Origin of the sequence: Bacillus sp. MHSD_36, assembly GCF_030757775.1 — a bacterium.
Classification (GTDB): Bacteria; Bacillota; Bacilli; order Bacillales; family Bacillaceae_G; genus Bacillus_A.
In genome coordinates this window covers 1-57,671 of record NZ_JAVBIS010000009.1, presented here as the reverse complement: position 1 = coordinate 57,671, position 57,671 = coordinate 1, and the positions used below count along the sequence as shown (strand labels likewise).

Annotated in this window: 45 protein-coding genes, 4 pseudogenes and 1 riboswitch (1 of these 50 running past the window's edge); of the genes and pseudogenes, 8 read left to right on the top strand and 41 right to left on the bottom strand. The window is 35.2% G+C overall.

Annotated features, from left to right (window positions below):
• The 3 genes from Q9B79_RS23845 to Q9B79_RS23835 form a co-directional block, all read left to right on the top strand.
• A protein-coding gene (locus Q9B79_RS23845) for a bifunctional diguanylate cyclase/phosphodiesterase (RefSeq protein WP_306188222.1) crosses the window boundary here: on the top strand, window positions 1–77 show its final stretch. Its footprint begins 2,647 nt before the window's first position; the window shows 77 of its 2,724 coding nt (coding positions 2,648–2,724); its start codon lies beyond the left edge, outside the window; its stop codon occupies window positions 75–77.
• 145 nt (window positions 78–222) lie between these two features.
• A complete protein-coding gene (locus Q9B79_RS23840) occupies window positions 223–1,389 on the top strand; it encodes a DUF2515 domain-containing protein (RefSeq protein WP_306188220.1) in 1,167 nt (388 codons plus the stop codon).
• Complete coding sequence (locus tag Q9B79_RS23835; RefSeq protein WP_306188217.1) at window positions 1,295–1,777, top strand: CBO0543 family protein; 483 nt, start codon at window positions 1,295–1,297, stop codon at window positions 1,775–1,777. The genes Q9B79_RS23840 and Q9B79_RS23835 overlap by 95 nt, the downstream gene beginning before the upstream one ends.
• Window positions 1,778–1,830: 53 nt before the next feature.
• On the opposite strand, the gene Q9B79_RS23830 is transcribed toward Q9B79_RS23835, so the two are convergent.
• Entirely contained in the window at window positions 1,831–2,586 is a 756-nt protein-coding gene (locus Q9B79_RS23830; protein WP_306188215.1) for an HAD-IIB family hydrolase, read from the bottom strand.
• Window positions 2,587–2,664: 78 nt separating this feature from the next.
• Here Q9B79_RS23830 and Q9B79_RS23825 point away from each other — a divergent pair, with 78 nt between their 5' ends.
• Complete coding sequence (locus Q9B79_RS23825) at window positions 2,665–3,354, top strand: Crp/Fnr family transcriptional regulator (protein WP_306188213.1); 690 nt, start codon at window positions 2,665–2,667, stop codon at window positions 3,352–3,354.
• A gap of 62 nt (window positions 3,355–3,416) precedes the next feature.
• Here the strand turns inward: Q9B79_RS23825 and Q9B79_RS23820 are convergent.
• The 4 genes and pseudogenes from Q9B79_RS23820 to Q9B79_RS23805 all read right to left on the bottom strand — a co-directional run.
• Window positions 3,417–3,797, bottom strand: a pseudogene (locus Q9B79_RS23820) (YfmQ family protein); the annotation flags it as partial.
• Window positions 3,798–3,965: 168 nt separating this feature from the next.
• Window positions 3,966–4,136: a YqaE/Pmp3 family membrane protein gene (locus Q9B79_RS23815; RefSeq protein WP_306188211.1), complete on the bottom strand. Its 171-nt coding sequence runs from the start codon at window positions 4,134–4,136 to the stop codon at window positions 3,966–3,968.
• 166 nt (window positions 4,137–4,302) lie between these two features.
• On the bottom strand, window positions 4,303–5,289 hold the full coding sequence (locus Q9B79_RS23810; protein WP_306188209.1) for a phosphatidylinositol-specific phospholipase C: 987 nt from the start codon (window positions 5,287–5,289) through the stop codon (window positions 4,303–4,305).
• Window positions 5,290–5,465: 176 nt separating this feature from the next.
• Window positions 5,466–7,307: a S8 family peptidase gene (locus Q9B79_RS23805; RefSeq protein WP_306188207.1), complete on the bottom strand. Its 1,842-nt coding sequence runs from the start codon at window positions 7,305–7,307 to the stop codon at window positions 5,466–5,468.
• 290 nt (window positions 7,308–7,597) lie between these two features.
• On the opposite strand from Q9B79_RS23805, the gene Q9B79_RS23800 reads away from it, so the two are divergent.
• The 3 genes from Q9B79_RS23800 to Q9B79_RS23790 all read left to right on the top strand — a co-directional run bounded on the left by Q9B79_RS23800 (window position 7,598) and on the right by Q9B79_RS23790 (window position 12,313).
• Window positions 7,598–8,395 (top strand): cell wall hydrolase, encoded by a 798-nt coding sequence (locus Q9B79_RS23800; RefSeq protein ID WP_306188205.1) that lies wholly within the window; start codon window positions 7,598–7,600, stop codon window positions 8,393–8,395.
• 260 nt (window positions 8,396–8,655) lie between these two features.
• Complete coding sequence (locus tag Q9B79_RS23795; protein ID WP_306188203.1) at window positions 8,656–9,993, top strand: NAD(P)/FAD-dependent oxidoreductase; 1,338 nt, start codon at window positions 8,656–8,658, stop codon at window positions 9,991–9,993.
• Between the two features lie 400 nt (window positions 9,994–10,393).
• Window positions 10,394–12,313 carry an LTA synthase family protein gene (locus Q9B79_RS23790; RefSeq protein WP_306188201.1) on the top strand — a complete coding sequence of 640 codons (1,920 nt, stop codon included), beginning with the start codon at window positions 10,394–10,396 and terminating at the stop codon, window positions 12,311–12,313.
• Between the two features lie 251 nt (window positions 12,314–12,564).
• Here the strand turns inward: Q9B79_RS23790 and Q9B79_RS23785 are convergent, their stop codons facing one another.
• Window positions 12,565–15,348, bottom strand: coding sequence for a dynamin family protein (locus tag Q9B79_RS23785; RefSeq protein ID WP_306188199.1), 2,784 nt, complete (start codon window positions 15,346–15,348; stop codon window positions 12,565–12,567).
• Between the two features lie 585 nt (window positions 15,349–15,933).
• Here Q9B79_RS23785 and Q9B79_RS23780 point away from each other — a divergent pair.
• Complete coding sequence (locus Q9B79_RS23780) at window positions 15,934–16,119, top strand: hypothetical protein (RefSeq protein ID WP_000461128.1); 186 nt, start codon at window positions 15,934–15,936, stop codon at window positions 16,117–16,119.
• Between the two features lie 433 nt (window positions 16,120–16,552).
• On the opposite strand, the gene Q9B79_RS23775 is transcribed toward Q9B79_RS23780, so the two are convergent.
• The 35 genes and pseudogenes from Q9B79_RS23775 to spoVFB form a co-directional block, all read right to left on the bottom strand.
• Complete coding sequence (locus Q9B79_RS23775; protein WP_306188197.1) at window positions 16,553–17,539, bottom strand: choloylglycine hydrolase family protein; 987 nt, start codon at window positions 17,537–17,539, stop codon at window positions 16,553–16,555.
• 210 nt (window positions 17,540–17,749) lie between these two features.
• Window positions 17,750–19,693, bottom strand: coding sequence for a DNA mismatch repair endonuclease MutL (mutL, locus tag Q9B79_RS23770; RefSeq protein ID WP_306188195.1), 1,944 nt, complete (start codon window positions 19,691–19,693; stop codon window positions 17,750–17,752).
• 8 nt (window positions 19,694–19,701) lie between these two features.
• Entirely contained in the window at window positions 19,702–22,374 is a 2,673-nt protein-coding gene (gene mutS / locus Q9B79_RS23765; RefSeq protein ID WP_306188194.1) for a DNA mismatch repair protein MutS, read from the bottom strand.
• Window positions 22,375–22,555: 181 nt separating this feature from the next.
• Window positions 22,556–23,098, bottom strand: coding sequence for an outer spore coat protein CotE (cotE, locus tag Q9B79_RS23760; RefSeq protein ID WP_098670298.1), 543 nt, complete (start codon window positions 23,096–23,098; stop codon window positions 22,556–22,558).
• A 125-nt stretch (window positions 23,099–23,223) separates the two neighbouring features.
• Entirely contained in the window at window positions 23,224–23,655 is a 432-nt protein-coding gene (locus tag Q9B79_RS23755) for a YlbF/YmcA family competence regulator (protein ID WP_060631942.1), read from the bottom strand.
• 3 nt (window positions 23,656–23,658) lie between these two features.
• Window positions 23,659–25,188 carry a tRNA (N6-isopentenyl adenosine(37)-C2)-methylthiotransferase MiaB gene (gene miaB / locus Q9B79_RS23750; protein WP_306188193.1) on the bottom strand — a complete coding sequence of 510 codons (1,530 nt, stop codon included), beginning with the start codon at window positions 25,186–25,188 and terminating at the stop codon, window positions 23,659–23,661.
• Between the two features lie 425 nt (window positions 25,189–25,613).
• Window positions 25,614–26,480, bottom strand: a complete 867-nt coding sequence (locus Q9B79_RS23745) for a 2-oxoacid:ferredoxin oxidoreductase subunit beta (RefSeq protein WP_306188192.1) — start codon at window positions 26,478–26,480, stop codon at window positions 25,614–25,616.
• Window positions 26,467–28,224: a 2-oxoacid:acceptor oxidoreductase subunit alpha gene (locus tag Q9B79_RS23740; RefSeq protein ID WP_306188191.1), complete on the bottom strand. Its 1,758-nt coding sequence runs from the start codon at window positions 28,222–28,224 to the stop codon at window positions 26,467–26,469. Before Q9B79_RS23740 ends, Q9B79_RS23745 begins: the two co-directional genes overlap by 14 nt.
• A gap of 227 nt (window positions 28,225–28,451) precedes the next feature.
• Entirely contained in the window at window positions 28,452–29,375 is a 924-nt protein-coding gene (locus Q9B79_RS23735; RefSeq protein WP_306188190.1) for a dipeptidase, read from the bottom strand.
• A gap of 58 nt (window positions 29,376–29,433) precedes the next feature.
• Window positions 29,434–29,694, bottom strand: a complete 261-nt coding sequence (spoVS, locus tag Q9B79_RS23730; RefSeq protein ID WP_000404341.1) for a stage V sporulation protein SpoVS — start codon at window positions 29,692–29,694, stop codon at window positions 29,434–29,436.
• Window positions 29,695–29,842: 148 nt separating this feature from the next.
• Entirely contained in the window at window positions 29,843–30,637 is a 795-nt protein-coding gene (locus Q9B79_RS23725) for a TIGR00282 family metallophosphoesterase (protein WP_001221095.1), read from the bottom strand.
• A gap of 162 nt (window positions 30,638–30,799) precedes the next feature.
• Window positions 30,800–32,365 (bottom strand): ribonuclease Y, encoded by a 1,566-nt coding sequence (gene rny / locus Q9B79_RS23720; RefSeq protein WP_046198515.1) that lies wholly within the window; start codon window positions 32,363–32,365, stop codon window positions 30,800–30,802.
• A gap of 481 nt (window positions 32,366–32,846) precedes the next feature.
• Window positions 32,847–33,269, bottom strand: a pseudogene (locus Q9B79_RS23715) (recombinase RecA family protein); the annotation flags it as partial.
• 327 nt (window positions 33,270–33,596) lie between these two features.
• Window positions 33,597–34,205, bottom strand: a pseudogene (gene recA, locus Q9B79_RS23710) (recombinase RecA); the annotation flags it as partial.
• 143 nt (window positions 34,206–34,348) lie between these two features.
• Entirely contained in the window at window positions 34,349–35,587 is a 1,239-nt protein-coding gene (cinA, locus tag Q9B79_RS23705) for a competence/damage-inducible protein CinA (RefSeq protein WP_306188187.1), read from the bottom strand.
• A 20-nt stretch (window positions 35,588–35,607) separates the two neighbouring features.
• Window positions 35,608–36,186, bottom strand: a complete 579-nt coding sequence (gene pgsA / locus Q9B79_RS23700) for a CDP-diacylglycerol--glycerol-3-phosphate 3-phosphatidyltransferase (protein ID WP_001052973.1) — start codon at window positions 36,184–36,186, stop codon at window positions 35,608–35,610.
• 63 nt (window positions 36,187–36,249) lie between these two features.
• Window positions 36,250–37,161: a helix-turn-helix domain-containing protein gene (locus Q9B79_RS23695; RefSeq protein ID WP_306188184.1), complete on the bottom strand. Its 912-nt coding sequence runs from the start codon at window positions 37,159–37,161 to the stop codon at window positions 36,250–36,252.
• A 21-nt stretch (window positions 37,162–37,182) separates the two neighbouring features.
• Complete coding sequence (locus Q9B79_RS23690; RefSeq protein WP_000574107.1) at window positions 37,183–37,968, bottom strand: DUF3388 domain-containing protein; 786 nt, start codon at window positions 37,966–37,968, stop codon at window positions 37,183–37,185.
• Window positions 37,969–38,107: 139 nt separating this feature from the next.
• Complete coding sequence (locus tag Q9B79_RS23685) at window positions 38,108–38,356, bottom strand: DUF3243 domain-containing protein (protein ID WP_042979322.1); 249 nt, start codon at window positions 38,354–38,356, stop codon at window positions 38,108–38,110.
• Between the two features lie 75 nt (window positions 38,357–38,431).
• Window positions 38,432–39,145 carry an elongation factor P 5-aminopentanone reductase gene (gene ymfI, locus Q9B79_RS23680; protein WP_306188178.1) on the bottom strand — a complete coding sequence of 238 codons (714 nt, stop codon included), beginning with the start codon at window positions 39,143–39,145 and terminating at the stop codon, window positions 38,432–38,434.
• Window positions 39,146–39,248: 103 nt separating this feature from the next.
• Window positions 39,249–40,535 (bottom strand): EF-P 5-aminopentanol modification-associated protein YfmH, encoded by a 1,287-nt coding sequence (gene yfmH, locus Q9B79_RS23675; protein ID WP_306188176.1) that lies wholly within the window; start codon window positions 40,533–40,535, stop codon window positions 39,249–39,251.
• A complete protein-coding gene (gene yfmF / locus Q9B79_RS23670; RefSeq protein ID WP_306188174.1) occupies window positions 40,536–41,810 on the bottom strand; it encodes an EF-P 5-aminopentanol modification-associated protein YfmF in 1,275 nt (424 codons plus the stop codon).
• Between the two features lie 199 nt (window positions 41,811–42,009).
• On the bottom strand, window positions 42,010–42,969 hold the full coding sequence (locus tag Q9B79_RS23665) for an ABC transporter permease (RefSeq protein ID WP_000008843.1): 960 nt from the start codon (window positions 42,967–42,969) through the stop codon (window positions 42,010–42,012).
• Window positions 42,970–44,028 carry an ABC transporter permease gene (locus Q9B79_RS23660; RefSeq protein WP_306188170.1) on the bottom strand — a complete coding sequence of 353 codons (1,059 nt, stop codon included), beginning with the start codon at window positions 44,026–44,028 and terminating at the stop codon, window positions 42,970–42,972.
• A complete protein-coding gene (locus tag Q9B79_RS23655) occupies window positions 44,021–45,553 on the bottom strand; it encodes an ABC transporter ATP-binding protein (RefSeq protein WP_306188168.1) in 1,533 nt (510 codons plus the stop codon). Before Q9B79_RS23655 ends, Q9B79_RS23660 begins: the two co-directional genes overlap by 8 nt.
• 108 nt (window positions 45,554–45,661) lie before the next feature.
• Window positions 45,662–46,729 (bottom strand): BMP family lipoprotein, encoded by a 1,068-nt coding sequence (locus Q9B79_RS23650; RefSeq protein WP_306188165.1) that lies wholly within the window; start codon window positions 46,727–46,729, stop codon window positions 45,662–45,664.
• Window positions 46,730–46,819: 90 nt separating this feature from the next.
• Window positions 46,820–47,545 carry a GntR family transcriptional regulator gene (locus Q9B79_RS23645; RefSeq protein ID WP_000114176.1) on the bottom strand — a complete coding sequence of 242 codons (726 nt, stop codon included), beginning with the start codon at window positions 47,543–47,545 and terminating at the stop codon, window positions 46,820–46,822.
• Window positions 47,546–47,778: 233 nt separating this feature from the next.
• Window positions 47,779–47,880: riboswitch (purine riboswitch) on the bottom strand.
• Window positions 47,881–48,083: 203 nt separating this feature from the next.
• Complete coding sequence (locus Q9B79_RS23640) at window positions 48,084–50,465, bottom strand: DNA translocase FtsK (protein ID WP_306188162.1); 2,382 nt, start codon at window positions 50,463–50,465, stop codon at window positions 48,084–48,086.
• Window positions 50,466–50,674: 209 nt separating this feature from the next.
• On the bottom strand, window positions 50,675–50,878 hold the full coding sequence (locus Q9B79_RS23635) for a YlzJ-like family protein (RefSeq protein ID WP_000605026.1): 204 nt from the start codon (window positions 50,876–50,878) through the stop codon (window positions 50,675–50,677).
• Complete coding sequence (gene tepA / locus Q9B79_RS23630) at window positions 50,875–51,624, bottom strand: translocation-enhancing protein TepA (RefSeq protein ID WP_306188159.1); 750 nt, start codon at window positions 51,622–51,624, stop codon at window positions 50,875–50,877. Before tepA ends, Q9B79_RS23635 begins: the two co-directional genes overlap by 4 nt.
• Window positions 51,625–51,727: 103 nt before the next feature.
• On the bottom strand, window positions 51,728–53,398 hold the full coding sequence (locus Q9B79_RS23625; RefSeq protein WP_306188157.1) for a ribonuclease J: 1,671 nt from the start codon (window positions 53,396–53,398) through the stop codon (window positions 51,728–51,730).
• A 752-nt stretch (window positions 53,399–54,150) separates the two neighbouring features.
• A complete protein-coding gene (dapA, locus tag Q9B79_RS23620) occupies window positions 54,151–55,029 on the bottom strand; it encodes a 4-hydroxy-tetrahydrodipicolinate synthase (RefSeq protein ID WP_048530473.1) in 879 nt (292 codons plus the stop codon).
• Between the two features lie 11 nt (window positions 55,030–55,040).
• Window positions 55,041–56,273, bottom strand: coding sequence for an aspartate kinase (dapG, locus tag Q9B79_RS23615; protein ID WP_306188154.1), 1,233 nt, complete (start codon window positions 56,271–56,273; stop codon window positions 55,041–55,043).
• Window positions 56,274–56,296: 23 nt separating this feature from the next.
• Window positions 56,297–57,343 (bottom strand): aspartate-semialdehyde dehydrogenase, encoded by a 1,047-nt coding sequence (gene asd, locus Q9B79_RS23610; protein WP_000414848.1) that lies wholly within the window; start codon window positions 57,341–57,343, stop codon window positions 56,297–56,299.
• Window positions 57,344–57,493: 150 nt separating this feature from the next.
• Window positions 57,494–57,671: pseudogene (gene spoVFB / locus Q9B79_RS23605) on the bottom strand (dipicolinate synthase subunit B); the annotation flags it as partial.

Genomic DNA, 57,671 nt, shown 5'->3' with positions numbered 1-57,671 from the left:
AAGGTTACTATTATAGTAAACCTATCCATGCTGACTCATTTTCTACTCTTCTCAAAAAAGGGTTTCATTCTCTATAACGCAAATATATACAAAAAAAAGGAAAGAAGAGCCCGTGTCTTCTTTCCTTTTTTTACTTTGCAACTTTTCCTTTCCTTCACATATCATTTATGTACGTAGTTACTAATACATTTATGGTAACAGACTTAAATAGGAGGGATTTATATGCACCATGATAATCCAAATAATAAACTTTACAAAAACATTCCTCTATCCCTCGTCTCAATAAAAAATGACCTAAAACAAAAATGTACCAGCACAAATGGCTTTCTTTACCCCCTTTCGAAAGAAGAAGAAATATTCATACATACAATTAAAGAAAGAACAAAATTATTAAATCAAAATAATGTGACAAGAACTCGTGCTTACTATCAATTTTACAAAAGATATCCTGAAATACATTGGGCATTACTTGGACATATGGTATCACGTAACGGTGGTTGGAACATGACAGATTTAAAGGGGGATTTATATACGAAGTTGTTATCTGAAAAAGATCAATTTACTTTCTTTTCTTTTTTGGAACGAGGAAATTGGCTTATCTTTCAAGATGTGTATCCACAATTTTTGTTATATGAACAGAGTATAAAAAACTCCAAAAATCTTTTTCATCTCCTCCCTCATCTCAATGTGTCAACTTTTATGGAAACGATGTGGAACTTTTTTTGGAGAACTGGAAACAAACAAATATTAGCGATTGCGACTATTATTAATGAACAAAACTACTTAGAAAAAAGAGTAATTCAAAATAAATACTTCAAAAAAAATGTACTAAATAGTATTGGATTTAAACTTTTTGATTTCTTTCAATTTAATCACATTCTCTTCCCTTTCTCTGAAGAAAATGCTATGCAAAAAACTATATTAATTGGTGATACAATGAAACACTTCACTTCTTTACACGAACGAATTTTACTTGGAAAACGATTATATGCATTATTATTTCATGATGAACGCGTTTTAGCTCGTATACTACAATGGGCTGATACACATCCACATACCGGATCACGAAAAGATTATTGGCCACATTTATTTTCAAGCGTAAATGAATCCTTTTCAAGAGAGTTTTATAAACGAAGAATAAAGAAATGCCAGTTAAAAAGTGATGCCTACCGTATATATAGCCCTGCACTTATGTATGCATGGAAAAATATGAAACATGAAGAAACAGAATATAAAGATTGGTTTAACGACTGGAAAATCATACATTATTTAACCGATAAGGAGGAAAGGATACATGGACAAATTACAGAAGACTACTGTAAAACACTCGAAAAAATTGAACTTGCCATTCTTGCAAAGAAAAACGTCCTCCTTCGAGAAGAAGAATAATTTTCTAGCATTAGCAGTTACAATCTTACTCTCTTCTATTATCGGAACTTGCTTAGATGCTTTCTTTGTTGCGAACCAACTCTATTCCTTTCCCGTTAGACCATTCTCATCCATATTTTCAGTTAACATTGGCTTTACTTTGTTTATACTACCGATTTTAACAACTGTTTTTATACAAATTTCCAAAACACTATCTACAATTTCTAGAAGTCTACTTATTATTTCAATAGGTATTTGTGCTAGCATTTTTGAACAGATTGCCGAAAGATTCGGTTTCTTTATTCATAGTGTGGATTGGAATCATACATATTCTTTATTCGGCTATATGATTTTCTTTTCTTTTATTTGGAAAGTATATCATTTAATGATTAATAAAAAAGAGTACTGAAAGGCTGGCAAACCTTTTAGTACCCTTTTTTATTATGCTTCACATACATATTATTACGCATATAATTCTGATACCTCAATTATTTTATTAACAATACTTTGTTCATCTGTTTTTAAGCATGTGGACGCATGGCCCACTAATATTTCATGACTCCCAACACAAATACTTTCCTTAGCGTGTATAAACATTGATAAATCGTTTAAATCATTACCAAATACTACGAATTCCCTCTCTTTAATACCTAATCGTTGTAATCCCATCCATTTATCAATATTTTCAGGGCTTATATCCACGATTCCCTCATTATCATGTTCATAAATACGTATAGGAAGTTCTTTCAACATATTCATAATATATTCTTTTTGAACATTATCAGGAAATACTACCACCTTTACTACTTCCTTAATTTCATCAATATGTACATTATTAGCCAATTGATTAGGATCTATATTTTTGTAAATAGGGTGATTTTCGCTTCCTGTATAAGAATAATCCCAATGACTATCTATCAAGTATGAAAGGCTATATTTCTCTATTATTGAACGTATAGCAATAACCGTTCCAGGATCAAAAGTGATAACTTCAATCATCTCCTTTCCCTTTGCAATAAATGCACCATTCCCACCAATCATTGAATAATGATGCATATGATTTGGCAGCACCGGTAATAGGTCCCTAATCGGTCTAGCTGATGCAAATATAATCTCATGCCCTCTACTTTGACATACGTCTAGTGCATGAATTATCCCTTTAGTTACTGCGTTCCCTTTAAAACAAATAGTACCATCAATATCAAAAATAAATTTCATATACATCTCTCCTTTCTTTTTAATGTATATGAATTATTTTATAATTGACAGGACAGATGTCCCAAAAGGAGAAACATTATGCAAAATATTGTAGATAATACCTTATTATTAAGCTACTTAAATAACGAGTACATAAAAAAGCTATTCCAACAATTCAATCATCCATTTGAGATTCGTAGATATGAAGCAAAAGAAACTGTATTACAAGAGGGCGAAACGATTGATGGCCTATATATTCAAATGTCAGGGCGTACAAAAATAACTTCAAGTGTAATTACAGGTAAAGCATTATTGCTACGGTTTTGTTCTGCCGTTTCTATCATGGGAGATATTGAATTAATTCAGTCCGTAGACATACAATCTCATGTAACCTCCGAACAACAGACTGATTTTCTTTTTATCGATAAAAATTATGTAACAAGTTACTTATTACAGGATGTAGTCTTTCTTCAAGAGCTCATTCATCATGTCACTTATAAACTACAGACCTGCACAACTGCTTCACGTATCAATTTATTAGCTTCTGTAGAGACACGCTTTGCTAGTTATTTATGTACAGCACAAAATCCATCTAATTTATTTGGGCGCGAAATTCATACTAAAGATCATCATGAAATCGCCTCATTAATCGGGACAACTACTCGTCATCTTAATCGAGTCATTGAAAAACTAATAACTAACAATATAATTCATAAAAATAATAAACAGATTGTTGTTGACGATTGGAAAGCTATTGATACCCTTTCAAATGGACTACGGTATGAATAAAAATTTAATAATTATATAGATCCCCCCTATAATAAAGAGACCGTTTTTACAACGGTCTCTCTTTAAGCATACTCTTCATTTATTGCTAATGGTGCAAGAGTTTGAAGACTTTTTGAACGTAAACGATAAGCAACGATTTTCTTCTTATATTGCTTGATTACATCAACATGTTCCTCATGGCGATATAAAGAAAATCTAATCTCTTTATTCCCTTTCTTCGTATCAATAACAAGTGGTATTCCTTCCCCATGTGGCGGGAAATAATGTTTATCTAAAAATAAAGCTTCATTAAATTCATGAATAACTTGTAGTTTCATTTCCCCCTCTATATTTTTTCCATCTATCGATATAGAGGTATTCTCCTCATCAAGTTTTTGATGTAATTCAAATCTACTAATAATAGATTCTACAACTGAAGTTGGCATACTAGAAACGAGTGTCTTATTTACTTTAAGCTAAACAAAAATAGCCATGTAACGACTCAAACTGTTACTTACGTTTCATAAATACAACTAAAAAACATAAAAAATATCCTTCCCTACATGAAAAGGATGTTTTTTATGTTTTTTATGTTTTTTATTTTGATTATGAATTCTTTCATACGCATCGATTTATTTATCTAAACGCTTGTCTGCTTTACGCTCATTTACAACAAAAAATGCATGAATTAATCCTGGTAAATAGAAACACAACGTTAATACAAAATTAATAAGAGCTTGAACAGGTTTACCGCTAAATAAAACTGCTAACGGCGGACAGATAATCGCTAATGAGTACATCATGATAAAATTTATTCCTTCTGAAATAACCAAATACACCTATATATTACATAATAAGTAAATTTAATCCACAATTTATTTTTTCTATCATGAAAGTATGATATCCAATGTTGGTTTTTGGAAAACAAAAAGAAGCGACATATTTTATCGCTTCTTACTCTCATCATCTTTATTCTTTTATTAATGACTTATTCGCTCTTATAACTTCTTGATACAATAATGGTGACCACTTTTCATTTATGTAGTCTTGCATTACCCAGCCCACTCTCGCAGGATTCTTTTGTTTTATATAGTTTGCAATTTCAGGATTTATATAAGAGGCGTAGTAATATGGACTATTCCATGCTGTACCACCAGAAGACAAGCTTGTAAAATTAATATATAGATGATTTAAATCCTCACTATTGTTCATCGTGTCATTGATCGTATCTTTAATAGATTTTACTTTCTCATCATAACTCACTTTATATTTATCTTGCACTGTTACATTTACATTTTGATTTACAGTTGTCGTAAATGTCTCATTATCTGGCCAATAAAAATTATTATATCCTCCTGTTTCATTACTACTATACCTTTTTAACAACACAATTTTCCCACGAGCATCTCCAAGTTTTATATTTCCTTCTGTTTTTAAAAAGATAGAATCAACAAAATAATTTTTTTCAAACGTATTACTAAAGGAACCTTCTGCTCCTTTCATATCCTCATACTCTTTTTTTAAAGACATAATAATCGTTTCACTTGGGTTATCTTTTAAAAATTGTTTCGCTTCGTTTATGAATTCATGCAGTGTTACATAAAGATATAAAGGCCCATGATGAAGAACTATCGTATTATCATCTGTTAAACGTCCTCTTATATCAAATATACGAGCTCCATGATCCATTTGGTAACGAAAATCATATTCTTGCGTCATTCCCCATACTTGCTTAATTGGATTTTGTAATTTGAACGTACCACTATCATGTGTTCCCGGAATTGAAATTCGTGCCAATGGGATGTTATCAGGTATAGGTTGCATCCATTTTGACCAATTTTCAAGCTCATTAACAGAGCTAGCTGCAACGACCCGCTTATCATGTGAAGCAAATAAAGATGTGCTAAATATCATAATGCATATGAATAATTTCAAAATAAAATTATTATTGCTCACTACTATTCCTCCTTTTTCTATTTTATATCAAACTTATTGAATATAATATAAGCTAGTTCATAAAAAATAAATAACATTTTATCAATATGAAATATTGCATAGAAGTAAAGTTAAAAAATCATTCCCCTATACTAAATTAGAACATTTAAAGGAACTTCATCTGAAGTTCCTTTCGTTTATTTTATGTTCAATACATATGAACCATCTTTATTCTCATACTTATAGACATATAAATAATATTTACCTGGCTTTGCATTATAAGTTCCTTTAACTACCCCCCCTTCATTTTCACCATATGCTACATAATTGTTTAAGTCGGATTCATGATGAAGTACCCATGTCATTCCAATGTTTTGTTCATTTAGTAGAGAAATATTAATATTTTCTGGTGAGTCAATTTGGAAAGTAAATACATCTACCTTATCACGAATACCTAGTTTTCCTTTCATTGGTGTATGAAAGGAGACTTTATTTGCCTGTCTAGGTTCATTATTGGGTTCATTTTCTGTTACTTGTAACTCATTCCCACCGTTCGGTTCTCTTCGTTCATATCCTAAATCTACTAGTATAGACTTCAAATCTGGTAAAACACCAATTTTATCTGAAGATGGATCTTTAGATTTCGTTCCAGTGTTACGGTTACTTAATATCGTTCTTAATTCACTTGGTCTATATGGTTGTCCTAAATTTTCTTTAGCAATGCTTTGTACTAAAGTCGCTGCTCCTGCGATAATGGGTGAAGCACTAGATGTTCCACTAAAGCTTGAAGTATAAAGATTTACAGCACTTCGACTTTGCTCAGCTGTAGTTGTATCTACATTTTCTCCCCACCCGTACACATCAATCCGACTTCCATAATTTGAAAACCACATACGCTCATGAGGGAAAGATGAAGAGCCCGCGCCTACCATAATTGCACCTGAATCTTTAAAATCTTTACTATTTCGATTTAAGACTTGTTTACCATTTCTATCTTTAAATTGATCTAAATCATTCCACCCATTTGCTCCAGCCTCTATAATGACAACACCTTTATCTGTACCAGCACGAATCGCATCAAAGATATCTGGTTGTATTTCAACAGGTAAATATTTATCACCATATCCATCAAAGGAAGCTTGTGCCTCTAATAATAAAACATCCCCAACTTCTAACTGATTTACAGCACTTAATATTGCATCAGCTGTATTATACTGTCCGTTATCTCTTATTTGAGAAATCACTTTCGCTTTCGCTTTTGGCGCAATCCCAATATTCCCAACCTCATTATCCTCAGAGGATACAATCCCTAGTACAGACGTTCCATGTCCAACATGCTGATCTATATTTCTTCCAGACATTAATTCAATATTTTGATGTACTAAATCCTCATGATTTAATAGCCATCCATATTCCATATCAACAAAGGTTATATCACTTCCATTACCACCTTGGACTCCCCAGGCAAAAGGCGCATTAATACCGTATGGTGCCGCATCAAGGTAACCTTGTTTTTTATATCTAGGATTGTTATTAGGATTAAAAGATACACTTAATGGTTGTACTTCCGGTGGCGTTATTTTTTCTTGTTTCTTCACATACACATCTTCTATTAAAGAAGACGTCTTTAACTTATTTACTAGTTCCTCTTCCTGCTCACCATTTTGAGTTTGAAGAATATAGTAGTTTGATAAACTTGTAGATACCTTATTAGGTGCTTTCACTTCAAGGTTTTGTATTTGTTCCGGGCTTACAGATGTGAATAAACGATTAAATGTTACGTCTGGATATTCTGCAAAAAAATCTTCTAGTACTTTATCGTTCATTTGAGATTGTATTTGTTTTTCAATACCATCTTCATATGGCAATTTCAAATCCGCTCTGAATTTTACAATGATTTGCTTATCTGTTTCTTGTTCTATCCCTAATTTACTCTGTTGTTCTATAGAATCAGCATTTACAATATTGACAGTTTCCCCTATTCCTAAAAATGTTGAAATGATTACAGCTGAAACAGATATTCTTTTAAATATACTCATTACATCACTCCTCTTATTAATAATATAAAATCCTTATATCATTCTATAACGATTTTGTTTATATAACATATTCCCTTTCTACTAAATAGATTATAGTAATCAGCAATATGAACTTCAATGTATTTTCATATGCAATATTTCATATTCGGACTCTACACTGCATAAATAAGAAACTTATAATGATTATTTATTTCAAATGTGCTAATATACTTACATTATAATATTATGTATAGACATTCTGAACTACATTACTTAACAGTTTGACCTTATTTTCCCTAGGAGGATTTACAATGAAATTATCAAAAATAAAACATATAATCCCTATATCTGCAGCAGCAATTACATTCCTATGTCATCAAAGTACAGCTGAAGCATCTACCATTCATACAGTAAAAAAGAATGATACACTTTGGGACATTAGTAAACAATACGGGGTTTCAGTACAATCCATTAAACAGGCTAACAATAAAGGAAACGATCAAACTTTTATTGGTGAACAGTTACATATTCCAGGGTCCACAAATTCAAAGGAAATCATCGTTCGTCAAAACGCCAAACCTGCGAACATTTCTGGACAAATTATTTATCAAGTTCAACAGGGAGATTCATTAGAAACGATAGCAAAGCGTTACAACGTTACCGTTCAATCTATAAAACAAATTAACAATACAATCGGAAACAAACTTTATACAGGACAACATTTAAAAATTAACTCAAGCATTTCAGAAAAAGAAAAAGACTTAATGGCACGCTTAGTTACCGCTGAAGCAGGTGGCGAATCCTATAAAGGTAAAGTAGCTGTAGCAAAGGTTATACTAAATCGTGTAAACGCAAAAGGTTTTCCAAATACAATAACAGGAGTTATTTATGAACCTATTAAACACGGCTATGCATTTACTCCTGTTACAGATGGAAGAATTAATCATCCTGCAAGCCCAGAAGCAAAAATGGCAGTAGAAGAGGCTATCTCCACAAATGGAATACATTCTAACTGGCTTTACTTCTATAATCCGAAAACATCAACAGACAAATGGATTACGACACGTCAAACAGTAGCAGTAATCGGTAACCACGTCTTCGCTAAATAACATATAAAAAACAGGCCTTCTCACTTAAAAGGTCTGTTTTTTTATATGTCAGAATTTATTTATCATATGACATAGTGACCTTTGAAAACTATTTCTTCTTTTAAATAAAGACATTTGTATTTACTTCATCACTCCGAAAAATTAAAGAAGCATCAAGTTCAAAAACTCCCTCTTTATTAATAAAAGCTATTTCTTAACTTCATAAAATTGTTATACACTAAAGAAATAAAAACAAACTATTCGTTAGCAGGTGAAAGAATATGTATGATGTTACAATTATCGGCGCTGGAGTAAGTAGCATTTTTATGGCTTATTCACTAGCTAAAAGTAACAAAAAGGTTTTACTTCTTGATAAAGGTAAAGCGCTAGAAGATCGTCATTGTCCTTTAGACGAAGGAAAAGTGTGTACTTGTACTACATGTGATAAATATTTTGGGTTTGGCGGTTTAGGAAAATCTGAAGGGAAATTTAATTATACAAACGGATTTGGCGGAGAACTTGAGCAAAAAGTCGGTAAAGAGGGCTTTATACAACTCATGACTGAAGTAGATGAAATTCTATGTCAGTTCGGAGGAAGCTCTGTTTCAAAATACTCAACAGAAAGTCCAACTCTCAATAAGAGAGCTAAAGCGTGTGGTTTACAAATGCTCACAACAGAAGTAAGGCACCTTGGTACTACCCTTTCAAGTGACATTTTTCAGCAGCTCTACGAATTTTTACTTACGAAAATGGATATACAATTTCATATAGATGTACATCGTATTATGAAACAGAAAGATCATTTTACAATAGAGACAAATGAAGGAACAGTTCAATCTAAGCAACTAGTATTTGCAACTGGACGTTCCGGAGCGGATTGGCTAAAAGAAATGTGCACTTCTCTCAATATTTCTCAGGAACAAACTCGAGTAGATTTAGGTATTCGAGTAGAGATGAACGAACACCAATTACGTTCTATATTAAAAGATACATTTGAGACTAAACTTTCTTATGAGCATAAACACTTCACAGCAACTACGTACTGTATGAATCCGAAAGGACGCATTATTAGAAAGTACGAAGAAGGTTTAGTTATGCCTGACGGTCAAAATTTTCGAGAGAAAGGAACTGGCACACCTAACTTAAATTTCACTTTATTTATCCCGCGCTATTTTTCCACTCTCAAAGAAGCAAATGTATACGCAAGTTCAATTATTAAAAACATTAACCAAGGACGAGATCGGATTGTTATTCAGCGCTTAGAGGACTTACTAAATAAACAACCTACAACAGAGAACAACATGAAATATAACCGTATACGTCCTACACTACAAGGAGATTATGGAAATTTGCATACAGAAATTCCTCCATTATATATTGAAGGACTTAAAGAGTTTTTATTACGCTTAGAACAATTTATCCAAGAACCGATCGATAAAGATACTTTATTATATGGAATTGATGGAAAGTTCTATGCTCCTACGATAAAAATCAATAACCACTTTGAAACAAGTGTGCATGGGCTATTTTTAGTTGGAGATTGTTCCGGTGTCACTCATTCATTATCGCAAGCTGCTGCAAGTGGCTTGTACGTTGGAAAATATTTATCTCATATTTAATTTCTTTCATTAAGATTGCAATTAAATATTTTAGCTTCCATAGTAATAACTTACTAACGATCCCCTACCAGGAATCGGGATTTTACGAGATACATATTTCATCTAGCTGTGTATTCAAAACTGTTGACGTTCAATTCCAACAAATTGAATGTCAACAGTTTTAAAAGCCTCTATTTATTTCCCCTTTCATTTGTTCGATATTTTGTAACATCATCATAGTATTTAATATGTTAGGATGTCTATAAGTATTTTTTACTACAACTATGACTTTTTCTGTTCTGTTTCTAAAAATAGATTTACGCTTTAGAAAACATAAGCTAAATGGTTCATTACACTCCGATAGTTATAAAAACATAATATATAACACAGGTTAAATAAAATGTATAAAGAAGGTGTAAAAATGAAAAATAAAATCAATTTACAAATACAAAATATAAGCTTTGTTTTAATAATTGCTTTAGCAGTATGGTTAAAAACATATCTTATTACAAGATTCAGTTTTGATTTAAAAATTGAGTCTTCTACACAAGAGCTTATTTTATTTATTAGCCCACTCGCTGCATCATTAGCTTTTGTCGGATTAGCATTATTTGCAACCGGTAAAAAGAGAAATTATATCGCACTATGTATAAATTTCTTATTAACAATCGTACTCGTTGGGAATGTCATGTTCTATGATTTTTATAGCGATTTCGTTACGTTACCAGTACTTGGACAAACATCAAACTTTGGCCAATTAGGCGGCAGTATTATAGAAATATTAAACTACAAAATTATTCTCGCATTCGTAGACATTATTTTCTTCTTTATTTTGTTAAAGAAGAAGGCACTAGCCTTCCAAACAGGACGTGTAACTCATCCGGCACGCTTGTTATATTTCCTCTTAACAATTGGTGTATTTTTTGCGAATCTACACCTTGCAGAAAAAGAACGACCTGAACTATTAACGAGATCATTCGACCGAGTCATGCTTGTTAAAAATTTAGGACTTTACACTCATCAAGTATATGATTTAACACTGCAAGTAAAAGCAGGATCACAAAAAGCACTTGCTGATAGTAGTAAATTGCAAGAAACTGAAAACTACGTAAAGGCAAACCAAAGTGAGCCGAATCCTAATATGTTTGGTGCAGCGAAAGGGAAAAACGTAATTGTCGTTACTCTTGAATCCCTACAAACCTTCTTAATAGGCGCATCAGTTAACGGGCAAGAAGTTACACCATTCTTGAATGAATTCATAAATGAAAGCTATTACTTCGATAACTTTTTCCACCAAACTGGCCAAGGAAAAACGTCCGATTCTGAATTTCTAATCGATACGTCGTTATATCCATTAAATCGAGGAGCTGTATTTTTCACACACGGTAACAATGATTATACTGCGACTCCAGAAATTTTACGTCAGCAAGGTTATTTCACTTCTGTATTCCATGCGAATAACGCAACATTTTGGAATCGCAACATTATGTACTCTGCTCTCGGTTATAATCGTTACTATAACGAACTTGATTACAAAATTACGCCCGAAACAAATTTAAATTGGGGATTAAAAGATATCGAATACTTTGATCAATCAGTAGATATATTAAAAACTATTGATCAACCATTTTACGCTCGTTTCCTTACGTTAACGAACCATTATCCATTTACGTATGATGAAGATACAAAATTCATTGAACCATACAACTCTGGTAATGGTGTATTTGATCGTTATATCGTAACGGCACGTTACTTAGACGAATCAATTAAAAAGTTTATTGAGCGTTTAAAAGCCGAGGGAATGTATGATGATTCTATTATTGTATTGTATGGTGATCATTATGGCATTTCTGAAAAACATAATCGCGCAATGGCACAGTTTTTAGAAAAAGATGAAATAACAGAATTTGATACTTTAAATTTACAACGAACCCCTTTATATATTCATATGCCTGGCCAAACAGAAGGTCAAACGATTTCAAAACCTACGGGACAAATCGATATGAAACCTACTATTCTAAATTTATTAGGAATTGATACTACGAACGATATCCGTTTTGGTCATGATATGTTTTCAGATGAATATACCGGTTTTGTCGTTTTACGTGACGGTAGCTTTATTACAGATAAGTATGCATACAAAAACAATACTTTCTATGACCGTATAACAGGTGAAATTGTAGATTTACCAAAAAAAGAAGCACAAGCACTCATTAACCGTGCACAAAATGAATTACGAATGTCTGATAAAATCATTGAAGGCGATTTATTACGATTCTCAGAAAGTAATAAAATAAAAACTGGTGAAGTACAAACTAAAATTAAAGAGACTGAAAAATAATGTAAATATAAAAAGGGAGCAACTTATTACAGTTGCTCCCTTTTACTCGCTTATAACATATGATGCAATGTCATATAAAGTGAAACTTTAATCAGTGGGGGTTTTCTTCATCCCCCACTGATTATCAGCCCTCACCAATCGGACTTTTATGGGCAGCCCGCCCCCCACCTAAATTCTTTGCTTTCGTTGAATTTTGAGGTGGGGGTCTTACTGCCCATTAAAACGGGATAAAAAACTCGTATATTTTACTTTTATTCTACGCTTGTTTCTAAAGTTGCATCTGTATAGGTATGATCATCACCTATATTTAAAATTACTTCACATTGACGTAATCTCAATTCAAAGAGCATGATAGAATCATGGTAGACTTCAGGGTTTGATTTCATTTTATGTAACATCTCTTGTTTTTCTTGTATTTCTAAATGAGCGTTTTCTACAGCTTGTTTCAAAGAATTAAATGGATTCCTAAAGAATATATGAATATCCCTCTCTTGCGTGTTTTCAAATAGCTCAAATTGCAAGAAAAACTTCCTCATAATAGAAGCCGTTACCTCAGTATAATCTTCATTTTCTACATACTGTTTGTATTTGTTATATAGCATACCTTTGTTTTTAGGTAGAACTCCAAATAATTTACCGGCACTTTTCAGTAAAAATTGCGCTGGTGTAAATCGACGTAAAATATTTATTTCATCCATTTGTATTCTAGTCGTCATTCTGTCAGTATCTCTGCGCCAGTCATCGAGCACTTTAAAATCACAGGCTAACTGTATTCGATTTTCTCCAAATAAAGAATTAAGTCCTTCACTAAGTTCTTCTAGATATGATTGACTTTGAAGAAGCTCATTATTAGAAGTTTCAATCCAATTTTGCATAGAAAGAGCTAGATTAGGTAATACCGTTTGTTCTAAATATTTATGCACTCTCTCATTCATTGCTTTATTTAGTTCCGTATCAATGTGCCCGAAATCACTTTCTTCATTAATTAAATCAGAACAACTCTGTAATATCTTCGGAATATTTTCAGTAAGATCATTCGTAATTTCCGTTTTCATTGTACGATATGACTGTGTAATGAAATGAATTTTTTCCTTCTCAAAAGCAGTAAGATTATTAATGCTACCATTTAGTTTCACTAGCATATCTTCATTCCAATTAATCGTATCCACTAGATTATTTTCCTTCTCAACACGTTTATCTAAAAGATATGTAATTGTTTTTCGAATGAAAAACAATAGCTTTTCAGTACGTTCTACATCAATATTTTTATGATTACAATTAAAATGAATAAACTCAGTTAACTCATTTAATTGTTGACTACTTGTATATAACGAAGAGTAAGGGAAAATTCTCGCTTGCGGGAAATATGTATTTATTCTCGCTTGCGTATCATATAATACTCTTTTCACTTCTGCTTCACTATATATGTTATCGATTTTATTTAATAAGAAATGAATTTTTAAATTTGGTGTATGTTCTTGAATGCTTAATAGACTGTCACGTTCTTTGTCAGTAAAAGGTGAATCCGCATTCAATACGAATAGTAATTCATCTACAGAGTTTAAATATTCGAATATCTCATCTCTAGTGTCGTTATTCCTATTAAAGCCAGGTGTAACTACAAATGTAAGTTTATTTTCACTTAAAAATCTACATGGTAATTTAAATTCAACACATGCTCTATCTCTATATGTTTGATGTTGTTGAGACATCATATTATGGTAATCAAAGATATCTTCCGTTGTTGTAATTGCAGAGTCTGTTATGGCGTTAATTTCTGTATGAGTATCATTTTTTAAAACTACTACATTTGAAATTGATTTTTCTAGTATATTTTCTCCTAATATAGAGTTAATAAATGTAGTTTTTCCGTTCCCTGAGGTTCCCGTTACTAAAATACGATTTTTGCTTAAATCTGCGAGCTCACCAACTAACCATCTAAATCGGTGACCCATTTCTATATTATGATTTTGCGCCCACTCTGTAATAGATTCAAAAAGATTCAAACTATACTCTAAACCATTTACATGATTAATAGAATATAACAACAGGTTTTCCGCATGTTTTATATTTACTGAATCTATTTTGGATGGGAAGATCTCATCCCATGCCAATACAGCGGCAGATGGAAATACAGCATATGACGGATTAACTACCTTTAGCCAATTTGTTAACAAGTTTGGAATGATATCGTGCAATTGTTTAAGCATATATTGACCTTGAATTAATTCAAAGTACGTTTCTTCGTAAAGAGAAGAAATTTTGTCCCATATATCGGACGACTCTATTTCAATATGTAAGAAAAATTCATTTATTGTGTTAAGCCACAATAAATAATTTTGTTCATTTTTATAACTATTCCAAAGTGATGAAACCAGTTGCGTAAATTGTACTTGATCTACATTATTTAGCGTAACTAATACTTCATAGAAATAATCTGGTGAAATATGTTTAGTAAATCTTTTATCGATATATCCTTTTAAAACTTCAAACCATGGATAAGATTCTGTTCGGATTAACTCATTCACAGCAAGCTCTACTGCACTATCAAAATCTTGCTGCTCCTCATAAAAAGAACGGGCAATTTTTGTGACATTTGGATAATCTGGATTTAAAGAAACTGCTTCTTTAATAACAGCGAAAGCGGAGTCAAAATTATTTTGCTCTATGTAAAGAGAAAGTAATTGTAGTCTAATTTCTGTCATCAATATTATATTATCAGTAGTAATGGAAGTATAAACATTTTCAGCAACTGGTAATTGATTAAGCTCAAAATAAGCATCCGCAATATTTTTTTGTGCCCATGGTGTTAATTCATTATTAACTTTCTCCCATTTAAAAATAGCTGCTTCAAAATCTTGATGGCGATAATAAAATTCACCTTGTGCAAAACGAATATAAGATCCATCAGAAATCTCATTTCTTTCTTCGTTTACATAAACTTCTCCAAGTACGTCAAGCGGTGGTTTTGTTTCATTCTCCATTAGGAATGTTTCATAATACATCTTTTTTATTAATTGTTTTTCTACTCTCATCTTTTCCCCCACTATATCTTGAAAATACATTTTTAAGATATGTCAATCCTTTTTGTATGTATGCTTTTTATCTTAACAAAGAATATCTTTTGGAAAATTTCATTTTCCTTTCATTTTTCAAGTAAGATTGAATTTTTATGAGAAAAGTTTCAGTTTTTTTTCAATTTCCTTTCAGTTATGAAACAGCATTAAATGTTCCTAATAACCTAATAACACTATAATCTCCTGCATTATATTATCAAGAAAAAACTATATAAATCATATTATAAAAACAATTTATAGCGAATATATATGCAAAAATCCCTTCTCTAATAAAGTGAAACTTTAATCAGTGGGGGGTTCTTCATCACCCACTGATTATCATCCCTCACCAATCGGACTTTAATGGGGGGCGGGCTGCCCATTAAAGCGGGATAAATGAAAGAATTCATTATCATATATTTTTCACATTCTTTTCCTTTGAAATATTTCAGTAGGTACGCAATTAAATTCCATTAACCTCTATAAATAACTAGTCCAAAAGAAATCTATATGCATATCATGTTATAGTAAAGAATCCAGGAAATCCTAAAAGGAGGCATTTTCATGTTTGAAGATAAATCTAAAATAAACTACCCATATGAATTCACTGAAACTACAACAATCCCACTAAAAAACCCCATCAATAAAAATTTCAAAAACGGCTCTGGTACACATACTTTTCCAATTAAAAAACACTATAAAGAACAGGTGTTATATACGGAAAAAATTAATAATAATAAAAACAAATAACCTGATAGGCTCTTAAGCAATTAATCAAATAAAAATCTATATTAGACCTTGCATAGTTATAGGTAATAAATAAATCTTTCTTATACAATTCATGTACTTTTAAAAAGTGCTGATATACAGCGCTTTTTTATACATAGATAATGGAAGAACAAAAAAGGTATGGATAGTTTCCATACCTTTTTTGTTCTTTACTATTTATAAATGGCCTACGTCCATGTTTATTTCACCTAATAGCACTTTAATGGCCTTCTAGAAGTTATTGGATTGTATTTATATAATACCTTGAATATTTTATGTCTATTTTTTCTTAAGGGATATTTATTCGGGTTACTTATTAGATTATCAATTATATACCTTCCGAATGCTACTTATTATAGGCCATTATTGCTCTATTATATATTCAAAAATTCACCAAACATTGTTTCAAAGCTACTTAGTTTTCATAAAATATTTTTTGTTTTCGTTGGAACGGATAGGCTTTAATTTCATCTGTATCTAAATTTTCATGAAATAAATGAATGGCTATAATTTGTCTACAATCGTAGGTATGATAATAATATGTTCCAGACTCCATACACATTACGCTTGTATATATTGTATTATCTAATGCACCTTCTTCTGTTATTACTCCGCCTTTAGGAACCTCGCAATTTGATAAAATATGAAAAAGGGCCGATACTCCCTCTTCTTCGCTATCTATACCTTGAATATTTTGTTTGCCATATGCTGCCCGCACAAATCTTGATGGCGGGGTGAAATCTCCTGGAAGTCCCATTGAGCCTGAGCCCTGACCAAAAGCACTTAATGGTAAGTTACTCCACTCTGTCGGCGCGAATGGCTGCGATTTAAGGCCTATATATTGTCTTAAATTTTGTAAATGCCAATTAAACTCCGGACTATTCGTCATCACTCCTAGTGGGTTGTCATACAGTTTTAATCCTTCATTTGTCGGCTCTAGTACAATGCAATCTCCCCATTTATCCGCTAAAATCCAATGTAGTGGTGGCGTAAGTCCTAAATCCGGTAATGGTATATCCAAAAAGGTAAGGCTATCTACAGATTTCTTTAACTCTTTGACAGAGTTGAATTGTGTCAGACTCCAGGTCACAAAATCAAATGGAGCCAAATTCGTTTTGTTGTCATCTATACTTTGACTATAAGTAGCGAATCTTGGAAAATAGAGTGTTGCACATGTCATACCTGCTTCATTTACTCCGTCCGCCATAATGATCCTTCCTTGATGATTAATACCCATTCCGACCGTAGCATGCTTCGTATTAATGATTTCACCAGTTATATTATTCCACTGGTAATGTCGAGGAATGATTATTACTTCTTGATTCAAATCTAATGTAAAGTCCATCGTTCTTGCAAAAAGATGCTGACCGTTTTTTGTCTGTAATGTCAAACTCGTACACATAAAGAACACCCCGTTTTATGGTTTTATCTACACTTTACACAATTCTGATAAGTCTGTAAATTAAAAACCTCTTTCTATGAATTCATATGATTTTTCTACACTTAGTATAGATAAAGAATTTATTAACAAAATAAAAAACTTTTAGACTAAATGCAAACAAAAAAGAAGCGATTTATTTCATCGCTTCTTTTTTATTAAATTATAATATCCCTACATAACCCTCTTAAACATCTTCTCCAGCTCATAAGTAGAATGATGTACAAGAATCGGTCTTCCGTGCGGGCATGTGTATGGGTTTGTTGTTGTACGTAGTTCTTCCAGTAAAGCAAATATTTGATCGTTCGTTAAATATTGATTCGCTTTAATGGACGCTTTACAGCTCATCATAATGGCTGCTTCTTCACGCAGTTTTTTAATATCCACTTTTTTTAGTTTGACGACTTGTTCCATCATTTCGTCGATAATTTCTGTTTCTTGACCTTTCGGGAACCATGTTGGATGCGAGCGGACGATAAAGGATTGATGGCCGAATTGCTCCAAAAATAGTCCAACTTTTTTTAGTTCTTCTAGCTGCTCTTCGACACGTAAAAATTCAGTAAGAGATAAGTCGATACGGTATGGTACAAGTAGTTCTTGTACTTCTTGCGCTACTCTTCCTACTTTATCACGGAAATATTCATAGTTAATACGTTCCTGTGCGGCATGTTGGTCAATCATATATAAGCCTTTATCATTTTGAGCGAAAATATATGTTCCATGCATTTGTCCAATTGGATAAAGCGGTGGTAAGTCATTACCGTTCATTTCGATCTCTTCTATTTCCTGAACTTCTTCTTCCAATTCCTCTAATTCAAAGTCTTCATCGTTACTGTTCCACGATTTCTCTTCTCGAATCGGTTCTTCTATTATCGGTTTAGTAGATGGTTGCCAACTTTGTTCTTCTCTTACGATCGACTGTGGCGGTTGCCATTCTTGCTTCGGCGGTTGCCACAGTTGTGCTGGCTGTTTCACAGCCAGTGGTTCTTCTCGTTTTTCATCCATGCCTGTCGGCAAAATGATTTCCGGCATAGATGGCTCTTTTGGCTTCGCATGCTCAAACTGGAACTGTTCTTGCACACTTTCATCTTTTTCTTTTTTCTTCGTTGTTACACCTGCATCTGGGATAAGCTGTATTTTTTTAAATGCTGCTTGCAATGTTTCTTCGATAAGCTTTAGCAATTCTTGTTCTTTACTAAAACGAACTTCTAATTTCGCAGGATGTACGTTAACGTCAACAAGCATTGGATCCATTTCAATCGATAAGAAGCCGATTGGATATCGTCCGACTGGCAATAATGTATGGTATCCTTGCTGAATGGCTTTCATTAATACGAAATTTCGAACGTAACGACCATTTACGATCGTTGACATATAATTTCGAGATGCTCTCGTTACTTCTGGTAATGTTACATAACCTTTAATTGTGAAATCTAAAGATTCCGCTTCAATTGGAACTAGCTTTTTCGCAACTTGAATGCTGTAAATCGATGCAAGTACTTGTCTTACATCACCATTTCCTGATGTGTGAAGCAATTTCTTTTCATTATGAAACAGCTTTAACGATACTTCTGGATGTGACATTGCAATACGATACACGATATCTGTAATATTCCCAAGCTCTGTATGAATAGTTTTCATATATTTAAGACGCGCTGGTGTATTAAAGAATAAGTTTTGTACTGTAATATCTGTTCCTTTTCGGCTCGCTGTTTTTTCCTGCTTTATAATGTCTCCACCTTTAATAATAAGGTGTGTACCAGGTGCATCACCTGTGCTAGTGATTAATTCTAACTCACTAACTGAGGCAATACTCGGCAATGCCTCACCGCGGAAACCGAGTGTTCTTATGCGAAACAGATCGTTTTCATCTTTAATTTTGCTCGTCGCATGTCTTTCAAAAGCGACGATACAATCTTCTTCTGCAATGCCATCCCCATTATCAATGATGCGAATTTTCGATAAACCAGCTTCTTCTAAGTGGATTTCAATAGATGTACTATTCGCATCGATAGAATTTTCCACAAGTTCTTTTACGACTGAGGCAGGGCGCTCTACTACTTCCCCTGCCGCAATTAAGTTAGAGAGTTGGTCATCGAGTTTGCGAATTTTCCCCATCTACTTACTCATCCTTTCTTTAACTTTTTCTGCAAGCGATACAGTTCGTTCATCGCCTCTAAAGGTGTCATATCAAGTAAATCAATTTTTTTAATTTGCGTCAGCACTGCCGTTTCTTTCGCATCTAAAACTGGCTTGTCTTGTTTTTTCGAAGACTGTTCTCCACCAAAGAATGATAGTTGTGATTCTTCTTCAATCTCTACTTTCGTCTCTTGTATTTCTACTGGTTCTTCTTTTACAACTACAGGCTCTGAAGTAACTTCTTGTACTTTCACTTCTGTACGCTTTGGAATAATAATTTCTTCCTGTCCTTCTAGTTGTGCCAACACTTCTTTCGCACGAGCAATCAAGCTATCTGGAAGCTCCGCAAGTTGTGCAACATGAATTCCGTAACTTTTATCTGCCGCCCCGTCTTGAATTTTATGAAGGAATACTACTTTTCCGTTCTCTTCAATAGCTGAAACGTGTACATTCTTCAGTTGATCCAAACTTTCTTCTAGCACTGTCAATTCATGATAATGCGTAGAGAATAACGTTTTCGCACCAATTTGGTCGTGAATATGCTCAATGATTGCTTGTGCAAGTGCCATACCATCATACGTAGATGTACCGCGTCCAATTTCATCGAATAAAATTAAACTTCTTTCTGATGCGTTTGCAATGGCATTTTTCGCTTCTAACATTTCGACCATAAATGTACTTTGACCTGAAATTAAATCATCCGCTGCACCAATTCTCGTAAAGATTTGGTCAAATACAGGTAATACTGCTTCTGTTGCTGGTACGAAACAACCAATTTGCGACATAACAGTTACAAGTGCTAATTGTCTCATATACGTACTTTTACCAGACATGTTCGGTCCTGTAATTAAAAAGACATCCATATTCTCTGGCATAATACAATCATTCGGTACATACAATTTCCCGTTCAATACTTTTTCTACGACAGGATGACGACCATCTTTAATAAAGATTTCGCGCTTTGTTGTTAGTACAGGTTTTACAAACTGTTCTTCTTCACTAACTGTCGCAAAACTTTGCAGTACGTCTAATTCACTAATTACTTTCGCTAAATGCTGTAATTTCGGAATAAATACTTTTACTTCTTCACGAAGTGCTGTAAATAAATCATATTCTAGTTGTACAATTTTTTCTTCTGCTTCTAAGATTAATGTTTCTTTTTCTTTTAGTTCATCTGTAATGAAACGCTCCGCATTAGCAAGCGTCTGTTTACGCTCATAGCGGCCTTCTGGTAATGCTGTGAGGTTCGCTTTCGTTACTTCAATGTAGTAACCGAAAATACGGTTGTATCCGATTTTTAACGATTTAATTCCTGTAATATCACGCTCTCGTTTTTCAAGCTCAGCAATCCACGTTTTTCCGTTTTTACTAACGTAACGATATTGATCAAGCTTGTCATTATAACCGTCTTTAATAATATCTCCATCTTTAATAGAAAGCGGTGGGTTTTCTTGAATACTTCTTCCTAGTAATTCTGTTAAGCTCTCACATGGATCTGCGCCTTGAATTAATCTCGCTGCATACGCGTTATCTAACAAACTAATCGCTTCTAAAATAGCTGGCACTTGAAGTAACGAGCGTCTTAACTGTAATAAGTCCCGTGCATTGACATTACCAAATGCAACTTTCCCTGCTAAACGTTCTAAATCATATACTTCTTTTAACTTTTCTTTTAAATCTTCGCGTAGAAAGTAATCATTAACAAATGTTTCAACCATTTCCAAACGCTCTTCAATTCGCTCTTTCTGTATAAGCGGACGCTCCATCCACTGTTTTAACATACGACCACCCATAGCGGTTTTCGTCTTATCTAATAGCCATAATAATGACCCTGTTTTTTCTTTCGTTCGAAGTGTTTCTGTCAGCTCTAAATTTCGCTTTGAATGCACATCAATTTTCATAAATTGATTCGTATAGTAAATTTCCACTGGTTGCAAATGATCTAATGAACGTTTTTGCGTTCTTATTACATAGTTAAATAAACGTCCAACTGCTTTAATTAACTTTGCTTGTGAAACATTTTTCACAAGGTGTTCTAACCCTTCAGGAATTGCCGTTGCATCTTCATATGAAATCGTCATTTTTAACGTTTCAGTTAACTTGTTTAGTTCATCTTTAGAAAAGGAAGAATCTACAACAATTTCTTTCGAACCAGTTGCATACACTTCTAATAAAATATCTTCTACTGAACCGGTCAATAACGTTACTGTATTTTGTCCAGTCGTTAAATCATTACAAGCTAATGCATATGATCCATCTTCAAAATGTGTTAACGCGGCTAAGAAGTTATTTTCTTTCTCATCAATTGTACGCCCTTCCATCATCGTTCCTGGCGTAATTAATTGTACGACTTCACGGCGCACTACACCTTTAGCCGTTTTTGGGTCTTCTACTTGCTCACAAACCGCTACTTTATATCCTTTTTCAACAAGTTGTTCAATATAATTTTTAGCCGCATGATACGGTACACCGCACATCGGTATACGTTCACTACTACCACCGTCTCGGCTCGTTAATGTAATTTCAAGTTCGTGGGCTGCTTTAACCGCATCCTCAAAGAACATTTCATAAAAATCACCTAAGCGGAAAAATAAAAAGGCATCTTGGTAGTCTGCCTTAACTTTTAAATATTGCTGTATCATAGGCGTATATTGCGTCATACTTATCCTCCATAATTCTTACATAATAATCTATATTCATATATGTCACACTTCACGGACATCCATATCTCCTATTTCAGGAGTCTTTCTTCATTATAGCACATTTTATTAGGAATCATGTTCATTCAAGTACCACTTATGTAAAGTAAAAAGCTAGGAAGAACTTCTCCCTAGCTTTCTATTACTCTTCTTCTGCATCAACGATAAAGTTCGGATCTAATTCTTCAAACTCATCATCGTCAATTTGGAAAGCATCGTCTGACTCTACGCAACCTTCAGGATTTACACTTACACAAATTTTCGTTTCGCCAACTACTTCTGTTACAAATTCACGTTCTACAGTTACAACAATTTTATTACCATTTGGTGATACAAGAGCTTCTAAACAATTTGGTGGCTGAATGACGCGAGCAATAATTTCTAAATCATCACCAGAAAAGTTTTTATCACGATACCCAATGCTCACTTCATCCGTGTAGTTTACACGCTCTGTTACAACTTCTGTCTTTGTATTACCATCAAATGAATACCAAGTGTTCACATCATAGAAACCTTCAATTTCCACATGCTTTCCACTCTTTCTTGCTTCGTACGAGTGGTTAATTACCCAGCACCCTAAAATACTCGTTGGCTCATTATTCGATTCACATGTATGCGTTGACTTTGTATACTTACGTCCTTTTCCAACCACTGCTTTTGTAATAATCTCTCTAAATTCGGACATTCGTAACCCTCCTCAATCACTATTCACTTAATCATATGCGTGACAATAGCGGAATGTGTCATTCTTTTTTTGAGAAGAACTTACGTTTAACCGACTAAAAAAAGAGATGTCAATTCGACATCTCTTTAACAACCACAATTTCCTTTTTTACTTTCTACCGCTGCGCCCGTTTCACCCTTCAATACATCGCCATTAGTTGAAATTAATATTTCATCTGTTACGTTGTTAGAAATCGTACTGGCAACTAGCTGTAGTAAGTCATTTACATATGTTTGTGAAGATTTAAATTCTTGTACAACTGGGATACTATCTAACTTATCTTGCAATGCATCAATTTCAGCTTCTACTTTTTTCAAAGCTTCCCATTTCCCGTAATGCTGCAAGTTTACTGCTTGTTTTTGCAATGCTTTAATTTCATCAATTGCGCGCTTTACATTTTCATTTTTATGAATTTGCGCCTCTGCTTTCTTAAAGAAATCAACTTCTTCTGTTTCAGAGATCATTTTTGCTAATTCTTTCGCTTGCTCAACAATTTCATCTTTCGTATATGCTTTCATCTATTATTCCACCTCAATCGGCTCTTCAACTAATTCTCCGTTAAGAGACCAAGTTTTTGCGTCCGTTACTTTTACTTTCACAAGCTGACCAATTAAAGATTTTGGAGCAACGAAGTTTACAAGTTTATTCGTACGAGTATAACCTGCAAGTACTTCCGCGTTATTTTTACTTTCCCCATCAACTAACACTTCTACAATTTGACCTTTGTAACGATCGTTCTTTTCAATTGCCAATTTATTTACTAATGCATTTAAGCGTTGAAGACGTTCTTTCTTCACTTCCATCGGTACATTGTCTTTCATTTTTGCAGCTGGTGTACCTTCACGCGGAGAATAAATAAAGGTAAAGGCAGTATCAAATCCTACTTCACGATATAACGACATCGTTTCTTCAAATTGCTCGTCTGTTTCATTTGGGAAACCGACGATAATATCAGTTGTTAATACTGCATTTGGAATTGCTTCTTTAATTTTTCTTACAAGCTCTAAATAATGCTCACGCGAATATTTACGCGCCATAATTTTTAACATCTCTGTGCTTCCAGATTGAACCGGTAAGTGAATATGTTCTACTAAGTTTCCACCTTTTCCAAGTACTTCAATTAAGTGATCATCGAAATCGCGTGGGTGGCTCGTTGTAAAACGGATACGGGCGATATCCACTTTACGGAGTTCGTCCATTAAATCGCCAAGACCGTATTCTATATCTTCAAAGTCTTTACCGTATGCATTTACGTTCTGCCCAAGTAACGTAATTTCTTTATAACCATTCGCGGCTAAATGGCGAATCTCTTGGATAATATCTTCTGGACGTCTGCTTCGCTCTTTTCCGCGTGTATACGGTACGATACAATATGTACAGAACTTATCACAGCCATACATAATATTTACCCAAGCTTTAATATCGCCACGGCGTACTTTCGGAAGGTTTTCAATTACGTCTCCTTCTTTTGACCAAACTTCAACTACCGTCTCCTTCGAGAACATTGCATCTTTTAGAATGTACGGTAATCTATGAATATTATGTGTTCCAAACACCATATCTACATGCTGATTTTTTTGCATAATTTTATTTACAACAGATTCTTCTTGGGACATACAACCACATACACCAATTAAAAGGTCCGGATTTCTTCGTTTTAGTGACTTTAAATGACCTAGTTCACCGAACACTTTATTTTCAGCATTTTCACGAATAGCACACGTATTCAATAATACTACATCTGCATCTTCAGTTGAAAAAGTTGGTTCATATCCAAGTGCAGTGAAAATACCAGCCATCACTTCTGTATCATGCTCATTCATTTGACAACCATATGTACGAATATAAAACTTTCTTCCTGTACCAAAATTGCGAAACTCTTCAGGTAAGCCAAAATCCCGTTCAATTTTAACTTCTTCTTTCCCTCGTTTTTTCGCGTCTTTTAAGGAAGGTGGTTGGTATACACTTTCAAAGTATTTACTATAATCTTTCTCTTCTTTTTTCGCAGAGGAATTTGCTTGTTGACTTGCTAATCGTTGTTGCTCGTTCATCGGTAATCTCCTTTCACCCTTAACTATACACACTCTATAGTCCATTTTAATGCGCTTAGACCCACCTCAAAAATGGTTAGATAGCTTGAGAGATAACTTGTCCTTTGAAACTTGAGTAACCAATCTAATCATCTATAAGAATGAAGTCTTCCCCACACAAATAGACATTCCCTTTTCGTGTTTCTTTTTGTCCTACTAAAAAGCATATTGCTTTATCCCTATAAACATTACCATAGTATGAAGCGTTTCGCCAATTTTAACAAAAAATTGGCGCTGTCTTATCTTACATTTTATTAGCAATGAACTTGCCATTTTCATACAACGATTTATATATTATTTTACCATTCTGAATTTTCTAAGTAAATATAACTACCTTATATTTACTCATAAAAAAGGTTGCCACATGGCAACCTTTTCTTCTTACATTACATAAATTCAGCAACAAGTTCATCAAACATTTTCTGATCCATATTTAAATCTGATTGAACTAAAGGCTTCTCACTATAGCCTTTTACAAGTTCTTGGTATGAAGGTTGCGCTGTATTTTGATAAATTAAACCTGTTACTAATCCGTTATTTTCCATTAACGTTTGCATAGCCATCATGCGATTAGACGGATCATACCCCTCTACTGTACTTAGTTTTGTTAAATTCTCTTTAAACCAATCGTAAGTATTTATTTTATTGTAAGTAACACATGGGCTAAATACGTTAATTAATGAAAATCCTTTATGGTTAATACCAGCTTCAATAATTTGTGTTAATTCTTTTAAATCACTTGAAAAGCTTTGCGCCACAAATGTTGCACCAGCTGTTAAAGCCATTTCCATAACATTTAGTGACGGTTCAATTGAACCTTGTGGCGTACTTTTCGTTTTAAATCCAGCTTCACTACGTGGTGAAGTTTGCCCTTTTGTTAATCCGTAAATTTGGTTATCCATTACGATATACGTAATGTCGATGTTACGACGAATAGAATGGATTGTATGTCCCATACCGATCGCAAATCCATCACCGTCACCGCCTGATGCGATAACTGTTAAATCACGGTTTGCCATTTTCACACCTTGTGCAATCGGCAGGGCACGACCATGAATGCTATGCACACCATATGAATTAATATAACCTGAAATACGACCTGAACAACCGATACCAGAAATAACAGCAAGTTCATCTGGATTTAGGCCAACGTTAGCTGCCGCACGTTGAATTGCAGCTTGCACTGAGAAGTCTCCGCAACCTGGGCACCAGTTTGGTTTTACGCTGTTACGAAAGTCCTTAAATGTTGCCATTTAATACAACCCCTTTTTTGCATTCGTTGTAAATCTCTTTCGGCAAGAATGGGTTCCCATCATATTTTAAAAGACTAGAAATTTTCTCACCGTTACCAAGATTCATTTTCATAATGTTAGCAAGTTGACCTGTTGCATTGTTTTCTACCACTACAACACGCTTCGCATTTTTCACAAGTGGATCGATTTCAGCTGTTGGGAACGGGTGAATTAAACGCACATGAGCATGGTTTACTTTCATACCCTCTTGTTCTAAGCGCTCCATTGCTTCTTCGATCGCACCACGTGTTGAGTTAAATCCAACAAGCAATACGTCTGCTTCTTCATGCTTAACATTTTTATAAACAGGGGTATTAAACTTCAAGTTCTCCATTTTACGGAAACGTTTGTCCATTTGATCTTTACGGTTTATTGCTGATTCAGATGGTTTACCAGTTTCATCATGTTCTACACCTGTAACATGGTGAACACCATTTTTCATACCAGGTAAAACACGTGGTGAAACGCCATCTTCTGTTACTTCATAACGCTTAAAGTATGCTTTATTTTCACGTTCTGGTAATTCCACTTCTAAATCAAGCTTACCACGACGAATTTCCACTTTATCTAACTTAAGTGGTTCTACCGTTTGTTTCCCTAAAGAAAGCTGTAAATCTGTTAAGAAAATAACAGGTACTTGATATTCTTCAGATAAGTTAAACGCTTCTACAATATCATAGAAAGCTTCTTCTACTGTACTTGGCGCCATTACGATTTTCGGAATTTCACCGTGCGTACCGTAAATCATCGCCATTAAATCAGACTGCTCTTGTTTCGTAGGTAACCCTGTACTTGGACCACCACGTTGTGTATCAACAATAACTAACGGCGTTTCTGTAATACCCGCTAAACCGATCGCTTCCATCATTAAAGATAGACCTGGACCAGCAGATGCAGTTAATGTACGAACACCAGCATAGTTTGCACCGATTGCCATTGTACAAGCTGCGATTTCATCCTCAGTTTGGATTACTGTTCCGCCGACTTTTGGCAATTTTTTAATTAAGTATTCCATAATTTCAGATGCAGGTGTAATTGGATATGCAGACATAAAGCGAGCGCCACCAGCTACTGCACCAAATGCAATTGCATCGTTCCCAATCATAAACATGCGCTTCTGACCATCAGCTTTTTCAAGCTGCATCATGTTTACTTTCTCACCTAGTAACTCTTTCATATATTGAGAGCCGCGCTTAATTGCGTCCATATTCTTTTGAACAACTTGCTCTCCTTTACGACCAAAGATCTCTTCAACAACATCTAAATAAGCTGTTTCATCTAATCCTAATACCGCACTTGATGCTCCAACAGCAACCATGTTTTTCATTAACGATGTGCCTAATTCTGAAGCAATATCTGTAAACGGTATCACATATAGATTTACATCTGTATTGTCAGGTATTGTCGGATTAAATTTCGCATCTGCAACTACAATCCCGCCCGGACGTAGTTCGTGGAAGTTAAAATCAATTGTTTCTTGATCAAAAGCAATTAAAATATCTAAATCATCTGAGATCGCGCGTACTTCTGTTGTACTTACACGAATTTTATTATTTGTATGGCCGCCTTTAATACGTGATGAGAAGTGGCGGTAACCGTATAGATAATAACCTAATCGGTTTAATGCAATACAGAAGATCTCTCCTGTACTTTCAATTCCTTCACCTTGTTGGCCTCCAACTTTCCATGAAAGTTGACTAATCATCTCCTACACCCCTTTTGGCTGCATTCATTGTAGTGTATTTTTTTACAGTAATAGTTTAGCATTTTTTATGCAAATAAACTACAATGGACGCAAATTATGCCTCTTCTGATTTCCCTGAATCTTTAGTATAAAGCTATTTTGTTTTTCATTCTAGTATTAGGTCTTAAAAAAAGCAATAATATCAAATGAATTCATTCTAATTTTTCTGGATTTTTAAAACAAAAATCTTAAAATCCGATATGTTCAACAAAATTATCATATAGAAATCGCTCTACAGTAGATGCAGCATAGTGTTTACAAAGCTCGTTCATTACATTTTCATAATCTCGATACGCTGATACATTTACAACTGTTTCTACTATCCCATCAAAATCCGAACCAAACCCTATATTGTTCTCTCCACCTAATGAACAAATATATTCGATATGTCTTACTATATCTGCTACATTCGCTTGTTTTTCATTTGTTAGAAACTGCGGTACAAAAGTGACACCGATCATGCCATTTCGCTTTATAAGAGCTTTAAGTTGTTCATCGTTTAAATTACGTGGGTGCTGACAAAGTTTCATACAATTTGAGTGGGAAGCAATAGGATTTTTTGCAATTTCTATAACATCCCAAAAACTTCTCTCATTCAAATGAGACACATCAGTCCATACACGTAACGCATTCAGTTCTTGTACAACATGTTTACCAGAAGTCGTTAAACCTGCCCCACGTGTCTCTAGCGCACCATCAGCTAATAGATTGGCATAATTCCATGTTAGTCCAAAAGAACGTACTCCTAGGCGATACAACAATCGTAATTTCATTGCATCTTTTCCAATTGCTTCGCATCCTTCTAGTGTTAATATCGCTCCAATCTCGTCCTGTTTTAACATGTTAATATCATCTTTTGTCTGAATAAACTTCACACCTGGTAGGGATAAAATTTCATTATAAAAAATATCTACCATTTGCAATGCTACTTCAAATCGGTTTTCATATGCCACTGTTTCTGGCACATATATAGCAAAACATTGTATACTTCCTTTTCTGTTCTTTAACTGTTCAAATGTAATATGTAATTGCGAATCATGTTTAAAATCCTTTTTCCCTTGTGCACTCCATAACTGAAGAAGCACATCACAATGAGCATCAAAAATTTTCATTTTCATTCCTCCATTATAAAAACAACCTGTTTGCATACTGCAAACAGGTTTTTTAAACTTAACGAGGTTCTACAATTAATTTTATTGCTGTACGTTCTTCCCCATCAATCATGATATCCGTAAACGCTGGGATACAAATCAGGTCCAAACCACTAGGCGCTACAAATCCTCTTGCAATTGCTACTGCCTTTACCGCTTGGTTCAATGCACCTGCACCAATGGCTTGAATTTCTGCTGTTCCGCGTTCGCGAATAACACCTGCAAGTGCACCAGCTACAGAATTAGGGACCGACGTTGCTTTAACTTTTAATATTTCCATTCCGCGTTTCCTCCTCGTTTCTATAAAAAGTATTAGCAATTATTTCACTTTAACTTATATTCACGAGGAATGACACGTATTCCTGCTAAATTCCTGTAATTTTTCTAAAAAATTAAAAAATAATAACTTATCTAAATTTTAACAGAGATTACTCAAAAAATGGTTGGTCATCATTAATTAAGATACGCTCAATTTTCTTAGCTTTTCCTGTATTAGGATCCACATCAATTAGCACTGCGCTTAATTGTGTTCTACCATTTGTTACTTCAAATCGCACTGGTAAGTTTGTTAAAAACTTCTTCAATACTGCTTCTCGGTCCATGCCTAAAATTCCATCGTACGGTCCTGTCATACCAACATCTGTAATATATGCCGTCCCGCTTGGTAAAATGCGATTATCTGCTGTAGGAACATGCGTATGTGTACCTACTACCGCTGTAGCACGACCATCTACATACCAACCTAACGCTTGTTTTTCACTTGTAGTTTCCGCATGGAAATCAACAAAAATAATATTCGTACGTTTTTTCGCAATGTTAATTAATTCATCCACTTTACGGAATGGACAATCAATTGGAGGAAGGAATGTACGTCCTTGTAAGTTAATAACTGCAACTTCTGTTCCATTACAGTTCACAAAAATAAGCCCTTTTCCTGGAGTTCCTTCTGGGAAGTTAGCTGGTCTTGCAAGATATTTTGCATCATCGATGAATTCAAATACTTCACGGTTATCCCAAGCGTGGTTTCCAAGTGTAACTGCTTGCGCCCCACACTCTAAAAAGTTTCGATATATTTTTTCTGTAATTCCACGTCCACCTGCTGCGTTTTCTCCATTAATGATTGTTACTGTAGGTGTATATTTTTTCTTTAATGCCGGTACGTATTGTTGAATCATACCTCTACCAGGAGATCCTACTACATCCCCAACAAATAATATTCTCATATGTCTTACCCTTTCTATGTACTGCATTTTTTATTGCTATAGCATTAAGTAAATTCCTTATAATATGTTTATTATAAGTTTGTTTCACTTTTATGCTATATAACTAACTGTCTTTATTTTATCCAATTCCAACACAAAAAAATAAAGTGGTGTTTCACCACTTTATTTTGCGTATTCCACTGCACGTGTTTCACGAATAACAGTTACTTTAATATGTCCTGGGTAATCCAGTTCATTTTCAATACGTTTTCGGATGTCACGAGCTAAACGATGAGCTTCTAAATCATCGATTGTATCTGGTTTTACCAAAATACGAACTTCACGTCCTGCTTGAATTGCAAATGATTTTTCAACGCCTTCATAAGACTCTGAAATCTCTTCTAACTTTTCAAGACGACGAATATAGTTCTCAAGTGTTTCACTACGAGCTCCCGGTCTTGCAGCTGATAAAGCATCTGCTGCTGCAACTAAAACTGCAATGATAGAAGTTGGTTCTGTGTCACCATGGTGAGATGCGATACTGTTTATAACTACAGGATGCTCTTTATATTTCGTTGCGAGTTCAACACCAATTTCAACGTGGCTACCTTCTACTTCATGGTCAATCGCTTTCCCGATATCATGTAATAGCCCAGCACGTCTTGCTAGTTTTTCATCCTCACCAAGCTCTGCTGCCATAAGTCCAGTTAAATATGCAACTTCCATAGAGTGTTTTAAGACGTTTTGACCATAACTTGTACGGTATTTTAAACGACCTAAAATTTTAATTAAATCTGGGTGTAATCCGTGAACACCCACTTCAAACGTTGTTTGCTCTCCGACTTCGCGAATATACTCGTCCACTTCACGTCTTGATTTTTCGACCATCTCTTCAATACGCGCTGGGTGAATACGTCCGTCCTGTACTAGTTTATCAAGAGCGATACGAGCTGTTTCACGACGAATTGGGTCGAATCCAGAAAGGATTACCGCCTCTGGTGTATCATCGATAATTAAGTCAATACCCGTTAACGTTTCTAACGTACGAATATTACGACCTTCACGCCCAATAATACGTCCCTTCATTTCGTCATTTGGAAGATTTACAACCGAAACGGTTGTTTCAGCAACATGATCAGCTGCACATCTTTGCATTGCAAGAGATAAAATCTCTTTTGCTTTCTTATCCGCTTCTTCTTTCGCGCGAACTTCACTTTCTTTTACCATAACAGCGATTTCATGAGAAACTTCACTTTCTACTTTACCAAGAATAATTGCTTTCGCTTGTTCGCGTGTCAGATTGGAAATGCGCTCTAATTCTGTTTGTTGCTTTTGAACTAACTCTCCCACTTTGCTTTCCAACTCTTCAATCTGTTGTTGTCTCGCTACAAGAGAATCCTCTTTCTTTTCTAACTGTAGCTCGCGTTTATCGAGCGTTTCGTCTTTACGATCAAGGTTCTCTTCTTTTTGCATTAAACGATTTTCTTGTTTTTGTAATTCGCTTCTACGGTCACGAATTTCTAATTCAGCTTCTGTACGAAGTGTATGAATTTCATCCTTTGCTTCTAAAAGCGCTTCTTTCTTAAGTGCTTCAGCCTCACGATTCGCTTCATCTATAATACGTTTCGCTTCATTAGCCGCACCATTAATCTTCGCTTCAGCAATAGACTTTCGAACAAAAAAGCCAACAACTGCACCGACTGTTGCAAGCAAAATGGAGATGAGTATCCAAACTGCAGTACTACTCATGATTTCACCTCCCCTTGCTATGAATGAAAAAAGACTGTCGGCATGTACATTGAATACCAACATACAGCAAAGACCGTCGTCCCGCTTTTTTAAGGGACTTTCTTCATTTCACAATTAAAATGTCATATTATTATTTCGGCAAGATTTAAGTCTTACTCCGAATATTACTTCTCTTCTTGAGAAGAGTATATCGTATATAAGAAAAAATATACATTCTCATTGTATCTATCGCAATTTTCATTGTCAAGCGTTGTCTACTTTTACTTTCTTTACCTTCAGCCCTAATTTATATATGAATATAAAAAGCAGACAGCATATTATCCTGGAAAACCTTAGTAAATTCCAGTTTATTCATGTGAAACGCGCATATATCCCTCTTTATACATAATCTTTTAGGTAGATTAAATATTTTATCTCCAACGATATACAACGCTTTCATAATGGTACAAAAATAAAAGACACGAAGCCGTGTCTTTTATTTTTAATCAAGAAGATTTGGATCTTCCATACCTTCAGCACCTGAATCTTCGCTAATTCCGTGATGCTCACGAATAAAGAAGGCAATTTCTTCTCTTAAATCCGTATTTTCTTTTAAGAACTGCTTCGAATTTTCACGACCTTGTCCTAAGCGTTCTTCATTATAAGAGTACCAAGCACCGCTCTTTTGAACGATATCAAGTTCAGAAGCCATATCCAAGATTTCACCTTCTCTTGAAATACCTTCTCCGTACATAATATCAACTTCCGCAACACGGAATGGTGGTGCCACTTTATTTTTAACTACTTTTACTTTTGTTTTATTACCAACGATGTCATTACCTTGTTTTAATTGCTCCGCACGACGCACTTCAAGACGAACAGTCGAATAGAATTTCAACGCACGACCACCTGGAGTTGTTTCTGGCACTATCTATAGATTTTCCATCTCTATAGTCCGGACTATCTCTTCATCTCTTTACAGAGAGCCTTGCACTTCCAGCAGTAGCCTATCATCTGCCGTACCCTACTCAGTTAACTAAAAGTCCTTTTCGGTAGTCTCTACACCTTCCCCATATCACTATGGAGCTCGGCACGGTATTACCCTAAATAATGGTGGGCTTCACCGTTAGCAACTATATGAATAGTTACACCCTTAGGCAATAAGGTTCACAAGGTTTTTTAACATGCTATCACTAGCAAGGGAAACCCATAGTAAACTCCTTAATCTTTATGATTAAGCAACTTGTAGTTGATTTCCGAACATAACCCCAACTTTTTCACGAATTTGGTTAATAAAGATTGCGATTGTTTTTGATTTATTGATTGCACCTGAGAGTTTACGAAGTGCTTGAGACATTAGACGAGCTTGTAAACCTACGTGTGAGTCACCCATGTCTCCTTCAATCTCAGCTTTCGGTACAAGAGCTGCTACAGAGTCAATTACGATAATATCAACCGCACCACTTCGTACAAGTGCTTCTGCGATTTCTAAACCTTGCTCCCCTGTATCAGGTTGTGATAATAGTAATTCATCGATGTTAACACCTAGTTTTTGTGCATATACAGGATCCATTGCATGCTCAGCATCGATGAACGCTGCTTGTCCACCTTGACGCTGTACTTCTGCAATTGCATGTAATGAAACTGTTGTTTTACCTGAACTTTCAGGTCCGTAAATTTCGATAATACGGCCGCGTGGGTATCCGCCTACCCCTAATGCCACATCAAGTGCTAAAGAACCACTAGAAACCGTAGAAACTCTACGCTCTGCTTGTTCTCCTAATTTCATAATTGAACCTTTACCGAATTGCTTCTCTATTTGTTTTAACGCCATATCTAACGCTGCTTGACGATCACTCATTCAAAATTCCTCCTTAACTGAATTGCTAATCTTATTATACCTATTTTCAATTCATTTTGCCAACAAAAATCGAACATTTATTCGATTTTTTTATTTTCCAATTAATGAAACTGCATTTAAGCATTAAAAAAACTAGAAGAGACTCACATCTCTTCTAGCTTTTTATACAAATGATAAAATCCATATTTCGCCGAACGTTCCCTAATTTGTTGACGACTTCCACTTAAATGAAGAGGAAAGACTACAGTTGGTTCATCTTTAATCGACAATCCAACAAATACTGTTCCCGGTTCTTTATGTTCTGAAGCATCCGGTCCTGCTACCCCAGTGAAACTAATCCCGATATCCGCTTTTAATAATTCTTTAACATTTTCAGCAAGATAACGGGCACATTCCTTACTAACTGCACCGTCAGTAGACAACACTTCCTCAGGTACATGTAAAACATGTTGCTTCACATCATTATGATAACAAATGACACCGCCTTTAAATACGGAAGACACACCAGCACTTTCTGTTACTTGATTACCGAAGAGACCACCTGTTAAACTTTCCGCACACGCTAAAGTTAACCCTTTTTTCTTCAATAACTCTATCGCCTTATAATGCAGAAACTCTTGGTCATACCCGTAGAAAAATTCTCCTACTCTTTCTAAAATCAAATCTTCCATATGCTGAATGAGTTTCTCCGCTTCATGAGCATTTTGATGCTTTGCAGTTAAACGTAATGTCACTTCTCCATCATTCGCAAGAGGAGCGATTGTCGGATTCGTTTGTCCATCAATTAAATCTTGAACTTTCACCTCTAATTGAGATTCCCCAATTCCAAAGAAGCGAAGCACGCGAGAATAAATGTTTTCTCCTGTTGTAAAGTTACGTAAATAAGGCTCTACATAACTTACATACATTGGCTTCATTTCTTTCGGTGGTCCTGGTAATAAAATATAAACTTTTCCGTTCTTATTTAACCCCATACCAGGTGCCATACCGTGATCATTTGCGAATACATTTGCTCCATTCAAAATGAGTGCCTGCTTTTTATTATTTTCAGTGAATTCACGGCCTGTACGTTTAAAATAATTGCTTATTAATGCTAATGCATTTTCATCATATACTAGCTCTTCCTCTAAGCTAGACGCAATTGTTTCCTTCGTCAAATCATCTTTTGTCGGGCCTAATCCACCTGTAAAAATAAGCATATCCGCACGTTCTTCTGCAACTTCAATCGCCTGCTGCAGTCGTTTGTTATTATCTCCAACTACAGTATGGTAGTACACATTAATGCCGATTGAAGCTAACTTTTCAGATAAAAACTGGGCGTTTGTATTTGCAATTTGTCCAAGTAATAATTCTGTTCCAACCGCAATAATTTCAGCATTCACCCCAATTCCCCCATAAACTTCTATTTTGAGTTTACAAAAGCAGCTCTATTTTTCCAGAAATAATCCCATCCTGAAATAACAGTAAAAATTAATGCAATCCATATAAAGATGTCAGCTACCGGAATATGGATTAAATTTAAAGGTACATCGTGTAATAAATATGCTGCAATCGCGATAATTTGTGTCCATGTCTTAATCTTACCTAGCTGATTTGCTGCAACTACTTCTCCTGTTCCAGCAAGTACTAGACGTAAACCAGTTACCGCAAACTCACGGCTTATAATGATAATAACGATCCAAGCTGGTACGTATTGCATTTCCACTAACGTGATAAGTGCAGCTGAAACAAGTAATTTATCAGCTAATGGGTCAAGGAACTTCCCTAAATTCGTTACAAGATTATATTTTCTTGCGTAATGTCCATCAATCCAATCTGTAGCCGAAGCAACAATAAAGATAAGTGCTCCTACTAAATGTTGAATTGGTAAATCAACATCACCAATTGTGTATGAACCCCAATCAAAGGGTGCTAACATAATTACCATAAAAATTGGAATTAAGAAGATTCTAGATATTGTAATTTTATTTGGTAAATTCACAGCTATTCCTCCATCATATCAAAAACATTTGTTCATTGAAAAAAGTCATCGAAGCGATGACTGTTATTGTGCAGGTTGCTCTATCCCTAGATTTTTAATCAAGAATTTTTGATGATAATTCTCTTCTGGATTCAACGGGAATGTAACGACTTGGCCATTTAATTTAAATTCAACATTCGGTGCACTTCCTATATTAAGGTTTACCACTTTCGCTGTTGATAAATCATATTTTTGAGTTTGGCCTTCCTCTATTGTTCCACTAAAGATATCATTTCCTGCCTCATTTTTAATACCTACATAACTTGCGCCTTTTGTTGTAATTTCTAGTTCTAACGTTTTATTGTTATGAATTTCCAAAGTGGATTCCTTACCAGTTGTCCCAATTACTTTGATTTCTTGTTGTCCCGTTGGTTGCGCTGGTTGTTCTTCTTTCTTTGGCTCTTCTTTCTTTGGCTCTTCTTTTTTCGGCTCTTCCGCTTTCACTTCATCTTTCTTCGTATCTAACGGAGAGTTTTCCGCTTTTTTAACTTCAATTTTCTCACTTTGAGTATTCGGAACTTTTTCATCATCTTTTCCAGTTAACGCTTGGAAAACAAACCAAATTACCACTCCAACTGCGATTACTAACAGCGCAACTAAAATTTTCGGCATGTGATCTGCAATTGGCCATGATGAAGATTTTTGCATTGTTTCTTGCGTTTTTTGTCCTGTCGATACTTGTGGAACGTCACGTTTTTCAGATTGTGGTATCGTACTCTGATATTCTACAAGCAGTTCCTCTCCATTTAATCCAACCGCATCTGCGTATTGTTTAATGAATGCACGCGCATAAAAAGCTCCTGGCAATACATCATAATTGCCTTCCTCAATCGCTACTAAATGGCGCTTTTGAATTTTTGTAATCTCATGCAGCTGATCAATAGACAAGCCTTTCGTTCCTCTTGCTTCTTTCAGCTTTTGTCCTAATTCTGTCACTACTAACACCTCAATATTTCTTTAAAAGTCAAACATAGAGAAATTATTTTGCGTACCTTGCTCAATTTCATCTACTAAATTATATTGAATTTCTTCATCATAATCGTTACGCAACTCGATAATATAATCAAAATCATCCAATGTGTATTCTGACTGACTCACAAATACATCAGGATGTTCCACAACTTTCGTTGCAGGCAATCTCATAATTTCACGAACAAGCTGCCAATGCCTTTCGTTAGCACGCTTTGTTGACACGATTCCATCTAAGATGAAAATATTGTCGTCGCTATACTCGTCTTCAATTAATTGACTACGAACCGTTTGCTTAATAAGAGTAGATGATACAAATAACCATCTTTTATTTGCACAAACACTTGCGGCAACAATGGATTCTGTTTTTCCGACACGAGGCATTCCTCGTATTCCGATTAGTTTATGACCTTCTTTTTTCATTATTTCAGCCATAAAGTCTACAAGTAACCCTAATTCATCACGTACAAACCGAAATGTCTTCTTATCATCTGCATCTCGTTGTATGTACCTACCATGTCTAACCGCTAGCTTATCTCTTAGCTTTGGCGGACGATATTTCGTTACCGTTATATTATCCATCGTATTTAAAATTGATTCAAGTCTAGAGATTTGCTCTTGATTATCACACATAAGGAGTAATCCACGTCGTGCATTATCTACACCATTAATTGTGACAATATTAATGCCGAGCATACCGATTAACGAAGAAACGTCACCAAGCAAGCCAGGTCGGTTTTTATGTATTTCATATTCAAAATACCATTCAATCATCCAAGATCACTCCCCTTGCTTACTTTACACCTACGTACTATATTATATGATTTCACCTTAATAGGGAAGCTAAATGTATAATCTATCCTGCGTTATTATTATACAAAAAAAATAGAGAGGAGAATCTCCTCTCTATTTTTTACTTATGTTGTACAAACTTCACCATTAAGTTTGCGATTGTATGTTGCTCTTGTTCATCAGCAACTTTCCAAAGCTCAGCTAATAGTTTCTCTTGATCGTTGCGTGCTTCTACTTCATTTGCTAAATAGTCACCAACACGAAATGCCATATCTGATACGGCACCACCATCAAGACCTTTTCCTTGCGCCTGTTCTAAACGTTCTCCTAAAAAGCTCTTCCATTGATCAAAATTTTCTAAAACTGACATGTGTAAGCACCTCACTACTTAGTAATAGAATCATGCTTAATTTGTACAGTTTTTCATTTTTTATGTAAGAAATTTTTAGCAATGCCAACCGCCGTTCACTCCGATAATTTGTCCCGTTATGTAAGATGCTCCTGGTGAGACGAGAAATGACACTGTTTTTGCTACTTCTTCTGGCAATCCCAGTCTACCTAACGGAATCTCTTCAGCAATTTCATTCTTATCCTCTTCTGAAAATACATTTAACATTTCCGTTTCAATTGCACCTGGCGCCACCGCGTTCACTCTTATTCCACTTAATGAAACTTCTTTTGCTAAAGCTTTCACATATGAATTTTGCGCACCTTTTACCATCGAGTACAGCACTTCACATGATGCACCAATTTGTCCCCATATAGACGAAACAAGTACAACATTACCGCTTCTCCGCTGAATCATTGAAGGCAGTGCCATTGATAATACTTTATAAACACTCTTCACTTGAAGTTCTACCATGTAATTCAATTCATCGTTCGTTACATCTGTTACGAGTCCAAATATACTCTTCCCAGCTGCATATACGATAACATCAAGAGGATGTTCAATTTGCCCCCACAACTGCTCTGCTCCATCAACAGAAGCTAAATTGGCTTGAACAGGAATCACTTCATCCCATTCTTTCTGCAACTCATTCACTTTTTCTACACTGTTATTATAATGAATATATACTGTATATCCATCTTGAATTAATTGTTTTGAAATAGCAGAGCCAATCCCTCCGCTTCCCCCAGTTACTAATGCATACTTTTTCATACAAATCCTCTCTTATCTCAATAAAATCTTTCTCCTACAAATAAATAATACCCTCATCTTACAATTTATCAATGATAAGATGAGGGTATTATTGTAAAACCTTTTATTTTTTCGGTAAAACTTGACAAACACTCATTTTCTCTTCTGATAATAATAATTTGGCTACTTCTTGTAAATCTTGAACCGTTAGACTTTCTAATACAGTCAATGCATCAAACAGACTAGATTCATTAAACGCATATCGTGTAAATTGATTTGCAATATATTCAGGTGAATTCAAGGAGCGTAAAAAGCCACCTATTTTCTTTTTCTTTACTCGTTCTAATGCCGCCTCATCTAATTGATCATAATTTGTATTTAATAAAATCCCTTTCAAACGCTCTTCCAGCTCATCAGGTTGCTTCGTATCGCCGCCTACCATTGCAAAACCGAAGTTATTCTCTTCTGTATAATCATACGAGAATGAATCATCAATAAGCCCTTCATTATATAAAGATTCGTAATGAACCGAGCTCTTCCCAAATAAATAATCTAAAAGTAACGTAAGCGCAATTTCTTGTTTTAAAAGGGCTTTCCCTTTTTCTTTTAAGTTTGTCGCTTTAATACCCACTAAACATTTCGGTGTTTGTACAGGCATTGAAATAATCTTCTTCTTTTCATTTACCTCATCCGGTTCTTCTTCAAATGAACGTACAATTTCCGACTGATTTTTATAATCTTTTTTCGCTTGATTTTCACGTACTAAATCCATTGTTTCCTCTGGGTCGATTGCACCCACAACAAATAGTAACATATTGCTCGGATGATAAAACGTTTCATAACATTCATATAATAAGTCTTTCGTAATTTTACTAATAGACTCAATTGTCCCTGCAATATCAATTTTAATTGGGTGCTTTACAAACAAGCTATCAATTAACCCAAAGTATAAGCGCCAATCCGGATTATCTTGATACATTTGAATTTCTTGCCCGATAATCCCCTTCTCTTTTTCAACTGTTTTTTCAGAGAAGTAAGGCTCTTGTACGAAGTTTAACAATGTATTTAAATTTTGTTCTACATTTGATGTACATGAAAAAAGGTAAGCTGTTCTTGTGAACGATGTGAAAGCATTTGCTGATGCTCCTTGTTTACTAAACAATTGGAAAGCATCATGATCTTCTTTTTCAAATAATTTATGCTCAAGAAAATGAGCAATTCCATCAGGCACACGAATCATTTCTTCTTTACCTAGTGGTACGAATGTATTATCCATAGAACCATATTTTGTCGTAAACGTTGCAAATGTTTTATTAAATCCTTGCTTCGGTAAAATATATACATCTAATCCATTAGGAAGTTTTTCATAATAGAGCGTCTCTTTTAATTGCTCATAAACAATTTTCTCCATTTATTCTCCCTCCGTTCCTTGTAAAAAGTAAATTGTATCTAGTGCAATATTTTTAGCAACTTTCACAATCTCTTCTTTCGTCACACTTTCAATACCTGTAAGCCATTCTTCAACCGGACGCGTACGATCTGAAATAATACCATGATACAACATTTCCACAAATCCGCGTGGTGTATCAATCGCCTCTAATATTTGATTTTGAATAACACTTTTCGTTTGATGCATCTCTTCTTCAGAAAAATCACCATTTTGCATCGCTAGCATTTGTTCTTTAATAATCTCAACAGCTTTTTCATAATTTTTCGCTTCGATTCCTGACATGACAAACAATAAGCCTTTATGACTTTCAAAGCGGGATGCTGCATAGTACGCTAAACTATTTTTTTCACGAACGTTAACGAATAACTTCGAATGAGAAAATCCTCCAAATAATCCATTGAACAATTGCAGTGCAAAATAATCTTCATCTTTATACGTAATAAACGTACGATAACCGATGTGTAATTTACTTTGTTTTAATTCTTGTTGTTCAACTACTTCTTTTTCTTCATTATTTCTCTTATGAAGAAGTACATTTCTTTCTCTCGCAGGACGCGCTGAAATAGAAAAATACTTACTTACAAGATCCACTGCGTTTTCTAAAATATCACCAATAATGTATAGATCCATTTCATCCTCTGCTAACACTTTTTGATAATATTGATACAAACTTTCATTTGTAATAGAAGAAACACTCTCTTTTTTCCCATTTGCACTTAAACGATACGGTTCTACTTTACACATTTCTTCAATTAAACGCTCGTTTGCATAGCGCATTTTATCATCGTACGTAGCTTCAATTCGTTGCAAGAGCGCTCTCTTTTCACTTTCTACGATAGAAGGTAGAAAACCATTCCCCTCTGTTGCTGGGTGCAAAACGATATCCGATAACATAGAAAGTGCTTTTTCAAATAGCGGTGGTGCATCATGTAAATAAACTTCATTTGCAATATCTACATAAATAGAGATAATATGGTCTTCTCCTTTTTTACTTACATCTACTGCTAAAGAAGATCCATATAATTCTTCTAAATATTGACGAAGACGAATTACAGAAGGAAGCTTTTCTGTCGCACTTTGCAATACGTATGGCAATAGGGCACGCTCTGTCACCGTCTCCTCATTTAAAGGTGCCTTAAAACGAAATACAAAAGTATTTGTTTTATATTTATCAGTTGGAATAATATGTACTCGCAAACCGCCTAACTCATGTAACTGTTGTTCCATTAGTTTCATTTATAGCCCTCCTTTACGTATGTAGGAATATTCCTCTTCAATATACAGTTTTTAGAAATAAAAAATCAACTTTTCTTCCTCACTATACTTACATTAAGCTCTTTCTAAAAACTTGAATATGTAAGGAACATAGTAAAATTCCGTATTAAATATAGTCTATGTAAAAAAGCCCGCACTAATGTGCGAGCTTTTTTTATACTTATCGTTTTCCTTTTTCATAAGGAGTTCCTAATGCTTTAGGAGCTTCAGAACGGCCTACAAAACCAACAAGTGCTAATATTGTGAATACATACGGTAATATCGTTAAGAATACACTTGGAATTTCCTTTAGTACCGGAATTGTACCACCAGTTATTCCTAATGATTGAGCAAATCCGAAGAACAGAGCCGCTCCAAGAGCACCAAGTGGATTCCATTTACCGAAAATCATAGCTGCTAGTGCTAAGAAACCTTGTCCAGTAATTGTAGCACCTGAGAAGTTACCAGAAATCGACATAGCGAAGACAGCTCCACCTACTCCGGCAAACATTCCAGATATAGCTACTGCAATATAACGCATTTTATATACATTAATCCCCATCGTATCAGCTGCCATCGGATGTTCTCCAACCGCACGAAGACGCAGGCCAAACGGCGTTTTATAAATGACATACCAAACGACAAACGCTAAAATAATAGCAATATATGATGTTAACGGTACATTTGAGAAGAAGATTTTTCCGATTACCGGAATATCCGAAAGACCCGGAACATCAATTTTTTCAATACGGTATTGAATGAAATCAGTTTGTCCTTTGCCAAAGATTTTCTTAATCGCAAATACTGTTAAACCAAGAGCTAAGAAGTTAATCGCTACCCCGCTCACTACTTGATCTGCACGGAATGTAATAGATGCTACTGCATGAAGAAGTGCAAATAAACCACTACCAATCGCTGCAAATAATAGTGCAATCCAAGGAGTCATCGATCCCCACGTATCACCCATTAATAACGTTGTAACAATACCAATAAATGCACCAAATAACATTAAACCTTCTAACGCTATATTTACAACTCCAGAACGTTCACTGAACACTCCACCTAACGCCGTAAAAATAAGTGGCGCTGCCGTATATAACGTACCCGTCACAAGAATGGCTAAAATATCTAAAAAGCTCATTTATTTCCCCTCCTTGCTCATGCGTGTAAGTGCCCAGCGTAAAACATAACTGCACGCAACAAAGAAAATAATACATGCGATAATAACGTTAATTAACTCAGAAGGTACATCTGCTTCAAAATTCATTTGTGGCGCTGCACTTTTCAAACCACCAAACAGTAAAGCTGCTAATAATATACCAAATGGATTATTTCCTCCTAGAAGCGCTACCGCAATCCCATCAAATCCGATACCAGTGAACGACGACATCGCTGTCATACTTTGGAATGTCCCTAAACCTTCCATAGCTCCACCAATTCCTGCAAAAGCACCGGCAATTGTCATTGATAAAACAACATTACGCGATACTTTCATCCCTGCATATTGAGAGGCATTTTGGTTAAATCCAACCGATTTTAATTCATACCCTAACGTTGTTCTATCTAATAAGAACCACATTACAATTGCAATGATAATAGCTACAACAATTCCCCAGTGTAAACGAGATCCATCTGTCAATGAAGATAACCAATCAGAAGCTAACGAAGCACTTGCTTGCACATCATAAGATTTCTCATTACCTTCATGAATATAACGTTTAATAAGGTCATACGTAACATAAAGTGCAATGTAGTTCATCATAATTGTAACAATTACTTCATTTACTTTAAGCTTTCCTTTTAAATATCCAGGTATAAAACCCCATAAACCGCCGGCGATCGCTGCCACTAAAATAGATAACGGAATATGCAAAATTGCTGGTAACGACACTGCATATCCAAACCAAACAGCAGCAAGCCACCCAACTAATAACTGTCCTTCCACCCCAATATTGAAAAGACCTGTACGAAATGCAAATGCTACTGAAAGACCAGCTAGTACAAGCGGAATCATTGTACGCAACGTCTCACCGATAGCTTGTGGATTTCCAACCATTCCTTCCCAAAGCGCAACATATCCAACAATTGGATCATATCCACTAACTAACATTACAATGGCACCAACAAGTAAACCGAAAACTACGGATAACACAGGTACTAAAATATTAATTGTTCGTTCTGTTAAAAAATTTTTAGCCATTTGTGTTCACCTTCTCTTTCCCTGTCCCTCCGGCCATTAATAATCCAAGCTGTTGTTCATTCGTTTCTTTCGCGTCAACAATTGCTACAATTTTCCCTTCATATATAACAGCAACTCGATCACTTACATTTAAAATTTCATCTAGCTCTAGCGATAGAAGCAATACAGCCTTACCATTATCTCTCTGCTCGATTAATTTTTTATGAATAAATTCAATCGCACCTACATCTAAACCACGTGTTGGCTGCGCTGCAATTAATAAATCTGGATTACGATCTACTTCACGTGCAATAATTGCCTTTTGCTGGTTCCCACCAGATAGAGCACGAGCTAACGTTTGTTCACTAGGTGTACGTACATCAAACTGTTCAATGAGCACTTTTGCTTTTTCTGTAATTTTACTAAAATTTAAAATCCCTTTCTTTGAAAATGGATTTTTATAGTATGTTTGTAAAACAATATTGTCCCGAACAGAAAAATCGAGAACAAGTCCGTGTTTATGACGGTCTTCAGGAATATGACCAATCCCCTCTTCTGTTATTCTTCGAACAGGCCAATTTGTTATTTCTTTTCCTTTAATTGCAATAGAACCTGACTCAACTTTTCGTAAACCAGTAATCGCCTCTATTAATTCACTTTGACCATTTCCATCAATCCCTGCTATCCCAACGATTTCTCCTGCACGAACAGTTAAGTCAAGGCCTTTTACAGCAGGTAACTTGCGCGTATCATGAACAATTAGGTTTGCAATAGATAGTACTTCTTCCATTGGTTTAGCTTCTATTTTTTCTGTTTTAAAATTCACTTGACGTCCGACCATTAACTCTGCAAGTTTATGCTCATCCGTTTCTGCTACATCAACAGTACCAATCCCCTTACCTTTACGAATAATTGTACAACGATCGCAAACTTCCATAATTTCTTTTAACTTATGTGTAATAAGAATGATAGATTTCCCCTCTTGCACAAGCTTTTTCATAATTTGAATCAACTCATGAATTTCTTGAGGAGTTAACACCGCGGTTGGCTCATCAAATATTAAAATCTCAGCACCACGATAAAGAGTCTTTAATATTTCAACCCTTTGCTGCATCCCAACAGAAATATCTTCAATTTTCGCATGTGGATCAACGGCTAAACCGTACTGTTCAGACAATTGCTTAATTTCTTTTGCAGCTTCTTCAACAGCAATTTTCCCGTTTTTCTTTGGTTCATTTCCGAGAATAATATTCTCTGTAACTGTAAAATTATGAACAAGCATAAAATGCTGATGGACCATCCCAATACCAAGGTCATTTGCTATATTCGGATTTGTAATTTTAACAGGCTTTCCTTTAATTTTAATTTCTCCCTGTTCTGGTTGATACAAACCGAACAGTACATTCATCAGCGTTGATTTCCCTGCACCATTTTCTCCAAGTAAAGCATGTATTTCTCCCTGTTTTACTTGCAGCGTAATATCATCATTCGCTACAATGCCTGGGAATACTTTTGTAATATTGTTCATCTCAATTACGTATTCCATTTTGTTCCTCCTTTTAGCAGGGAACACTCCCTAATTACACTCTATTAAAAGTATTTTTATATATGCAAAGGTTAGTTCTACGAACTAACCTTTGCTATTTCTCTATTATTATTTCTTTAGAGAAGCTTCATATGTTTTATATTCTTCGTCAGTTGCAGGTACTTTAATTTCACCGTCAGTGATTTTCTTCTCAAGCTCTTCTACTTTTGTTAAGATTTCTGGATTTACTTTTTTTACATTGTCAGTAGTTTTCGCAATACCAACACCATCATCTTTTAATCCGAATTCTTCTACTTTACCGCCTTTTAACTTACCATCTTTCGCTTCTTGTGCTACTTTTGCTACTGCAATATCAACACGTTTTACCATTGAAGTTAATGTTACGTTTTCAGGCATACCTTCTTGGTTTTGGTCACGGTCAACACCGATTACCCAAACATTCTCACCTTTTTTCTTACGGTTTTTCGCTTCTGTAAATACACCATTACCAGTTGCACCTGAAGCATGATAAATTACGTCAACTCCACCACCGTACATTGCTGAAGCTAATACAGATCCTTTTTCTGGTTTATCAAATGCATCAGCATATTGTGATACGATTTCAATATTTGGATTCACTGCTTTTGCACCAGCTTTAAAACCTGATTCGAATTTTGTAATTAATGGGCTTTTTACACCACCAACAAACCCAACTTTATTTGATTTTGTCGTCATCGCTGCTACAGCACCAACTAGGAATGAACCTTCATGGTCTTTAAATGTAATACTTGTTACGTTCGGCTTCTTTACAACTGTATCTACAATCGCAAATTGTTCTTTCGGATACTGATCAGCTACTTTTTCGATTGATTTTTCCATTAAGTAACCAATACCAAATGTTGTGCTATAATGATCTTTCGCAAATTTCGTTAAATTCGGGATGTAATCCGCATCTTTACTTGATTGAAGATAACGATATCCTTCATTTTTCTTTAAGTCATTGTCTTTACCGAACTTCGTTAAACCTTCCCAAGCTGATTGGTTAAATGATTTGTCATCAACGCCCCCAACATCTGTAACCATACCAACTTTAAACTCTTTTTTGTCGCTACTCGCCTTATCCGAGTTACCACATGCACCTAAAACCGCACTCGCTGCTAATGTTAATGATAATAAAAGACCTGTTTTTTTCTTCATACTAGAAACCCCTCCTGAAATGAATTGTCTATTTTTTTACACGCTGCTGTCCCTAACTTCTTGCTGTCACCTCCCTAAAAAGGAACTCACCTACATACGTTTTCTTAATACGTGGAAGCTAAACTTATCAGCTCTAAAGTAATTAATAGAATATAAGATTGGTTCATCATTTTGATCATAGTGCATTTGTTTTAATACTAGCAGTGCTGTTTCTGGTTCACATTCTAAAATCGGTGAGATTTTCGGATGATAGCCAATTGGCTCAATGTGAGCAACCGCATATGTTATGCGCTTATGCGTGTTATTATGTATCACCGTTAGTAATGATTCTTCATTGTATCCCGATAAATCTGGCAAGATTTCTTTTGCAAGTTTATCGATACAATATACAACAGGTTCCCCATCTGCTGTACGCACACGCTCGATCATCACTGCATTAAAACCATCTTCACTATTAAACTTCTCTTTTTCTTCTTCTGTTAAACTTGTTGTAGATGATGATAGAAAGATAGTTCCTGGTGTTTTCCCCACACTAGAAATCATATCTGTAATACTAGAAAGTTGTTCAATCCCAGAAGAGAATAACGGCTTAGCATTTACAAACGTCCCTACACCATGTCTACGAATGACAACATTTTCTTCTTCTAAAATACGTAGCGCTTCCCTTAAAGTCGCTCTACTTACGCCAAGTTCTTTCGCTAAATCAAACTCTGATGGTAACTTTTGTCTTTCTTTGTAAGCTCCATCTTTAATTTTTTCTTTGATGTGATCAATCACCCGTAAATATAGGTGACGACTATCGGATTTTACTGACATAAGACTCCCCCGCATTTCAATTATTCGACCTCTGATGTAAGACTTCTTTTCTCTTTTTTCAACTTACAACATAATAAAAATTACTAAATACTAAAAATACGCGCAATTGTCGAATAAATATTAATAATTTTTTAAGATGAAATTTTCACTCTTTACTGCATAAAAAAAACTTTGCACCATAAACATTCCTCATTTCGAGAAAAAGTTCGGCACAAAGATCTCTTACATCCTTTGTTACACACTTTTCCCCTCATAGTCCAGCAATTCATGGTTGCCGGGTAGAAACTTATGGACCTTATCTCCAAGATTATATGAGGCAGTGATTCTTTTCGAAGTAATCTTACCACTTGCTCCCATATGTGTCAACAAAATTTAACATTTTTCTACATTGAATATCGAACGTTCACAAAAAACCACACCAAAGTATTCGTATTCTAGAGAATCACTTTAAATGTAAGCCCTTTCTTTATTGCTGAATATAGTATATAACAAAACTAGCATATAAAAAAGCCTAATTGTAAAAACAATTAGGCTTTTTTTATGAACTTTTTTCTTGTACATCATTAATAAGCACTTCTCGTGGTTTACTACCTTCATACGGACCTACTACACCATTCATTTCCATTGCATCAATTAAACGGGCAGCTCGCGTATAACCAACTCTAAACCTACGTTGTAACATAGAAACCGATGCTGTTTGCATTTCCACTACGAGCTGAACTGCTTCATCATATAATTCATCTTCTACTTCCTGCTTCGTATCAGGAACATCTTGCGGAATCATATCTTCTTGATATTGCGCTTTTTGCTGACCAATAACATATTCTACAACTCTCTCAACTTCATCATCTGATAAAAACGCACCTTGTACACGTACAGGTTTCGATGCACCAATTGGTATAAACAACATATCTCCACGACCTAGTAATTTCTCTGCACCACCGCCGTCAAGAATTGTACGAGAATCTGTTTGAGAAGATACAGCGAATGCAATACGCGATGGAATATTCGCTTTAATAACCCCCGTAATAACATCAACTGATGGACGCTGCGTTGCGATAATTAAATGAATACCAGCCGCACGAGCCATTTGCGCTAGACGCATAATCGCATCCTCTACATCCGATGAAGCAACCATCATTAAATCTGCTAACTCGTCCACAATTACGACAATATAAGGTAATTCCGGTTGTTTCGCTTCTGATTGATTATTATGCTCTTTTATATGATCATTATATCCTTCAATATTCCGCGTGCCACTATGAGCAAATAATTCATAACGGCGCTCCATTTCACTTACAACTTTTTTCAATGCTTGTGATGCCTTTTTCGGATCCGTTACAACTGGTGTTAATAAATGAGGCACACCGTTATATACATTTAACTCTACCATTTTCGGATCAATCATCATTAATTTTACTTCATGTGGTTTTGCACGCATTAAAATACTAACGATAATACCGTTAATACATACACTTTTCCCGCTACCTGTTGCACCGGCCACTAGTAAATGGGGCATTTTATTTAAGCGGGCTAATACAGCTTCACCTGTAATATCTCGTCCAAGACCAATTAACAACTTCTCTTCTGGATGATTATTAGCTTTAGAATCAAGAACTTCTCTAAGCGTTACCATAGAGACTTCTGAGTTCGGAACTTCAATTCCTACAGCTGATTTCCCGGGAATAGGTGCTTCAATACGAATGTCTTTCGCAGCTAAAGCCAGTGCTAGATCATCACTTAAACCAACAATTTTGCTTACCTTTACTCCCATATCAGGATACACTTCATATTTTGTAACTGCAGGACCTCTATGTACTTTTGTTACTTTCGCTTTCACTCCAAAGCTTTGGAAAGTACGTTCTAATTTACGAGCATTCTCATAAATTTCCGCATTTTCATTTGTAACTTGTTTATTCTTTGGAAATTTCAATATATCAAGTGCAGGTAGCTTATAATCTTTATTTTCTACATTTGAAAATTGCATAGGAGGAGCTTGTGTTTCTCCCTCTAGCGATTCAACGATTTTTTCTCCACGCTTTTTCTTTGGCTCTTCAATTGGCGGAGCCTCTTCGATAAATGGTGAAGTGATTAACTCTTCTTCCTCTACTTCAATTCGTTTATCCTCTTCTTCATTTACTGGATAATTTTCAGTGAAATTTGAGATAATCGGAGGATCAATTGGGATTTCTTCCATTGGTTCAACAATTTCTTCTTGTTCTGCAGCACGTTTACTCCTTGTGCTTCTCGTTGTTTTTTTCTTTTCTGTTTGTTCAGCCGTTCTTTTCGCTCTCCAGTCTTTATAGTCCCCTTGCATCACTTGAAATTGACTTCTAAGGATTCTACCAACTGGAGCTAACACTTCTCCAATATGCTTATTTGTTATACAAAGTATACCGAGAATAACTAAAATAATACCAATAATATAAGCTCCTACTTCGTCAAATAAGAAATAACAAGTCGCGAACATAAGTGCACCAAACATACCACCACCTAAATGAACACTATCTGGCCCTTTTTTCATTTCAAGAAAGAAATTATCTTTTGTACTCACAATAACAGAAGTATTTTGTACTGCTCCATCTTTCGTAAGAAGGTTAAATAATGTAATATGACTAAACATTAATATCGCCAATACTATTAAATAAAAACCGATTAACCGTTTATTTAAAAGGTTCGGCCATCCACGTTTTATAACGAATGAAACTGATAAAGCTATTACACCTAACACACCAATTATGTACCACTCACCAAAGAAGAAGCGAAAAAATAACACAAACGATTTTCCTACAACACCTAGCTGTAAAATCGTAATGATTGAAAGTGCAAAAAGAGTTAAACCGACGATTTCATAATACAAAGTTGGCTTTATCGTACGTCTTGCCTTTGCCTTCGTCCCTCTTTGCTTTTGTTTTGCCATTTCTTCACCTCGTGTTCTACATATATGTAAAGCCTCCTAAAAACTCTACTTATATGTCTGTTTTCTCTATTTTTCAGGTCTCTATCTCTTCTATTTTTACACTTCTTGTAAAATGTTAAATAAACAGAAGAAAGCAGCCCTCTCATGGCTGCTCAACCGTCTTGTTTTTTATATTATACCATAGCTTCTAAACAAAATCCTTCTTTTTGCTAAAAGGTTATTTTCTGGCCGGGCTCAAACTCTAAATAGTGAAACGGATCCGTACTTAACACACGTACAATCGAATAATACCCATGTTCTTCTTCTGAAACCATTAATTCAACACCATTTATATTTACGACTTTTTGACTTTCACATTGCGAATAATCGGCTGGATACACGAGTTGCTCTGGCATAATTGTATATAAAATCATTGTAACATTGTCCCTTCTGCACTATCATTCGCACGACCATCTATTAATTCGTTTAATTTTCGAATCGCATTTCCTATACCGCCGACATCATCTATAAGACCATACTTCACTGCATCTCCACCAATTACATTCGTACCAATATCTCGCGTTAAATTTCCTTTCGCAAACATAAGCTCTTTAAAACGATCTTCCGTTACTTTCGAATGCTTCGTCACAAATCGAATGACTCTTTCTTGCATTTTATCTAAATACTCAAATGTTTGCGGCACACCTATAACAAGACCTGTTAGACGAATAGGATGAATTGTCATCGTCGCAGTTTCCGCAATAAATGAATAGTCTGTAGAAACGGCAATCGGTACACCGATAGAATGTCCTCCGCCTAAAACAAGAGATACCGTTGGCTTTGAAAGCGAAGCTACCATCTCAGAAATTGCTAGCCCTGCTTCAACATCACCACCAACTGTGTTTAATATTAAAAGTAAACCTTCAATTTTCGGATTTTGTTCTATCGCAACAATTTGCGGAATGATATGCTCATATTTTGTTGTTTTATTTTGCGGTGGCAACTGAACATGACCTTCCACCTGTCCAATGATTGTTAAACAATGAATACGCGATTCATTCATTTGTGGTACATTCGTTTGTCCAAGCTGTTGAATTTTTTCTACTATTGAAGCTTCTTTGCTGGTTTCTTTCGGTTCAGCCTCTTTCTCTTCATTTGTATAACGATCACGTTCTGTCATATCGCATCCCCTTTCACTCGTATATCACTATTATTTCTTAAGTTATAAATTTCATTCGATAGAGTTAAAAAAGAAAAAAGATCACCCGTAAAGGTGATCTTTTTTATACTTCCATAATAATCGGTAAAATCATAGGTTTTCTCTTTGTCTCTTCGTACAAGAACTGTCCTAATAATTCACGAATATTTTGTTTTAACATAGACCATTCGATTGAATATTCTTTAATTGATTGCTCAACAATCATGCGTACAATCTCTGTAGAGCGGTCAATTAACGCTTCTGATTCACGTACATATACAAATCCACGTGAAATGATTTCTGGACCAGAGATAATTTTCTTTTCATCTTTACCAAGTGTTACAACAACTACTAATATTCCATCTTGAGATAACATTTTTCTATCTCGAAGAACGATATTACCAACATCACCTACACCTAATCCATCAATTAACACATTGCCAGCTTGCACTTTGCCAACTAAGTTCGCTTCATCGTCACTAAAACCAATTACATCGCCTTTTTCTACAATAAAGATATTTTCTCTTGCAATGCCTACATCTTCAGCTAAATATGCATGCGCTTTTTGCATACGGAACTCACCATGTACGGGTACAAAATATTTAGGTTTCATTAAATTTAACATTAATTTTAATTCTTCTTGGCTACCGTGACCTGAAACGTGAACTTTTCTTTCACCGTAATAAACAACTTCAGCTCCCGCTCTAAATAACAAGTCAATAATTTTCGATACAGATATTTCATTACCTGGAATTGGAGATGCCGCGATAATAACCGTATCACCTTTACGAATTGAAATTTGTTTATGAGCTTGCTTCGCCATTCTAGAAAGGGCCGCCATTGGTTCGCCTTGGCTACCTGTCGTTAAAATAGCTACCTTTTTCTCTGGGAAATTGTCTACTTCTTGTAGTGAAATAACCATACCTTCTGGAACATCTAAATAACCAAGACGTCTCGCGATATCTACTACTTTCACCATACTACGTCCTACAACCGCTACTTTTCGTCCTGTTTCTGCAGCTGCATCAAATACTTGTTGAATACGATGTACATTTGATGCAAATGAAGCAACGATAATACGTCCTTCTGCGCCGTAGAACACTTTAGAAATTTCTACACCAACTTCTTTTTCAGAACCTGTATAGCCTGGACGCTCAGCATTTGTACTATCAGATAATAAGCATAGTACGCCTTCATTTCCGATTTGAGCCATTTTCCCAAGGTCTGCTCCACTATTTCCAATTGGAGTTTGATCGAATTTAAAGTCTCCTGTATATACGATTGCACCTTTTGATGTATGGAAGCAAACACCGACAGAATCTGGAATACTATGTGTCGTTCCAAAGAATGAAACCGTCGTAGTATTAAACTCTACTGTTGAATTTGAATCGATTGTTTTTAAGTCTACACGGCCTAACATACCCGCTTCGCTAAGTTTTTCTTGTATAAGTCCTACTGTTAATTTCGTTGCATACACTGGAATAGATAATTTACGAAGTACGTAAACAATACCACCAATATGATCTTCATGACCGTGAGTAATAAATAAACCTTTTACTCGCTCTTGGTTTTCCACTAAATATGTAATATCAGGAATAACGATATCAATTCCAAACATTTCATCTCCCGGGAACATTAACCCTGCATCCACAATAAAGATTTCAGAATCAATTTCAACACAGTACATGTTTTTCCCGATTTCACCTACTCCACCAAGAGCAAATACTTTAACAGACTCATTCTCTTTTCTCTTCATGTTGTTGCCTGGTTTAAAAATCTTTCAAACACTGATTTCACTAAAATTGCAGAGACACCAGGGGAAACTCTACAACCACCATATATTCACCGTCCAAGACGAATGTCCTTACCGTTATGCGATATCATGTCCTTGTTTATTTTTTAAACCAGGTTTCACCTCTCTTTCATTATATAAATCAAATATCTTATTCGATATGATATGAAAATGTAATCAAATTATAATTTTTACCAATTTTGCTAAGCATACCCGTACTAAGCTACTTAGCCATATTATACCTGATACAAGAAATAGAACACAAGTTAAATCGTGCGAAAGAATAGGTAAAAGAACGGAATTATAACAAAAGTATCGAACGTATTTCCTTTATATTTACTTCGATTTTATACTCCATATTATTTTGAAGAAATGGCCATAATTACACTAAGTTAATTTCATAATATGTAGTTTTAAAACATATTTTTCTAGAATCAAACAAAAACACTTACAAAATGGAGTTTTTTTTATGAATTGCATCACATTTGAGGGGATTTCTCTAAAAAACAGAAGCGTTGCTTTATTGCGTTTGTACAAATGTTTATTCTATAATCACTTTCGTTTTTGATTCATTTCAAGGGAGACGATTATTTTCTTATACATATTGCAATTCATAATGAAGAAACAGTTAATGATCTAAATAAGAACACATATAGGTGAGAAAAGATTTTCATCCTATAAAAAAATGACCTAGTTCTACACTAGGTCATTTTTTATTAACGAGGGATAGATTGCATCACAGATTGTAACGTTACTCTTTCTTCTTCTGTTAATGGAAGAAGTGGTAAACGTACAGAACCTACATCTAATCCAACCATTTGTAATGCTGTTTTTACTGGTGTTGGGCTTGGCGCCATAAATAATGAATCCGTTACTCTTACAAGTAATTGATGTAATTTTTGCGCCTTCTTAAATTCACCTGCTTGGAATGCTGCAATCATTTCTTGCATTTCATTTCCGATAACATGAGATGCTACAGAAACGATACCTTTCGCTCCAACTGCCATAGCTGGTAACGTTAAACCGTCATCACCGCTGTATACTGCAAAGTCGTCCGCTGTTTTTTCAATGATTTCTGTCATTGTTAACACATCGCCGCCTGCATCTTTAATCGCAACAATGTTTTCTATTTCTGATAAACGAACAACTGTATCAACGGAGATTTGTACAATAGATCGTCCTGGAACGTTATATAGCATAACCGGAAGTGGCGTACTTTCAGCAATTGCTTTAAAGTGCTGATACATTCCTTCTTGACTCGGTTTGTTATAATACGGTGCTACTAGCATTACTGCATCAACACCAGCTTCTGTCGCCTTTTTAGTTAAGTCAATAGAAGCATGCGTATTATTGCTACCTGTTCCAGCGATTACGGGCACCCTTTTATCGACAACAGATACGACATGGCGATATAACGCTACTTTTTCTTCTGAAGTTAATGTAGGAGATTCTCCTGTCGTTCCTCCTACCACGATTGCTGTTGTACCGTTATCTATTAAATAATTTACCAATTTCGTTGTCTTTGCAAAATCGATATTTCCGTTTTTATCAAACGGAGTTACCATCGCGGTTGCAATTGTCCCAAAATCTATCATGGTCTCACTCCTTATTGTTCCAGTTGCTTTTCTTTTGAAAGCTCAAACGCACTATGTAATGCATTTACAGCCTCCACTAAATCCGTTTCTTTTACAAGAACCCAAATTGTCGTATGGCTATCTGCCGATTGCAGAATTTGAATACCTTTTTCAGCTAAAGCTGTAACGATTTTCGCAGTAACCCCCGGGTATCCTGCCATTCCAGCTCCTACAATAGATACTTTTGCACAATGTTCTGTCACAATTGGCTCGTATCCAAGGTTTTGTAATAATTCAACTGCACGATTTGATACATTATCACTTACCGTATAAGCTACCCCGGTAGGTGAAATGTTAATTAAATCGACACTGATTCCTTCATTCGCCATTTCTTTAAACACATGCTGCTGCAAATCATATGCTGTTTCTTTTGCAAGCACTTTAATTTGCGTCACATTTGATACATGTGCAATACCTGTAACAGGACGTTCTTCTACATCACGACCTTTTGTCGCACCGTCAGATGCTGAAATAAGCGTACCTTCACTATCAGAATACGTAGAACGTACACGAAGTGGAACTTTCGCATGCATCGCAATTTCAACTGCACGTGGATGAACGACTTTTGCACCTTGGTAAGCCATGTTACAAATTTCATTGTACGTTACAGTTTGAAGATGACGTGCATCTTTTACAATGCGAGGATCCGCAGTCATAACACCTTCTACATCTGTGAAAATATCAATAAATTCAGCATGAAGCGCAACACCTAACGCTGAAGCTGAAGTATCGCTACCCCCGCGTCCAAGTGTTGTCGTATCACCTTTTTTCGTTTGCCCTTGGAATCCTGTAACGACGATTACATCTACATTTTCTAGCTCTTCATGTATACGATCGCAATTCATTTCAATAATCTTAGCATTTGTAAAATCATCATTTGTTACAAAACCAGCTTGTGCACCATTTAATGCCGCTGCTTTTATACCGTTCTCATTTAACATGTTAGAGAAAACGATTGCTGAGATTAATTCTCCGCATGATAATAATAAATCTTGCTCACGATTAGAAATGTGAGATTCCTTTTGATTTACAAGGCTCAACAAAGTATCCGTTGCATATGGTTCACCTTTACGCCCCATAGCAGATACGACAGTAACTACTTTATAACCCGCATCTAGTGATTTTTTTATATGATGAAGCGCATGCTTACGTCCATTTTCATCACGTACAGATGTGCCACCAAATTTTTGAACAATAATTTTCATATTTTGCACCTTCTCTTAGCCGTTTACACTAATTGTAATTTTACTAAGCGCTCTGCAATTTGAACAGAATTCCATGCAGCGCCTTTTAATAAGTTATCAGATACGACCCAAAGATGGAATCCTTTATCGTTATTTAAATCTTTACGGATTCTTCCAACGAATACTTCGTTTTTACCTACTGCAGTAGCTGGCATTGGATATAACTGCTCTTCTGGATTATCTTGCAGAACGATACCTTCCGCATTTGCAAGTAAGTTCTTTAATTCTTCTACTGTTACGCCTTCTTTTTCTACTTCGATGTAAACAGACTCAGAGTGACCTGATACAACTGGTAAACGTACACATGTTGCCGCTACTTCTAATTCTGGCATATGCATAATTTTTTTCGTTTCATTAATCATTTTCATTTCTTCAAATGTAAATCCATTATCTTGAAATTTATCAATCTGTGGAATCGCGTTGAAAGCGATTGGGAAATGTTTCTTATCACCTGATACAGGTAAAACATTTGCCTTCACTTCTTCACCATTTAAGATTGCTTGTGATTGTTCATGAAGTTCTTCAATCGCTGCCGCACCAGCACCTGATACAGCTTGATATGTGGAAACGATTACTCGTTTTAAACCATATTGCTGACGAACTGGCTCAAGAGCTACTACCATTTGAATTGTAGAACAGTTTGGATTTGCAATAATACCATTATGTTCTTTTAAGTCATTTTCATTTACTTCAGGTACAACAAGTGGCACGTTTTCTGTCATACGGAATGCACTTGTATTATCAACAACAATCGCACCGCGCTTTGCTGCTTCTGGCGCTAATTGTTTTGATACAGATCCACCAGCACTAAATAGTGCGATATCTACTCCTTCAAAACTTTCAGGAGTTGCCTCTTGAACTGTAAATTCTTCGCCTTTAAATACAAGTTTCTTACCTGCAGATCGTTTAGATGAAAGTAACGTTAATTTCCCGATTGGAAATTCTCGTTTCTCTAAAGTATTTAACATTTGTTCACCAACTGCGCCGGTTGCTCCAACTACAGCGACATGAAAAGTTTTTTGCTTTTCCATCACTATGCCCCTTTCTAGATACCAATCCTTCTATAACTTAGAATCAGAAGGAGTATACAATACCCCTTCTAATCTTAATAACGTTAATTTTATCATATTCTACAGTAAGAATGATGGTTTCATCAAAAATTGTCCGTTTTTTTTCGTTTTTTAATTCATATATCTGAATTTTTCTACGACAACCGGTTGCAATTGCTTTCCTTGCAATGCTTCTAACACTGTGTCTTCCAGCAGCTCCATGCGAGCTACCATTGAGTTTGGTTTTTTCTCTGGTGCATCTTGACCGAATGGGACGAAGTAGATGTTTTTTGTTGCCATTAGGCGCATA

Coding starts and splice junctions, on each gene's coding strand:
- Q9B79_RS23800 (WP_306188205.1), top strand. CDS start 7,598: ATGAAATTATCAAAAATAAAACATATAATCCCTATATCTGCAGCAGCA.
- Q9B79_RS23775 (WP_306188197.1), bottom strand. CDS start 17,539: ATGTGTACGAGTTTGACATTACAGACAAAAAACGGTCAGCATCTTTTT.
- cotE (WP_098670298.1), bottom strand. CDS start 23,098: ATGTCCGAATTTAGAGAGATTATTACAAAAGCAGTGGTTGGAAAAGGA.
- Q9B79_RS23805 (WP_306188207.1), bottom strand. CDS start 7,307: ATGAGTATATTTAAAAGAATATCTGTTTCAGCTGTAATCATTTCAACA.
- Q9B79_RS23840 (WP_306188220.1), top strand. CDS start 223: ATGCACCATGATAATCCAAATAATAAACTTTACAAAAACATTCCTCTA.
- ymfI (WP_306188178.1), bottom strand. CDS start 39,145: ATGAAAAAGTATGCATTAGTAACTGGGGGAAGCGGAGGGATTGGCTCT.
- rny (WP_046198515.1), bottom strand. CDS start 32,365: ATGAGTAGTACTGCAGTTTGGATACTCATCTCCATTTTGCTTGCAACA.
- miaB (WP_306188193.1), bottom strand. CDS start 25,188: ATGAACGAGCAACAACGATTAGCAAGTCAACAAGCAAATTCCTCTGCG.
- Q9B79_RS23815 (WP_306188211.1), bottom strand. CDS start 4,136: ATGATGTACTCATTAGCGATTATCTGTCCGCCGTTAGCAGTTTTATTT.
- Q9B79_RS23635 (WP_000605026.1), bottom strand. CDS start 50,878: ATGATTTTATATACAATTATGCCAGAGCAACTCGTGTATCCAGCCGAT.
- Q9B79_RS23830 (WP_306188215.1), bottom strand. CDS start 2,586: ATGAAATTTATTTTTGATATTGATGGTACTATTTGTTTTAAAGGGAAC.
- Q9B79_RS23780 (WP_000461128.1), top strand. CDS start 15,934: ATGTTTGAAGATAAATCTAAAATAAACTACCCATATGAATTCACTGAA.
- Q9B79_RS23690 (WP_000574107.1), bottom strand. CDS start 37,968: ATGATTGAATGGTATTTTGAATATGAAATACATAAAAACCGACCTGGC.
- Q9B79_RS23665 (WP_000008843.1), bottom strand. CDS start 42,969: ATGAGCTTTTTAGATATTTTAGCCATTCTTGTGACGGGTACGTTATAT.
- dapA (WP_048530473.1), bottom strand. CDS start 55,029: ATGATAGATTTTGGGACAATTGCAACCGCGATGGTAACTCCGTTTGAT.
- Q9B79_RS23625 (WP_306188157.1), bottom strand. CDS start 53,398: ATGAAGAGAAAAGAGAATGAGTCTGTTAAAGTATTTGCTCTTGGTGGA.
- spoVS (WP_000404341.1), bottom strand. CDS start 29,694: ATGGAAATATTAAAAGTTAAAGCAACGTCGGTCCCTAATTCTGTAGCT.
- yfmF (WP_306188174.1), bottom strand. CDS start 41,810: ATGAAACTAATGGAACAACAGTTACATGAGTTAGGCGGTTTGCGAGTA.
- Q9B79_RS23790 (WP_306188201.1), top strand. CDS start 10,394: ATGAAAAATAAAATCAATTTACAAATACAAAATATAAGCTTTGTTTTA.
- Q9B79_RS23835 (WP_306188217.1), top strand. CDS start 1,295: ATGGACAAATTACAGAAGACTACTGTAAAACACTCGAAAAAATTGAAC.
- asd (WP_000414848.1), bottom strand. CDS start 57,343: ATGGAAAAGCAAAAAACTTTTCATGTCGCTGTAGTTGGAGCAACCGGC.
- yfmH (WP_306188176.1), bottom strand. CDS start 40,535: ATGGAGAAAATTGTTTATGAGCAATTAAAAGAGACGCTCTATTATGAA.
- Q9B79_RS23725 (WP_001221095.1), bottom strand. CDS start 30,637: ATGAGAATATTATTTGTTGGGGATGTAGTAGGATCTCCTGGTAGAGGT.
- mutL (WP_306188195.1), bottom strand. CDS start 19,693: ATGGGGAAAATTCGCAAACTCGATGACCAACTCTCTAACTTAATTGCG.
- Q9B79_RS23745 (WP_306188192.1), bottom strand. CDS start 26,480: ATGGCAACATTTAAGGACTTTCGTAACAGCGTAAAACCAAACTGGTGC.
- Q9B79_RS23825 (WP_306188213.1), top strand. CDS start 2,665: ATGCAAAATATTGTAGATAATACCTTATTATTAAGCTACTTAAATAAC.
- Q9B79_RS23685 (WP_042979322.1), bottom strand. CDS start 38,356: ATGTCAGTTTTAGAAAATTTTGATCAATGGAAGAGCTTTTTAGGAGAA.
- mutS (WP_306188194.1), bottom strand. CDS start 22,374: ATGACGCAATATACGCCTATGATACAGCAATATTTAAAAGTTAAGGCA.
- Q9B79_RS23740 (WP_306188191.1), bottom strand. CDS start 28,224: ATGATTAGTCAACTTTCATGGAAAGTTGGAGGCCAACAAGGTGAAGGA.
- Q9B79_RS23655 (WP_306188168.1), bottom strand. CDS start 45,553: ATGGAATACGTAATTGAGATGAACAATATTACAAAAGTATTCCCAGGC.
- Q9B79_RS23785 (WP_306188199.1), bottom strand. CDS start 15,348: ATGAGAGTAGAAAAACAATTAATAAAAAAGATGTATTATGAAACATTC.
- Q9B79_RS23735 (WP_306188190.1), bottom strand. CDS start 29,375: ATGAAAATTTTTGATGCTCATTGTGATGTGCTTCTTCAGTTATGGAGT.
- Q9B79_RS23755 (WP_060631942.1), bottom strand. CDS start 23,655: ATGAAAGCATATACGAAAGATGAAATTGTTGAGCAAGCGAAAGAATTA.
- Q9B79_RS23795 (WP_306188203.1), top strand. CDS start 8,656: ATGTATGATGTTACAATTATCGGCGCTGGAGTAAGTAGCATTTTTATG.
- dapG (WP_306188154.1), bottom strand. CDS start 56,273: ATGAAAATTATTGTTCAAAAATTTGGTGGCACATCTGTACGTGATGAA.
- Q9B79_RS23650 (WP_306188165.1), bottom strand. CDS start 46,729: ATGAAGAAAAAAACAGGTCTTTTATTATCATTAACATTAGCAGCGAGT.
- Q9B79_RS23640 (WP_306188162.1), bottom strand. CDS start 50,465: ATGGCAAAACAAAAGCAAAGAGGGACGAAGGCAAAGGCAAGACGTACG.
- tepA (WP_306188159.1), bottom strand. CDS start 51,624: ATGACAGAACGTGATCGTTATACAAATGAAGAGAAAGAGGCTGAACCG.
- Q9B79_RS23645 (WP_000114176.1), bottom strand. CDS start 47,545: ATGTCAGTAAAATCCGATAGTCGTCACCTATATTTACGGGTGATTGAT.
- Q9B79_RS23660 (WP_306188170.1), bottom strand. CDS start 44,028: ATGGCTAAAAATTTTTTAACAGAACGAACAATTAATATTTTAGTACCT.